Origin of the sequence: Pedobacter sp. Leaf250 (assembly GCF_920984735.1) — a bacterium.
Lineage (GTDB): Bacteria > Bacteroidota > Bacteroidia > Sphingobacteriales > Sphingobacteriaceae > Pedobacter.
On the sequence record NZ_CAKLBU010000001.1, the window covers coordinates 344,626 to 401,586 of the forward strand.

Annotated in this window: 48 protein-coding genes (1 of these 48 only partly in view); 32 read left to right on the forward strand and 16 right to left on the reverse strand. The window is 39.9% G+C overall.

What is annotated here, in order from left to right; translation table 11 throughout:
* The 5 genes from LUA91_RS01580 to LUA91_RS01600 form a co-directional block, all read right to left on the reverse strand.
* Positions 1–372, reverse strand: the start of a protein-coding gene (locus LUA91_RS01580; protein ID WP_231424193.1) for a zinc-dependent alcohol dehydrogenase. Its footprint begins 771 nt before the window's first position; the window shows 372 of its 1,143 coding nt (coding positions 1–372); the start codon lies at positions 370–372; its stop codon lies beyond the left edge, outside the window.
* Between the two features lie 288 nt (positions 373–660).
* Complete coding sequence (locus LUA91_RS01585) at positions 661–990, reverse strand: hypothetical protein (protein ID WP_231424194.1); 330 nt, start codon at positions 988–990, stop codon at positions 661–663.
* A 314-nt stretch (positions 991–1,304) separates the two neighbouring features.
* Positions 1,305–2,267, reverse strand: coding sequence for an SDR family oxidoreductase (locus LUA91_RS01590; RefSeq protein ID WP_231424195.1), 963 nt, complete (start codon positions 2,265–2,267; stop codon positions 1,305–1,307).
* Between the two features lie 47 nt (positions 2,268–2,314).
* Complete coding sequence (gene uvrA, locus LUA91_RS01595; protein ID WP_231424196.1) at positions 2,315–4,828, reverse strand: excinuclease ABC subunit UvrA; 2,514 nt, start codon at positions 4,826–4,828, stop codon at positions 2,315–2,317.
* 25 nt (positions 4,829–4,853) lie between these two features.
* Positions 4,854–5,660, reverse strand: coding sequence for an SDR family oxidoreductase (locus tag LUA91_RS01600; RefSeq protein ID WP_231424197.1), 807 nt, complete (start codon positions 5,658–5,660; stop codon positions 4,854–4,856).
* Between the two features lie 138 nt (positions 5,661–5,798).
* Here LUA91_RS01600 and LUA91_RS01605 point away from each other — a divergent pair, with 138 nt between their 5' ends.
* The gene (locus tag LUA91_RS01605; protein WP_231424198.1) at positions 5,799–6,770 is read left to right on the forward strand and encodes an NAD(P)H-quinone oxidoreductase; all 972 of its coding nucleotides are present in this window, start codon (positions 5,799–5,801) and stop codon (positions 6,768–6,770) included.
* 148 nt (positions 6,771–6,918) lie between these two features.
* Here LUA91_RS01605 and LUA91_RS01610 read toward each other — a convergent pair whose 3' ends face one another.
* Positions 6,919–7,929: a zinc-binding alcohol dehydrogenase family protein gene (locus LUA91_RS01610; RefSeq protein WP_231424199.1), complete on the reverse strand. Its 1,011-nt coding sequence runs from the start codon at positions 7,927–7,929 to the stop codon at positions 6,919–6,921.
* A 395-nt stretch (positions 7,930–8,324) separates the two neighbouring features.
* On the opposite strand from LUA91_RS01610, the gene LUA91_RS01615 reads away from it, so the two are divergent.
* Positions 8,325–8,609, forward strand: a complete 285-nt coding sequence (locus LUA91_RS01615) for a DUF3606 domain-containing protein (RefSeq protein ID WP_231424200.1) — start codon at positions 8,325–8,327, stop codon at positions 8,607–8,609.
* A gap of 2 nt (positions 8,610–8,611) precedes the next feature.
* The gene (locus tag LUA91_RS01620; protein WP_231424201.1) at positions 8,612–9,385 is read left to right on the forward strand and encodes a DNA-formamidopyrimidine glycosylase family protein; all 774 of its coding nucleotides are present in this window, start codon (positions 8,612–8,614) and stop codon (positions 9,383–9,385) included.
* Between the two features lie 205 nt (positions 9,386–9,590).
* Here the strand turns inward: LUA91_RS01620 and LUA91_RS01625 are convergent, their stop codons facing one another.
* Positions 9,591–10,679 (reverse strand): DUF5700 domain-containing putative Zn-dependent protease, encoded by a 1,089-nt coding sequence (locus tag LUA91_RS01625; protein ID WP_231424202.1) that lies wholly within the window; start codon positions 10,677–10,679, stop codon positions 9,591–9,593.
* A gap of 538 nt (positions 10,680–11,217) precedes the next feature.
* Here LUA91_RS01625 and LUA91_RS01630 point away from each other — a divergent pair.
* The 17 genes from LUA91_RS01630 (at position 11,218) to LUA91_RS01710 (ending at position 32,647) form a co-directional block, all read left to right on the forward strand.
* The gene (locus LUA91_RS01630; protein ID WP_231424203.1) at positions 11,218–11,673 is read left to right on the forward strand and encodes a RadC family protein; all 456 of its coding nucleotides are present in this window, start codon (positions 11,218–11,220) and stop codon (positions 11,671–11,673) included.
* A 461-nt stretch (positions 11,674–12,134) separates the two neighbouring features.
* On the forward strand, positions 12,135–12,563 hold the full coding sequence (locus LUA91_RS01635; RefSeq protein ID WP_231424204.1) for a LexA family transcriptional regulator: 429 nt from the start codon (positions 12,135–12,137) through the stop codon (positions 12,561–12,563).
* Positions 12,547–13,791: a Y-family DNA polymerase gene (locus tag LUA91_RS01640; protein ID WP_231424205.1), complete on the forward strand. Its 1,245-nt coding sequence runs from the start codon at positions 12,547–12,549 to the stop codon at positions 13,789–13,791. The genes LUA91_RS01635 and LUA91_RS01640 overlap by 17 nt, the downstream gene beginning before the upstream one ends.
* 79 nt (positions 13,792–13,870) lie before the next feature.
* Positions 13,871–14,551: an SOS response-associated peptidase gene (locus LUA91_RS01645; protein WP_231424206.1), complete on the forward strand. Its 681-nt coding sequence runs from the start codon at positions 13,871–13,873 to the stop codon at positions 14,549–14,551.
* Positions 14,552–14,736: 185 nt separating this feature from the next.
* On the forward strand, positions 14,737–15,375 hold the full coding sequence (locus LUA91_RS01650) for a class I SAM-dependent methyltransferase (RefSeq protein ID WP_231424207.1): 639 nt from the start codon (positions 14,737–14,739) through the stop codon (positions 15,373–15,375).
* Positions 15,376–15,422: 47 nt separating this feature from the next.
* On the forward strand, positions 15,423–15,701 hold the full coding sequence (locus tag LUA91_RS01655; protein WP_231424208.1) for a hypothetical protein: 279 nt from the start codon (positions 15,423–15,425) through the stop codon (positions 15,699–15,701).
* 238 nt (positions 15,702–15,939) lie between these two features.
* Complete coding sequence (locus tag LUA91_RS01660; protein ID WP_231424209.1) at positions 15,940–16,470, forward strand: alpha-ketoglutarate-dependent dioxygenase AlkB; 531 nt, start codon at positions 15,940–15,942, stop codon at positions 16,468–16,470.
* A 901-nt stretch (positions 16,471–17,371) separates the two neighbouring features.
* Entirely contained in the window at positions 17,372–18,112 is a 741-nt protein-coding gene (locus tag LUA91_RS01665) for an IclR family transcriptional regulator (RefSeq protein ID WP_231424210.1), read from the forward strand.
* Positions 18,113–18,422: 310 nt separating this feature from the next.
* Entirely contained in the window at positions 18,423–21,530 is a 3,108-nt protein-coding gene (locus LUA91_RS01670; RefSeq protein WP_231424211.1) for a TonB-dependent receptor, read from the forward strand.
* 21 nt (positions 21,531–21,551) lie between these two features.
* Complete coding sequence (locus LUA91_RS01675) at positions 21,552–23,357, forward strand: RagB/SusD family nutrient uptake outer membrane protein (protein ID WP_231424212.1); 1,806 nt, start codon at positions 21,552–21,554, stop codon at positions 23,355–23,357.
* A gap of 26 nt (positions 23,358–23,383) precedes the next feature.
* Positions 23,384–24,280, forward strand: a complete 897-nt coding sequence (locus tag LUA91_RS01680; protein WP_255717738.1) for a DUF5017 domain-containing protein — start codon at positions 23,384–23,386, stop codon at positions 24,278–24,280.
* A 9-nt stretch (positions 24,281–24,289) separates the two neighbouring features.
* Entirely contained in the window at positions 24,290–25,372 is a 1,083-nt protein-coding gene (locus tag LUA91_RS01685) for a glycoside hydrolase family 105 protein (RefSeq protein ID WP_231424214.1), read from the forward strand.
* Positions 25,372–27,381 carry a polysaccharide lyase family 8 super-sandwich domain-containing protein gene (locus LUA91_RS01690; protein ID WP_231424215.1) on the forward strand — a complete coding sequence of 670 codons (2,010 nt, stop codon included), beginning with the start codon at positions 25,372–25,374 and terminating at the stop codon, positions 27,379–27,381. Before LUA91_RS01685 ends, LUA91_RS01690 begins: the two co-directional genes overlap by 1 nt.
* Entirely contained in the window at positions 27,378–28,307 is a 930-nt protein-coding gene (locus LUA91_RS01695; RefSeq protein WP_231424216.1) for an alpha/beta hydrolase, read from the forward strand. Before LUA91_RS01690 ends, LUA91_RS01695 begins: the two co-directional genes overlap by 4 nt.
* A gap of 26 nt (positions 28,308–28,333) precedes the next feature.
* Positions 28,334–28,972 (forward strand): ChbG/HpnK family deacetylase, encoded by a 639-nt coding sequence (locus tag LUA91_RS01700; RefSeq protein WP_231424217.1) that lies wholly within the window; start codon positions 28,334–28,336, stop codon positions 28,970–28,972.
* A gap of 8 nt (positions 28,973–28,980) precedes the next feature.
* Complete coding sequence (locus LUA91_RS01705; protein ID WP_231424218.1) at positions 28,981–30,255, forward strand: right-handed parallel beta-helix repeat-containing protein; 1,275 nt, start codon at positions 28,981–28,983, stop codon at positions 30,253–30,255.
* A 7-nt stretch (positions 30,256–30,262) separates the two neighbouring features.
* Positions 30,263–32,647: an alpha-L-rhamnosidase C-terminal domain-containing protein gene (locus LUA91_RS01710; RefSeq protein WP_231424219.1), complete on the forward strand. Its 2,385-nt coding sequence runs from the start codon at positions 30,263–30,265 to the stop codon at positions 32,645–32,647.
* 137 nt (positions 32,648–32,784) lie between these two features.
* Here LUA91_RS01710 and LUA91_RS01715 read toward each other — a convergent pair whose 3' ends face one another.
* Positions 32,785–33,048: a hypothetical protein gene (locus LUA91_RS01715; RefSeq protein ID WP_231424220.1), complete on the reverse strand. Its 264-nt coding sequence runs from the start codon at positions 33,046–33,048 to the stop codon at positions 32,785–32,787.
* A gap of 456 nt (positions 33,049–33,504) precedes the next feature.
* Between LUA91_RS01715 and LUA91_RS01720 the strand changes: the two genes are divergently transcribed.
* Positions 33,505–34,611, forward strand: coding sequence for a two-component regulator propeller domain-containing protein (locus LUA91_RS01720; RefSeq protein ID WP_231424221.1), 1,107 nt, complete (start codon positions 33,505–33,507; stop codon positions 34,609–34,611).
* A 90-nt stretch (positions 34,612–34,701) separates the two neighbouring features.
* Here the strand turns inward: LUA91_RS01720 and LUA91_RS01725 are convergent, their stop codons facing one another.
* Positions 34,702–35,577, reverse strand: a complete 876-nt coding sequence (locus tag LUA91_RS01725; RefSeq protein WP_231424222.1) for a LysR family transcriptional regulator — start codon at positions 35,575–35,577, stop codon at positions 34,702–34,704.
* 80 nt (positions 35,578–35,657) lie between these two features.
* Here LUA91_RS01725 and LUA91_RS01730 point away from each other — a divergent pair, with 80 nt between their 5' ends.
* The 5 genes from LUA91_RS01730 to LUA91_RS01750 all read left to right on the forward strand — a co-directional run bounded on the left by LUA91_RS01730 (position 35,658) and on the right by LUA91_RS01750 (position 40,002).
* The gene (locus LUA91_RS01730) at positions 35,658–36,626 is read left to right on the forward strand and encodes an alpha/beta fold hydrolase (protein WP_231424223.1); all 969 of its coding nucleotides are present in this window, start codon (positions 35,658–35,660) and stop codon (positions 36,624–36,626) included.
* Positions 36,627–36,760: 134 nt separating this feature from the next.
* Positions 36,761–37,174, forward strand: coding sequence for a nuclear transport factor 2 family protein (locus LUA91_RS01735; protein WP_231424224.1), 414 nt, complete (start codon positions 36,761–36,763; stop codon positions 37,172–37,174).
* Positions 37,175–37,336: 162 nt separating this feature from the next.
* Positions 37,337–37,837, forward strand: a complete 501-nt coding sequence (locus LUA91_RS01740) for a hypothetical protein (RefSeq protein ID WP_231424225.1) — start codon at positions 37,337–37,339, stop codon at positions 37,835–37,837.
* 260 nt (positions 37,838–38,097) lie between these two features.
* Positions 38,098–38,550: a nuclear transport factor 2 family protein gene (locus LUA91_RS01745; RefSeq protein ID WP_231424226.1), complete on the forward strand. Its 453-nt coding sequence runs from the start codon at positions 38,098–38,100 to the stop codon at positions 38,548–38,550.
* 1,185 nt (positions 38,551–39,735) lie between these two features.
* Complete coding sequence (locus LUA91_RS01750) at positions 39,736–40,002, forward strand: hypothetical protein (protein WP_231424227.1); 267 nt, start codon at positions 39,736–39,738, stop codon at positions 40,000–40,002.
* A 334-nt stretch (positions 40,003–40,336) separates the two neighbouring features.
* Here the strand turns inward: LUA91_RS01750 and LUA91_RS01755 are convergent, their stop codons facing one another.
* From LUA91_RS01755 to LUA91_RS01765, 3 genes are read right to left on the reverse strand one after another with little or no spacing between them, the layout of a single operon-like run.
* Positions 40,337–43,567 (reverse strand): error-prone DNA polymerase, encoded by a 3,231-nt coding sequence (locus LUA91_RS01755; protein ID WP_231424228.1) that lies wholly within the window; start codon positions 43,565–43,567, stop codon positions 40,337–40,339.
* 12 nt (positions 43,568–43,579) lie between these two features.
* Positions 43,580–45,088 carry a DNA polymerase Y family protein gene (locus LUA91_RS01760; protein WP_231424229.1) on the reverse strand — a complete coding sequence of 503 codons (1,509 nt, stop codon included), beginning with the start codon at positions 45,086–45,088 and terminating at the stop codon, positions 43,580–43,582.
* 5 nt (positions 45,089–45,093) lie between these two features.
* Positions 45,094–45,831 (reverse strand): ImuA family protein, encoded by a 738-nt coding sequence (locus LUA91_RS01765; RefSeq protein ID WP_231424230.1) that lies wholly within the window; start codon positions 45,829–45,831, stop codon positions 45,094–45,096.
* Between the two features lie 226 nt (positions 45,832–46,057).
* Between LUA91_RS01765 and LUA91_RS01770 the strand changes: the two genes are divergently transcribed.
* Positions 46,058–46,816 (forward strand): AraC family transcriptional regulator, encoded by a 759-nt coding sequence (locus LUA91_RS01770; protein ID WP_316795761.1) that lies wholly within the window; start codon positions 46,058–46,060, stop codon positions 46,814–46,816.
* 28 nt (positions 46,817–46,844) lie between these two features.
* A complete protein-coding gene (locus LUA91_RS01775) occupies positions 46,845–48,005 on the forward strand; it encodes an NAD(P)/FAD-dependent oxidoreductase (RefSeq protein WP_231424232.1) in 1,161 nt (386 codons plus the stop codon).
* Positions 48,006–48,535: 530 nt separating this feature from the next.
* On the opposite strand, the gene LUA91_RS01780 is transcribed toward LUA91_RS01775, so the two are convergent.
* Entirely contained in the window at positions 48,536–48,988 is a 453-nt protein-coding gene (locus tag LUA91_RS01780; protein ID WP_231424233.1) for a hypothetical protein, read from the reverse strand.
* A gap of 221 nt (positions 48,989–49,209) precedes the next feature.
* Here LUA91_RS01780 and LUA91_RS01785 point away from each other — a divergent pair, with 221 nt between their 5' ends.
* Positions 49,210–50,373, forward strand: a complete 1,164-nt coding sequence (locus tag LUA91_RS01785; protein WP_231424234.1) for a sensor histidine kinase — start codon at positions 49,210–49,212, stop codon at positions 50,371–50,373.
* Complete coding sequence (locus LUA91_RS01790) at positions 50,360–51,076, forward strand: LytTR family DNA-binding domain-containing protein (RefSeq protein WP_231424235.1); 717 nt, start codon at positions 50,360–50,362, stop codon at positions 51,074–51,076. Before LUA91_RS01785 ends, LUA91_RS01790 begins: the two co-directional genes overlap by 14 nt.
* 280 nt (positions 51,077–51,356) lie before the next feature.
* Here LUA91_RS01790 and LUA91_RS01795 read toward each other — a convergent pair whose 3' ends face one another.
* The 3 genes from LUA91_RS01795 to LUA91_RS01805 all read right to left on the reverse strand — a co-directional run bounded on the left by LUA91_RS01795 (position 51,357) and on the right by LUA91_RS01805 (position 53,891).
* Positions 51,357–51,701, reverse strand: a complete 345-nt coding sequence (locus LUA91_RS01795) for a LytTR family DNA-binding domain-containing protein (RefSeq protein WP_231424236.1) — start codon at positions 51,699–51,701, stop codon at positions 51,357–51,359.
* A 457-nt stretch (positions 51,702–52,158) separates the two neighbouring features.
* Positions 52,159–52,602 carry an SRPBCC family protein gene (locus LUA91_RS01800; protein WP_231424237.1) on the reverse strand — a complete coding sequence of 148 codons (444 nt, stop codon included), beginning with the start codon at positions 52,600–52,602 and terminating at the stop codon, positions 52,159–52,161.
* An 893-nt stretch (positions 52,603–53,495) separates the two neighbouring features.
* On the reverse strand, positions 53,496–53,891 hold the full coding sequence (locus tag LUA91_RS01805) for a LytTR family DNA-binding domain-containing protein (protein ID WP_231424238.1): 396 nt from the start codon (positions 53,889–53,891) through the stop codon (positions 53,496–53,498).
* Between the two features lie 1,019 nt (positions 53,892–54,910).
* On the opposite strand from LUA91_RS01805, the gene LUA91_RS01810 reads away from it, so the two are divergent.
* Complete coding sequence (locus LUA91_RS01810) at positions 54,911–55,291, forward strand: hypothetical protein (protein WP_231424239.1); 381 nt, start codon at positions 54,911–54,913, stop codon at positions 55,289–55,291.
* Positions 55,292–55,774: 483 nt separating this feature from the next.
* The gene (locus tag LUA91_RS01815; RefSeq protein WP_231424240.1) at positions 55,775–56,854 is read left to right on the forward strand and encodes an alpha/beta hydrolase-fold protein; all 1,080 of its coding nucleotides are present in this window, start codon (positions 55,775–55,777) and stop codon (positions 56,852–56,854) included.
* The last annotated feature ends 107 nt before the right edge of the window (positions 56,855–56,961 follow it).

Consider the following 56,961-nt stretch of genomic DNA (forward strand, 5'->3'; position numbering starts at 1 on the left):
GTAACCTCCTGCGGTATGGGAATAACCAAATATTGCCCCTACAGCCGTAGCCATCGAATTGGATTCATGACAATTGCCGTATAAGCCTTGTTTGCAAAAGTTACACTTACCACAGGCAATATTGAATGGAACCAAAACTTGATCACCAATCTTTATGTTAGTCACAAGTGGACCAATTTCCTCAATAATTCCGATGAACTCATGTCCGAAAGTTGAACCCACGCGGGTATCCGGAACCATACCATGATACAGGTGTAAATCTGAACCACAGATACAAGTTCTGGTAACACGGACAATTGCATCTTCAGGATGAAGGATTTCCGGCATCGGGCGCTGTTCGACGCGTACGCGAAATGGCCCTCTGTAATTCATTGCTAGCATATGATTTGTTTTAAGGTGAAAATGGTACCGGAAAATATTTCTCGGATAATTTGGTAGTGCTTTAGTACTTCTTTAATACCGCAGAAGGAATAGTTTAGACAACGGAGAATTTCTTTCATCTTGTCTGTATCGATCTTACTTAACAACCGTAATCAAATACAGAAGTTTTGTAAATTTCTTTAATGACTAATTTCTGAGCTCTTTAATCGCTGCGGATGTCAAATTAATCAATGAATATTGGATGATCTTTTCCTGGTACGACCAACGCATCAGTACAGCTTAAAAAGATTTATTAAGATCATACCCAGTTGAATCATGTTTTGCCCGTTCCCGATATTCGTTCAAAAATTGCTTCACGCTTTCAGGCGGCTCGTGTTCTGAAAGCATTTTTTTAAGGTCCATATTGTTTGATAGCATTAATTGGAGATTATACTCCCAGTTTAACAATGCTTCTTCAATAGATTTTCCGCAACCATATATTCCGCTCTGCGGATTATTCCCATACAGTGCACAGAAATTATCTTCATTTTTAAATATGATGGGATTGAATTTAGCAGCTGTTCCTTCAAGCACGACCTGGACGATTAATTTTTCTGGAATATTCATCATTTATTGGCTTTAAATCATTTATGCGGTAAGTACTGAAAATATTAGTTATTCACGCTTCTTACACTACCTGAGTATTCAGATTGAGTCGGCATGACCGACCTTCTCGGATTCGATTGATTGTAGTTAATAAGACAACATGCTCTTATTCATTTTGGTTTTATCTGCTGACAAGCTTCTTGCGGGTAAAAATAACTGAAGGCATAGCCTGTTTTTCGGGTACCCTAAAATTGCTTAAACCATCATTGAACGACGCGTAACTTCCTTGCATATAAAGAAAGATCGTTTATCCTCTTCAATAGCGCGCGGTATCATGTCTATATTTTTCTTTTGGTGAACAGCAATGCAAGTAGGGCGATTGTGCCCATCGCTATATATTTATGATGTGATTTGGGCTTGCCCGGGATTCCCCATCCACCATGGGTGGAATGCCCGTAATCTACGCTGTTAAAAACATTTCCGCTGGTAGGCGTGATGCTTTTGGCCTGCTTCAGGTAGGTATTAATTACTACCGATGCAATTCCCCTGGTTAGCGAAGGAAGCAGACCATAGGACAGACGCATCAGGATAGAAAAGCTTCCCACCATTTTTTCTGACCGGGGATGAAGTGATAACTCATAGACCGCATTGGCGAGTCGGAACGGATCATACACGATAGGTCCGGGTTTCAATGCTTTCCCCGTGTAATTAGCGGCATGCTGCATACCCGGAGTGTCAAGAAATCCTGGAAATGCATCGCAGATATGTATACGGGAGTAAGATTTCATTTCTGATTTCAGTGCCGCTGAGAATCCCCGGAGGCCGAACTTTGCAGCGGAGTAGCCTGCTCCATAAGGAACGGGTAGAAAGCCGCCAATGGAGATGTTATTGATCAGAATGCCATGGCCTTGTGATTTAAAGTATGGAAGAACCGCATGTGCACCATTCATATATCCGATCAGATTGGTTTTAATTACTTGTTCGCTTATTTCCATTGGAGTAAGGTCAAATGCTCCGATGGAAAGCACACCCGCGTTATTAATCCATACGTCAATATTCCGGTTCTCTTCAGCAGCAATTCCGGCCAGATTGATTACTTCGTGGTAATTGGAAACGTCGGTTGATATGGCTTTTACAAGCACCCCAAAAGCCCTGCATTCTTCAGCCAGTTCTTCCAGCGCCTTTGAGTGTCGGGCGGCGATGACTAAATCATCACCATTTTTTGCGAATGTCAGAGCGGTGGCTCTGCCGGCACCACTCGAAGCACCGGTGATCACTACATTTCTTTTCATTTTTTCCATATTCTTTTAACCATTTGAAACGGCATTGGTTTGAGGAGATAACCAAACTAACTTTTTGCACTTTGCATCGATGCTAGATAGTGTTTGAGAAAGGGGGCGGTTTTGCTGTCCTTGATCATGGTAAGGCCTTGGGCGACTCCGGAATATACGATATTCCCGCCCTGATCACCTGCTCCCGGACCAATATCTATTATCCAGTCGCTTTGCGCAATCACTTGCATATCGTGCTCCACTACAATCACTGTGTTTCCGGAATCAACAAGATGGTTTAGCTGGATGAGCAACTTTTCGACATCGGAGGGGTGCAGGCCAGTTGTCGGCTCATCGAGAACATAAAGTGCGGAGCCCTTCTGGCTTTTTTGAAGTTCGGTAGCCAGTTTGATGCGCTGTGCCTCGCCCCCCGATAAATCTGTAGCAGATTGTCCGAGTTTGATATAGCCTAAACCTACATCCCCAAGCAATCTAAGGGAACGGTAAATGCCAGGGTCATCATCAAAAAAAGTGCAGGCTTCGTCTACAGTCATCTCCAATACCTCGGCAATGGTCTTTTCTCTAAAGGTCACTTCCAGGGTTTCAGGATTATATCTGGTGCCCTCACAGGTTGGGCAGGGGGTATAGACGCTTGGCAGGAAGAGCAGTTCAACCACAATATAGCCTTCGCCCTGACAGTGCGGACAACGGCCTTTGGCTACATTGAAGGAAAACCGTCCGGCATCATACTTTCTTTTTCTGGCAAGCGGAGTACTGGCGAAACGTTTTCGGACCAGATCAAATAGTCCGGTGTAGGTTGCCAGATTAGATCTGGGCGTCCTTCCAATGGGTTTCTGGTCAACAACAATCAGGCGGGAAATTTTTTCAATTCCGTAGGTGATTTTTCCCTGTACGGGGAGGGGTATTTCGACTAGAGGGAAATCTTTTGTAAGCTCATTATCAATCTCGACCTGCTGTCCAAGGCCATTGGCCACAAGCTCTACCAGTACCTGACTGACCAAGCTGCTTTTTCCGGAACCGGAAATCCCAGTGACGCAGGTCATCACACCCAGCGGAAAATCAATATCCAGACTTTTGATGTTATGGCGGGTTGCCCCGCTCACGCAAAGTTTCGATACAGGTTTCCTTGCTTCAACCAGAACACGTGGTGTTTTATCGAAGAGAAAATCAGCGGTTAGGGAATTACTTGTATTTTTTAATCCTTCCGGTACGCCATTATAGATAATCTGGCCACCGTCAGCGCCGGCTCCCGGTCCGACATCGATGATCCAGTCTGCATGACGGATCACCTCGATTTCGTGCTCAACGACAAAGATGCTGTTGCCGGCTCTTTTGAGTTTATCCAGTATATTAAGCAATGCCCGTGTGTCGGCTGGATGCAGTCCGGCTGAGGGCTCATCAAGAACATATACTACGCCAAAAAGATTGGAATGTACCTGTGTCGCGAGCCTCAGCCGCTGCAGTTCCCCGGGCGAAAGTGTCGGGGTGCTGCGTTCCAGGTCAAGATAGCCTAAACCCAGTTCAAGCATCACTGATAACCTTGAGCTGATGTCGGCGGAAATACGTTGAGTAACAATTTGTTTTTCGTTTTTCGCTGCTTCCCTGGCATAATGGTTAAAAATCCCTGTCAGGGCTGAAAGCGGAAGACGGGACAGTTCCGAGATATCTTTTCCCTCGAATTTAACTGAAAGGGATGCTTTGTTGAGGCGTTTCCCCTCACATAATGGGCAGACAGCACTGATCATGTATTGTCTGACCCTATTTTTCATCAGTTCGGACTGGCTGGAAGAAAACGTTTTGAGAAGATAGGGTTTGGCGCCGATGAAGGTGCCCATATAGTCGGGTGTTTTTTTATCCCGGATCGCTTTTGCGGTTTCCCTGGGCGTAAAGCCAGGATACACCGGAACGGTTGGCGTATCTTCAGTGAAAAGTATCCACTCACGATCATGTTTTGGTAACTCTTTCCATGGGACATCTACGTTATAGCCCATGGAAACCAGAATATCCCGCTGGTTTTGTCCTTGCCATGCTTTGGGCCAGGAGGCAATGGCACCTTCACGAATGCTCAATCGCGGATCAGGAACCATGGTTTGCTCATTGATTTCAAAAACACTGCCCAATCCGTGGCATACTGTGCATGCGCCCTGGGGTGTATTGGGTGAAAATCCTTCCGCGTATATAATGGATTGGTTGTCAGGGTAGTCTCCTGCCCGGGAATAGAGCATGCGCAACAAGTTGGAAAGGGTAGTGACACTTCCTACTGAGGATCGAGTGCTGGCACCGCCCCGCTGCTGCTGAAGCGCTACTGCCGGCGGCAGTCCTTCGATAGAATCTACTTCGGGAACACTCATCTGGTTAAAAAGTCGCCGGGCATAGGGCGAAACGGATTCAAGATAACGTCGCTGCGCTTCGGCATATAACGTTCCGAAAGCCAGCGATGACTTTCCTGATCCGGAAACTCCGGTAAAAACCACCAGTTTATCCCTTGGGATTTCCAGGCTTAGGTTTTTTAAGTTGTGCTCTCTTGCGCCGCGAACGATAATCATTTTTTTACTGCTTCTTTCTGCCATAGCGGTTACAAGGACTATTATATTCTCATGATGATTTCTTATTGGTATCTGCGGGCTCCTGCACTTTTTCCATTTGGGCAGCCTGCATGCTATCAGGTGTAAGATTTCCCAAAGCCACCTGTACTTTATTTTTAAAGCCTGAAACCACCATATCCTTTCCTGCCAGTAAAGCTTCATAACCGTCTTTTGCAACAACTGCCGGATCTGCCAGTTCTCCCTGTTGAACGATTTTTGATTCTAGCATATCTGCTTTGTTGAAGAAGTCCGTGTCTGTAGCTCCTGGCAAAAGTGAAGTAACGCTTACCCCTGTGTCTTTCAGCTCGTTGCGGATGGCCTCGTTGAAAGAATGCACAAATGCCTTTGTGCCGTGATATACGGCTTGATATGGCCCCGGGGCTTTTCCTGCTACAGAGGCAACATTGAGTATCTTACCTGATCCCCGGCTCACCATATCTTTGAGAAAGAGCTTGGTTAAGGTAACCAGTGAAGAGATGTTCAGCTGGATGATGTCAAGTTCCCGTTCCAGCTCGTTGTCTGTGAATTTACCATACACGCCCTGGCCAGCATCATTTACCAATACTTCTACTTGAAGGCCTAATGCACTGACCTGCTGGTATACCTCCTGGGCATTTCCGGCTATGAACAAATCGGTGCTAATGGTTACTACTTCTACGCCTTCGGCTTTCAGCATTCCAGCAGTAGCATTGAGTTTTTGTTCGTCGCGTGCGACAAGGATCAGATTGGATTGATCCCGGGCAAACAGTTTAGCCAGTTCCAGTCCGATTCCGCTGGTGGCACCGGTAATGAGCGCAAATTTTTTTCTGTTTTCCATATTTTCAATTTAAGATGTAATGGAAGAACATTACCTGCCGCAAAAAGATTTATGTTTAGTGCATTTATTATTTTGGTTTTATTGGTATGCGAATTGTCCGTATCATAAAAAACAATTTAACCTTCAAAAAACCATATTATGAAAGCAGTTCAAATCACTCGCCCAGGCAGGCCAGGTGTCTTAAAGTTGGTAGATTATGCTGATCCTTCTCCCTCAGATCTACAGGTGAGAATAGCAGTCAAAGCCGCCGGCCTGAACCGGGCAGATATGGCACAGCGCCAAGGGAAATATCCGCCGCCAGCAGGCGTTCCGGAAGAAATTCCCGGACTTGAGGTCGCTGGTGTAGTAGTTGAATGTGGCAAAAATGTAAGCCAGTGGAAGTTAGGTGATAAAGTATGTGCATTGCTTGCCGGAGGGGGATATGCAGAACAGGTGGTAGTAGAGGAAGGACAATGTTTATCTATACCAGAGCACTTGTCCTTTGCCGAGGCGGCCAGCCTGCCTGAGGCCATCTTTACGGTTTGGTCAAATGTTTTTCAAAGAGGCGCATTGAAAAAAGATGAACATTTTTTAGTTCACGGTGGCAGCAGCGGCATCGGCATTACGGCTATACAGCTGGCCAAGGCATTCGGGGCAAAGGTCTTTGTAACAGTAGGTTCCGATGAGAAAGCAAAAGCCTGTATTGCACTCGGTGCAGACATTGCTATTAATTATAAAACTCAGGACTTTCAGAAGCTACTCGCTCCGGAAGGTGTCAATGTGGTTCTTGATATGATAGGAGGAAGTTATTTACAGCGTAACATTGCCATAATGCGTCCGGAGGGCCGCCTGGTTTATATCAATGCGATGGAGGGAAATTCCCCGCAAATCAGTATTGCCGAAGTGATGAAAAAGCGGTTGACCATTACCGGAAGTACGCTCAGGGGAAGGGAATATACATTCAAAAAACAGCTTGCAGAAGAAATTAAGGAGCAGGTATGGCCATTATTGAACACTGGTCAATTGAAACCGCTTATTTACAAAACTTTTAGTTTTGAGGATGTCATCCAGGCGCATGAACTGATGGAGTCCGGCGGACATATCGGGAAAATTGTTTTGGTGCATGAATAGTCCAGTACGCGATTCATATCCAGCGCCCTATTGGTAGAAATTGGAATCCAAATCAGCTCGATTGCTAATAAAAGCTAATCTGGATTCCAAACAGGATAGCGGCCCAGATGACTCAGGTTGTAATTCTAAATGTATCCTGCATCATGCATTAATATTCTATGACTATCTTACCGATGGACTTACCACTTTCCAGCAACCCGTGGGCCCGTTTCAGATTCTCGGTGCTAAATCCAAAAAAGCACTGATTGATTGTGGAGGTAATTGTTCCATTTTCAAAAAGTGTCGCAGCCTGGTTCAGAATGTGGTGCTGACGGCTCATGTCTTCTGTCTGAAACATTGATCTGGTAAACATCAGCTCCCAGTGAAAGCTGACACTTTTTCCTTTTAACGCCTTTAAATTTACACTTTCTACCGGGTCGCTGATCGATCCGATCTGACCTTGTGGCTTGATGAGCGTAACCATGGCATCCCAATACATATTAACGTCCACAAAGTCAACTATAAAGTCTACCTGTTGAAAACCGGCCTGTTGAACTTCCTCAACGAGGTTCTGGTGATTCACTACAAAATCTGCGCCCTGTTGCTTACACCATTCTTGACTTTCGGCCCGGGAGGCGGTAGCGATGACGGTTAATCCGGCTATCCGCTTTGCGATTTGAATGGCAATAGATCCTACGCCGCCTGCGCCACCGATGATAAGCAATGACTTGCCGCTGTCACTTTGATTGATCCGGATCCGGTCGAAAAAAAGTTCCCAGACCGTAAGAAGGGTTAGGGGCATGGCGGCGGCCTCTGCCCAGGAAAGGTTCTTGGGTTTTCTACCCACAATACGCTCATCCACCAGTTGATATTCTGCATTACTGCCGCTTTTGGTGATATCACCTGCATAATACACGTGGTCTCCCTTTTCGAATAGAGTGACCTCGCTTCCGGTGTCTTCAACAATACCCACCGCATCCCAGCCAATTACTTTGGTTTGCTCAAGAACCTTATCTTTCGCGCTGCTCTGCCGAACTTTATAATCTACCGGATTGACGCTTATCGCGATGATTTTAACCAGCAAATTTCTGCCTCTGGCTTCGGGTTTTTCTGTTTCGAAGGAGATAAAGCTTTCTTCTTCGCTAATTGGTAACGATTTTCTAAATCCTATTGCTTTCATTGAAATATTCTGAGGTAGTGATTGGTGTAAACTGCTGAAAAGTGATTAGTTGTAGGTTTATTGCAAAAAGTAAATCCAACTACTAAATTAATGCCTTACAACTTTAGTAACGATAATAGTTGCGTCATATTCAAAAGTTTTAGTCTTTTAATCCATACACGGCTGTTGTTTTTTTTAAAAAAACAAATTGCATCATTAGTGGTGCTAAAGTTATTTCGGCAGCTCCAATGCATTTATGCACGATTTCGCAAGTTTATGTCTGATAACAATTTTTCAAGGGCAGAAATCAGAATTTTTTTGATCACGCTTACTGTCTGGGGCCCGTGGTACCAAAAACCAATTGCATGATCGGTGTGTTGTAAGAATAACTATCAATTGACTTATAAAAAACAATCATGGAAATTCCAATTACTGAAGATAATTCTGAAAATCTAAAGGGCAGATCGGGTAAAATGGTTGGTCATATGCAGGAGGAAATGGACCGCAACACACTGGAAAGTGATGAAGATACCCTCGAAGCGGAAAGTTTTGGTGCCACTACCGGAATAATAAATGCTGATGATCCAAATGACCTCGATCATTGGGCGATAGAATTCCAGATAAGCGTACCAGATTTGAAAGCGGCCATTGTACTCCACGGCAATAAAATAGCAGACGTAAAGAAATATTTAAGCGTTTAACAATGGCTGAATTACCAGATCTTTCTGTCTTTGCAAAGATACTCTACCGGCGTTTTCAGGGCAAGACTTTGGAGAAAATGGAAGTGACCGTTGCTAAAAAGCTAAATGTCAGTGTGAAAGAATTTACGCATTGTCTCGAAGGACAGCGGCTTGAAAACGTATCCCGCGAGGGAAAAACGCTTCAACTGCATTTCTCTGCCAACCAGGTGTTGGGTATCCACCTGATGCTTCGCGGTAAACTGGTTTCGCTAGAGGTAGATGAGACCCCGAAATATCAGATACTGGGATTTCATTTTAAAGGAGGAGAAGGTTTTGCGGTCGTGGACCTTCAAAAACAGGCCACTCCAACCCTCAATCCCCAGCCTACAACGGTTCCTGATGCACTGGAAATGGATGAAGCGTATTTTCTCAATCTGTTCTCCAGAAAGAGGAGAAACGTGAAAACCCTGATGATGGATCAGGGGGAAATGCGTGGGATTGGTAACTCCTATGCTGATGAGATTTTATACCACGCTGGAATCTCACCTTTTTCGATAGCAAAGGCCATTCCTAGAAATGAAGTGAAAAAGCTCTACAAGAGCCTGCATCACGTGCTGAAGAAAGCGATCAGGGATATAGAAATGGAGAACGGCGATGAACTTAAGGGGGAGCTCCGTGATTTCATGCGTATACACGGGGCCGGGATAAAAGAAACTGCAAAGGGTGAAGAAGTCTTAAGTGACAGGATCGTTGGACGCAAGACTTATTTTGTAAAATCGCAGCATCTATACAATTGATATATCGTGGCTGCAGATAGGGCAATATAATATCATCCAAAAAAATAATGCTATTATTTCCAGTACTCATCATCACGATCACTACGAAAATAACGATAGCGCTGATGCTTATATTGACCATCAGAAAGTACATTCCATAGGAGATATCTCGCTGTTCATATCACCTGATCAAATTTTGTTCTTCGTAATCCCTCGCTGAAAAAAGCTAGATACTTTTAATGTACTTAGCCCTCAGATTTTTGATGTTTTTTATTGCTGCTGCTGAGAAACGGTAAGGCTTATCTTTGTCTCGTCTGGACGCTTGGTCATAAATTAAAAAAAATGAGAAAGGATCATCGAGTGATTTTAAAAGTTTACTTTTGAGGCCATTTTTTTCAATATAATGTGATAGGTATGTCCCGGGAACATGACCACTTGAAAACGGTGTTCCCTTAAAGTAATCTCTGGTGCGCAAATTTTTCCAACTAGCTGCACCCTGCTGAAACAGAGAATCCATTCGTGGAAGTATTTTCTTGCCCTGGTCAAAAAATTCCTGGAAGTATCTTTGGCTAGGCAATAACTTAGTTGCGGTATCAGTCATATATTTTTTATCTACCATATCCGCTGCCCCCTCATTGAGTATCCTGTACATCGCCATTACAGCACTTTCATCTCGTGGCTCTATATTAAATTTTGGTTGAGGGCGAAGCATATGGTGAAGTTCATGTCCGCCCAATGCACCCATTTTATTCTGATCATTTTTGAAAGCACAGAGCAGCGTGTAAATGATCAGATCTTCCTGCGCATGTGCATCATTATGAATAGGAATAATAGCTACTTTCAGATCTGGCAGCGTTTTATGGGAAGTTTTTGGAAGCGCCGAATAGGCATATTGATAAGAGGTTTCGAAGTAAGACTTAGGATTTGCATCAATTTTTTTAAGATATGCTTTCATATCCTCCTCGTTGATTTTATACTGATTAATCATATAGGTAAGCCAATAGGAAGCTGGATCAGCAAGTCGTTTCTTCAACCGATCGGCATTTTGTGGCATATACACGATTTGCATATTCTTACGATAGGACTCAAAATACTGGTCATCTACACCCTGATCAGCCATATAATCCTTAATGGCTTTGTCAGAAAGAAATGTTCCCCAGGTCGACCGGTCTAAGGTATCGCCATTTTTAAGTTTCGCAGTGATTTCAAAATATTTATAACACGTTGAATCTACAAAGGACTGGGCAGAAGACGTTAGGGTTAATACTATAAGCCCTAAGATGATGATGCCTAAAAAATGATTTGGTTTACTCACTGCTATGTTGGTTTGGTTTCGGTTCCAAACATACAAAAGCAAATGTTGGTTTTTAAATCCAAAAACTTTCTGGAATAAGATTCTTTGATTTTCCTTTGAAGATTATTCAGTCATCCATTGAAAAAAAGTCTGATGAGCAGAATGCCTTGAATATTGAAGCATTATTTTGAGATATATTCATGATAAGAATCCAACAAAACACTAATCTAAACGGTCTTAGCAGCTCTACATTCTATCTATCATCCAGTTTGATTAGATGATCTGGTTTCTTAAAACCAGGAAAGAGCGTAAAATAACTTGTAAAATGATGGAGAATGATAAGCTATTAGCATGACAATATTGAATACCTGATACGATTATTTTTTAGTCTAACGATCCAATTCCGCCACAAATTTAAGGTCCAGTTGCGGCACGCAAAGGAATTTCCGGCATAAACCCGCCTTGGCCTTTTCAGCTAAAGTCCATTTATTCCGTTCCTCCTTTTGCTTTGGCGCTGGAACTGAACCTTGTAGTGCACCATAATTAAATCTTAAATATTATGGAAAAGCAAGTTTTTAAAGTTTCAGAAATTGAAATCAGTTACCGCCCGGCATTTAAACTTTCGGAAAAACCTAAAGTGACTTCATCTCGTATCGCTTACTCGATATTTGATCAGAGTTGGGATCGCAATAGGATGGAATTACTGGAAGAGTTCAAGGTGATGCTCCTGAATCGGCAAAACAGGGTACTGGGCGTACTGAATGTTGCTCAGGGTGGTTTATCCGAAGTGATGGTCGATCCGAAGGTCATCTATTCGGCGACATTAAGGGCTTTTGCGAGCGGGATTATCCTCAGCCACAATCATCCAAGTTCGGAACTTAAGCCGAGTGATGCGGATATAAAATTAACCAGGAGATTGTCAGAAGGCGGAAAGCTGTTGGGGATTGAGGTGCTTGATCACATTATCATTTCAGCTTATGGATTCTATAGTTTTATGGACGAAGGAATGATGTGATTGATGATCTTTAGCTTAATCTGTTGACGAGACTGGTCAATGAAAATCGCAAGTGCAATCTGCAGCTTTTGCGATTCAGCGTTTTGACTACACTTCTTTTTGAGCACGCGTAAGCCACAATAAGTGTTTTATTAATTCAGGTGATAATAAGCATATAATTAATTGTCTTGTCATCTGATTGAACCTTGATGGGCACTCGTAATTTTTTGATCCCAAAATAAAACAAGGCCTGTTGTCACCCCTGGATAGATCTATTTCAATGCCATACAAATTTTTAAGGGCTCAGCCCAGACTTGAGAGCCTGGATTTCTGAATGCTAATTATCAACTTTTGAAGGGGAATAGCCTAGTATATTAAAACTTCCATTTCAGAAATCTTGCGTTACTAAAAAATCAATCATAAAAAATTTGTAATACTAAAAATATTAGTATAAGTTTGTACTGCATTAAGGCAGGGTATTTATGATCAGGACGTTTGAAAATAGAGCAGAGCAAAAGATTTCGGGTTTTCAGTCTCCGGCTGCGGATTATTTGGAGGGGCGGCTTGACATCGCCTCTACGTTGGTCGTGGATCCTCATTCCACATTCTATTTTCAAATGAAAGGGGATGCCTTGGCTTCGATCGGCATTCATGACGGGGATATTCTGATCATTGACCGCAGTTTAAACCCTAAACATGGCGCTGTTGTCGTCGCCTTTGTGAATGGAAACTTTACTTGCCGGATTTATCAGGTCGCTGGTAATGTTCCGGCACTTAGAAACGATAATGATGTTGTCTTCCAGACAGAAATAAATACCTTGCAGGTCTGGGGTGTAGTAACCTCAATCTGCAGGAACGTATTACCCAAATCACTTAAAAACGGGAAGTACCGCCATGTTTGCGCTCTGTGACTGTAATAACTTCTACGCCTCCGCCGAGCGTCTGTTTCGCCCAGAGTTACAAGGCAAGCCCATTGTGGTATTAAGCAACAATGATGGCTGTGTCATTGCCAGAAGTGAAGAAGCAAAAGCCTGCGGTATCAGGATGGGGGATCCTGAATTTTTGGTTAGAGACCTGATTAAAAAATTTCAGATCAATGTCTTTTCCAGTAACTATGTGCTTTATGGTGATATGAGTGAACGCGTGATGCACCAGCTTGGCCGGTGGTTCCCCCGACTTGATGTTTATAGCATCGACGAAGCCTTCGGCTGGCTTGGCGGTATCAATAACTTAAATTCCTATGCCCCGAGAATCAGGACATCAGTAATGCAGAATACCGGTATCCCCGTATCCATTGGTGTGGCACCGACCAAAACCCTCGCTAAACTTGCGAATAAGCTCGCTAAAAAACACAACGGTGTTTTGGTATTGGATACTGATCAAAAAATTGCCTCCGCCATAAAAGACTTTCCTGTGCATGATTTGTGGGGAGTGGGCAGACAATACTATAAAAAATTTGAGGAACTGAAGAAAGAAACTGTCGCACAGTTAAGGGAAATGCCTGAAATGTGGTTTAAGCAAAATATGACTATCATGGGCCAGCGCATGTACAATGAGTTATGGGGCAGGCCAGCCATCCCGCTGGATGAAATCCGTGAGGCAACCAAAGGGATTACGGTCAGCCGTTCGTTTAGGAACTACATCGAAAGCCCTGAGGTCCTCTCAGAAGCATTGACGCTTTATGCCAGCAGACTGGCTGAGAAGCTGATGGCGCAGGAGCTTCGTTGTATGTACCTACAGGTGTTTTTATATACCAATAAAAACCGCGAAGATCATCCACAGCATTTTCCCAGCCATACGCACAAATTGCTCATCGCCAGTAACAGTACCACTGACCTGGTGAGCATTGCGGTAAAGGTAGCGCAGAAACTTTTTAGGTATGGCATCAAGTATCGAAAGGCCGGGGTGATCGCCACGGGGCTTATCCCGGAAAGTGAACTTCAGCTTAACATGTTTTCAGACCACGATGGTGGCAAGAAAGATACGGTCTCTGCAGTCCTGGATAAGCTTAATCTTGCCTATGGCAGGGGAACGCTTAGAATGGCAACTGAAGGATTTGAAAAAAAATGGAGACTCAAACATGAATACCTTTCAAAGGGTTACACCACACGCTGGAGTGATATTATAAAAGTGATTTAAATTAAACGTCCAAATCAATAATAAACGGCCTCAATAGCCAAAAATCTAGGAATAAAACAAAAGTAAAGGAGACATAGCGATGTGCGGAAGAACACTGATCGGCGAGAGTAAAGCGATGGCGGCAAAAGCAGGCCTCATCTTAGGCGGGGAAGCAAAACCAAAAGATACCAATCGTCCCCCGGGCACCGATATGCCTGTCATTCTGGATGCCCGTCCGGGTAAACTCCATTATATCAAATGGGGTCTGATCCCATCTTATTCCAGCGAGGGTCCGAAGTTTAATACCACCTATTGCCGCATCGAAACCATGCAGTCTTTGCCCACTTATAAACACCTGGTCGGTAGGCGTCACTGCGTCTTTGTTGTCGAAGGTTTTTATGAATGGGACAGGAGTAATGCCGAGAAACAACCTTACTTTTTTCAACGCCAGGATAAAGCGCTGATGCTCATTGCTGGTTATTGGGACAGTTGGAAAGATCCAAGGACCGGCATCGTCATTCCGTCTTGTACCATGATCATGCAGCCCGCCAATGAATTTATGTCCAGGATCCACGATCGAATGCCCTGCATGCTCTCTCAGGCTGAAAGCGCCATCTGGCTCGACAGGGAACTTCCGGTCACAGAACGGTTGAAGGTTTTGCACTCTGTGGATAATGAATTGCTGAAAGGCTGGCAGGTCGATAAAAAAATAAACAATTCCAGAAATAAGGACGAGGACAACAATAAGCCCTCAGGCCCCGATCTAACCTTATTCAATTAAAATCGGTGGATAACAAATGTGACTTTTCAAAACAAATGGAATGGCACGTTGTTGTTTTCCTACATTTTACTTATGAGTAAATAGTTAACTTCAGAATTAATAATTTAAAGGCGGTCGGGAGATAGCCTTTTTTTGTTTCACCTCTTTGCAAAGTAATGGTATTCGATTAATATCATTTTTTATATTTGCCTGTACACATGAACGGAACACAGGATATACAGGAAGCTTTTGGAAACATAGATATTTATCTTTTTGATCAATTGCTTAAGGGCACTTATCAAAATTGTCATACCGTCCTGGATGCGGGTTGCGGAACAGGCCGAAATCTGATTTACTTTCTAAAAAATGGATATGATGTACATGGGGTTGATCATTATGCTGAATCCATTAATGAAATAAAACGCTTTGTTAAAAACACTTTAAAATCAAGGGCTTCTGAAAATTTTCATATCGCTCCGGTAGAGAATATGCCCTTTGAAAATGAAAAATTTGACCTGGTGATCAGCAGTGCCGTTTTACACTTTGCGCTAAGTCTCGGGCATTTCGAGGAGATGTTAGGCGAGATGTGGCGTGTACTCAAACCCGGTGGTTATCTGTTTTGCAGATTGGCCTCGGATATTGGGATCGAGTCCTCCGTGCGTTTTATCGGAAACGGAAGATACATCATGCCTGACGAGTCCGAACGCTTCCTGGTCAATCAGGAAATGCTTATCCGTCTAACCAAAAAGCTTGGCGGGATGTTGCATGAGCCTATAAAAACTACTAACGTGCAGAATTTGCGAAGCATGACTACATGGTGCGTGAGGAAAATGGACAATGACTAATTTGTTTATATAAGAAATATATTTAAAGGTGATCAATTATGGCTTGCATGACGCCCGCTGAGCTTGCACTGGCAGCTCGAAAATTGGAAGCGCTATTTAGAAATTTCAATATCCTTCTTAAAGTAAGTCTTCCAAATATTATTGCCATCCATCTGCCATACGAGATTTCCTTTAAGGATAAAAGGGCTATGGAAGACTTCGGTTATCAGTCATTAACGGCCGCAGGCATACAATTATATTCGGACTTGGAATTGGTGTTTATAGATTCCGCTAAGCGTGAAACCAGCGTAATGTTAACAGGGATACCTAAAGGGGATATAAATTGATAGTGATGTTGGGATTTAATTTTTCAAAACTTTTAATGCCTTCATATTTATATTCAATAGTCATTCATTGTTATTCGTGAAAATCATTTGATATAAATCTCAACAGGTAAAACAGTTTCTGCATTTTACACATTATCATGCTATGAAAACAGCGGTGCCAGGATTATTTCTATTTCCGGATTTTATAGATGAAAGAAAAGAACAAGATCTTCTTGATGAGATAGACAGCAGAGTATAGATGGTGGATTACGCCCGTAGGCTACAATACTATGGATACAGAAATGAGTTGGAAAGTCCTTATGATCTGGTACCGTTCCCGGTGCCACTTCCGGGTCAAATCCTCCTGTTGTCAGAAAATATTACCAGAGAGGGTATTTTGGATCATTTATCTGACCAGGTTATCATTAATGAATATATGCCGGGTGAAGGAATCATGCCACATAAAGACCGCAACTATTACGAAAATCAGATATGCGGGGTGAATCTGGGGAGCGGTTGTGTAATGAGATTTATAAAAGGTGCGAATTTGGAGGCAATAGATGTCGAGATCCCAAGGCGTTCTATATATGTGATGCAGGACGATGCCCGGAAAACGTGGAGTCATGGGATACCTCCAAGGAAGAAAGACGTGACAAATGGTGTTATCCATCAACGGGAAAGAAGGGTATCAATTACCTATCGAAAGGTGAAGATGTCTAGGGTTCATCCACTCAATCCCGATGGGAAGGTGGCAGGGATGTTACAGCAGCTGTTCGGTATTAGCTCATAAGCCGTCGGATAAATGGTTGAATGCTTTACTCAAGGCTTAATTATTTAATTCTTTATTCAAGAAAATAGGACGGACCAGTATGTAGAAGCCGATTTGATATTCTTCTGATGTGGATTACCTTTCGGATTTTGCTTAAAGTTTCCAGCTGTATTTATGCTGTAGCAACTCAGGTCAAGTGCATAAATTCCAAAAGTGGAGTTTAGGTGATGTTATTTTGATATTGAGCTTTGTAGCTTTGAGAAGCACTGAAATACACAATATTCTGAATCACTCCACTAATAGATTTCAGTTGTTTTATTTAAAAGGTATTGCGACTGAAAAGTGTTCATTTAGTCATCTTAAAATGACATGGGTAAAAGCGATTGCCATCGCTGATCCGATGTTTCCAAACTATTCTTCTGATGCTGATTCAATGGGCGTCATCGTGATGCATATAATGGTTGATTGAGTCGTTGCTGAGCCGTTGTAACTCATTTACAACTTGTCTGGGATTTATATTTCTATTTTTGACGAATAATGAATTGCGTTTTATTTTCATGATCGAACGGGGTCATGCATAAACAGCATAGTTTTGATACCCTGGTTTTTTAAGTTAGGTGTAAACCTTTGGTTTTAGCAAAAGAAAGTTGTCCAGGTTCAAAATGCAACCTTCCAACGCGCCTTCAAATCTTTTTATGAATAATCGCGATTTATCATTATGAAATGGATTCTCTGATTGTCGATTTTTTTTTTACAGCTGCTTTCCAAGCCTTGTTTTTACTTTTTTTTGCGGCCTTTTTCACTATATGCTTTGGCTATAACTCCTTAACTTTTTATTTTATTGCAGAATGATAAATCTTTATTATAAAAAAAGATTTTATAATGTAAACTCAATATATTTGATTCGGATTTTAAAGACATCATGATACAAGTAATTAATAGAGCCTTTGACATATTGGAATTTATTGCCCGTGAACCGGATAAACCAAAGGTTCTCGGTGAAATAGCACAAGCACTGGATCTTAATGCTGGTACTTGCTCCAACATCATCAAAACGATGATGAACAGAAAGTATATTGAGAAGGCTGAATTTAAAAAAGGATATATTTTAGGTTCTGCTGCCTATAATTTAACGGGTAATGAAGGCTATCGAAAGGAGCTGATTGATATTTCCAGACCCGATATGGAACTCCTCACCTCAGAATTAAACGAGAATTCAGAATTATCAGTATTACAGCAAGATTTGCGGATGGTTTTATTAAGGGTAAAAAGCGATCATGATGTACAAGCCCGTACGGCTTCAGAAAAACGTGCTTATGATACAGCAGCAGGAAGAATCATGCTTGCTTATCTAAGTGATTCAGATTTGGAAGCTTTTGTTCAAAAGTATGGACTACCAGAAACTGGGGAATGGCCAGAGATAAAATCCCTCGCATCTTTTTTTGTTGAAATCTCAAAGATTAGAACGGCTGGATATTCGATTCAAATTAGTATAAACCAAATTGTCGGTTTGGCTGTACCACTATTTAAAGATGAAAAAATCATAGCCTGCTTAGGGATGTACATGCCAAACTATAGATATGATGCGCTTGGACATGACCGGATTTTGCAGTCGATCATCAAAAGTGGCAAAGCGATTAATGAAAAACTAAATACCATTTAATAAAATTCTGATCTGCGCTACCCATCCATCGTGATGGGTTTTTTTTTGTCAATTAGATTTCACTTGAATTTGCAAATAAAAAATAAAAAGTTTGGATTTGTAAATATAATCTCTAAATTTATGTTATAATATAAAATGAAATTTTATATTATAAAATTATAACCAATATAAATCTTTATTATTGCCAGGATTCTTCCCATATTTTGATGTAACTCCTATCATTAATATTGATAACACCCTGCTAAAAAAGAGGTGTTAAATGCATATAACCAAATTATAATTCGATATCTATATGAGAAAACTTCTATTGATGTTAATAGTATCCTTTCTGTTCGCTCAAGTTGCCGATGCGCAGACGAGGCAACTGAAGGGGAAAATAACGGATGAGAAAACTGGGGAATCGCTGCCCGGTGTAAATGTGAGAGCTGGTGACAATATCCGGACGGTCAGTGATCAAAATGGCAACTATCTTTTGGTGGTTCCTGCATCAAATAGCACTTTGGCTATTTCTTATGTAGGTTATATACCACAAACGATTCAAATTGGAACGAGAACTGAGATTAACGTTCGCCTGGTTTCCTTGTCCCAAGGGTTGGAAGATGTGGTTGTGGTCGGATACGGGGTGGTCAAAAAACAAGACCTAACCGGATCGGTGGCTCAGGTGAATATTACGGATATGCAAAAAGCACCTGTTAAATCATTCGATGATGCACTTGCTGGCCGGGTGGCAGGTGTGGAAGTCTCTTCTAATGAAGGACAGCCGGGTATATCCAATAATATTGTGATTAGGGGAAACAACTCCGTTACGCAGGATAATACACCTTTGTATGTTATTGATGGATTTCCGATTGATAATCCCAATAATAATGTGATCAATCCTGAGGAAATTGAAACCATTACGGTATTGAAAGATGCTTCATCTACTGCTATCTACGGATCAAGAGGTGCTAATGGCGTAATTGTAATTACCACAAAAAGAGGTGCTATCGGTGAGCCCGTGGTAAAATACAACGGATATGTGGCTGTCCAAAGGGTTTCCGAAAGGGAGACAATGATGGGACCTTACGAATTTGTTCGCTTACAAAACGACCTTGACCCAATTACTACAGCTGCGGTTTATTTCAACAATGGCAGAAATCTGGAATCCTACCGCAACGTTGAGGGTATTGATTTTCAAAATGAGCTTTATAGGGATGCATTGATGCACAGCAATAATCTTTCAATCAGCGGTGGAACAGCTAAGACGCGATACAGTGTATCCGCTTCGGCACTTGGACAGGGTGGGGTAATTATAAATTCCGGCTTTTCCCGTTATCAAGGCAGAGTAACTTTGGATCAGGAACTAAATTCCAAGGTTAAAATTGGAATCAATGCCAATTACAGCAGTATCAATATAACCGGTACCACACCATCATCTGCTACCTCACAGATTAATGCTAGTACCAATCTAATGTACAGTGTTTGGGGATACAGACCAGTCAGTGGAAGCAATGCCGATCTTTTAAATGAACTGTTCGATCCGGAGATCGATGAAACTGTAAACTATCGTTTCAATCCAATATCATCGGTAAATAACGAATATCGTAAAAATGTGAACAACAGCATTATTGCCAATGCCTACGTTGATTACGCGATTACATCTAAGTTGAAATTGAGGGTGACCGGGGGTTTGAACAACAACCAGAACAGAAGCGAAAGCTTCAATAATACCCTTACCCGTTCGGGAAGTCCCTTTGGCCCCTTAGGTGCATCGGGCGTAAATGGTGGAATTGCTTATCGGCAGGTGAATAACTGGGTAAATGAAAATACGTTGACCTATAATAATAACTTCAATAAAAACCATAGTTTAAATGTGCTTTTGGGTGCAACCTTACAGGGTATAAATGCAACGGGTTATGGCTATACCGCTGTTGCAGTGCCAAATGAAAGTTTAGGAATCAACGGATTGGATGAGGGAACGCCTAGGACAATTACTTCAACCGCTACTGGTTCAACATTGGCTTCGGGCCTGGCCCGGGTAAACTACAATTACAAATCAAGGTACCTGTTCACCGCTACAGTTAGGGCAGATGGGTCGTCAAAATTCAGGGATGACAATAAATGGAGTGTATTTACTTCGGGTGCATTTGCCTGGAGGATGAGCGATGAACCATTTATGAAAAATATTAAATTTATTAACGATGCAAAATTAAGAATCAGTTATGGTGAAACAGGTAACAATAGGATAGGTGATTTTTCTACTTACTCAACCTTTATCATAGAGCCAATGGCAGCATATGCATTTAACAACAGCATCGTAAAAGGAATTATCCCAATGGCCATTGGCAACCCGGGTTTAAAGTGGGAAACTACCGCTACTACAAATATTGGTTACGATCTATCCCTATTTAAGGATAGGATTCAGTTTACTTTTGATGCCTATCGGAAAACAACTTTTGATCTGTTGTTAAATGCAAGTTTACCAACCACAACAGGTTACGCAAATGCTTTTAAAAATATTGGCAAAGTGCGGAACCAGGGTTTAGAGTTTACATTGAACACCGTAAACATTAAAACAAAGGATTTTACCTGGTCATCAAATTTTAACATCAGTTTTAATGATAATAAGTTGCTTGGATTGGCAGATAACCAGGAATCTTTACAAACGCCAATAGTCTGGGAACGGAGATATACGGGGGTTCCACTTTATGTGGCCAAGTTGAACAATCCCATTGCCGCTATGTACGGATTTGTATTTGATGGGATTTACCAGTTCAGTGATTTTGACCAGTTGCCGGACGGTAGGTATTCATTAAGAGCAGATGTAGTCAACAATGGAAGCGCCCGGACGGCAGTTCAACCTGGAGATATAAAATACAAGGACCTGAACGGTGATGGTGTGGTTAATACACTGGATCAAACTCAGATTGGTAGGGCTTATCCCATTCATGTGGGCGGTTTTTCAAATAACTTTAACTATAAAAATTTCGATTTGAATGTGTTTTTGCAGTGGTCTTATGGTAATGATATTGTTAACGCAAACAGATTAGTTTTTGAAGGGAATGCCACTGGGGCAGTTGGGCTTAATCAATATGCAAGCTACGCCGACCGTTGGACACCAAACAATCCAAGCAACACACTCAATCGAGTGGGCGGACAAGGGCCTGCTTATTATTCATCAAGAGTGATTGAAGATGGTTCTTACTTAAGATTAAAAACGGTATCACTCGGATACAGTTTAGGATCAGCTGTGTTGAAGAATATTAAAGTTAAATCATTAAGGGCCTATTTATCGGCACAGAACATTTTCACCATCACGGGCTACAGCGGTCCTGATCCAGAGGTGTCGGTTAAAAACTCAACGCTTACACCTGGCTTTGATTATTCCGCGTATCCTAGGGCTAGAACACTAACTTTTGGTATCAATGCAACTTTTTAGTTTAAATATAAAGTCAGAAAGATGAAAACAAAATTATCACTGCTTTTACTTGTATTCGTTTTCAGTATAAGTTCTTGCAAAAAATATTTAGAGGTGCTTCCCAAGGATTTTGTATCTCCTGAAAATTACTTCAACAACGAAACAGAACTCAACACCGCATTAGTTGGGGTTTATGATATTATGGGCAGTGCAGCCTTGTATGGTGAGATTTTATGGTCACAATTTGAAGTGGCGACCGATGAGAGTTTCTACAGACAATCGACCACAACCTTAGGTGTACAGGTTTACAACTACGATTCCAACAATAGCTCGGTTGCAGGAATCTGGAAAGCACTTTATGCCGGTATTGAACGGGCAAATATCCTATTGGCAAATATAGATAAACCATCAATGCCAGAAGCGAACAGAAGTGTAGTAAGAGGGGAAGCACTTTTCTTAAGGGCATATTATTATTATCTGCTGACTTCCAACTTTGGCGATGTGCCTCTGATCTTGGAACCCACAAAATCTGTTAATAATCCTGAGATAGCACGTACACCTCTCAAAGACGTTTATGCCCAAATACTATCTGATATGACAACCGCTGAAGGACTGGTAAAACCGATCACAGCCTATAATTTTGCTGGTAGAGTTAGCAAAAGTGCTGTTCAGGGCATACTTGCCCGGGTTTGTTTAAAAATGGCAGGAAACCCGTTGAATGATAAAACCAAATATGCCGATGCCGCAAAATGGGCTAAAATGGTAATCAACTCGGGACTTCATAGCTTAAATCCTTCATATGAGCAAATCTTCATTAATCACATGCAAGATAAGTACGATATAAAGGAGGGCATCTGGGAAGTAGAATTTACAGGTAACTTATTACAATCTGGTGTAAATGAAACTGGCAGATTGGGTGTTTTGGGCGGATTAGCCGGAACGAATGATGAAATTGGAAACAGTTATGGTCAATGGAACGGAACCCGTGTACTGTTCGATATTTATAAACCACAAGATTTACGTCGCGATTGGAATATTGGATCGTACTATTACAGTGGAGCTACTAAAACCAAAGTTTTTCAAACGGTTGCAGAAGCAAAAAGCGTTGGAAAATGGCGTAGAGAATATGAGTTATTGACACCGAAAAACAGAAATTACAATGGTGCCAATTTCCCTTTGTTGCGTTATTCTGACGTGTTGCTGATGTATGCGGAGGCACAGAATGAGATTTCAGGACCCAATGCAGAGAGTATAAATTACGTGAATTTGGTGAGGCAACGTGGTGCTGGGAAAGTTTTAAATGGTACCAATGTCTTTACTGTAAACGTAATCAACGGTGGTTCAGGTTACACTACAGTTCCAAACGTTACGATTAATGGCGGCGGTTTTACCACTCAGGCAACAGCTACTGCAATCATAGCTAATGGAAGGGTAAGCGCCATAACCGTTGTTACACCCGGAGCCTTTTACACTTCAGTGCCAACCGTCACCATATCAGGTACTACCGGTGCCGGAGCGACCGCAACTGTAAACTTATCAACTGCTACGGATGCGGATTTAATCCCTGCTGAAACAGCAAATCAAACGGCATTCAGGTCGACTATTATTGATGAAAGATCGCGTGAGCTGTGCTATGAAGGCCTTCGCCGGGGCGACTTGATCAGATGGGGCATATTCGTAGAACGTATGAAAAATTCTGCATCAGTTGCTACATTGAGATATATTGCAGCCTTTAAATATGCTTCTCGTCCTGGTGACAACATATCTGAAAAGCACAATCTTTTGCCAATTCCATTGTCAGAAATTTCATTAAACAGATTGCTAACCCAAAACCCGGGTTGGTTATAAACAAAGCATAACTTTAAATAAAGAAAATGAAACATAGAATTTATATTGTTCTTATCGCACTGATTGCCCTCGCCGGCTGTAAAAAGTTATCGGTTGATGCGCCTGAATTTGATGTGTCTGTAGACAAAACGACCTACAAAGTCGGTGAAGAAGTGAACTTTAGATTTTCAGGAAACCCTGATCTAATTTCTGTATATAGAGGCATTGCTGGAGAAAATTACGATTTTAGAAACAGAATCACTGCCGAAGGATTGCCTCAACTGAATTTTACTACGCTTGTACAAAACACAGGGGAAACGAACACCCTTAGATTAATGGCGTCCACAAATTTTACAGGTAAATATGATGTCGCGGGAATTGCAGCTGCATCTTGGACGGATATTACCTCGAGAGCCACCTTATCTATAGGAACGGATAACACGGCCTCCGGAACGATTGATCTTTCTGATTTCAAGGCAGCAGGTAAACCACTGTATCTTGCGTTTAAATATCAGGGATATTTTCACCCTACACTTAAACAACCATCCTGGTTCTTACGTACTTTTAATGTCAACAATGTTTTGCCGGAGGGAAGAACGTCTGTTATCTCAGCTATTGGCCAGGTAGGATGGGTTGGTGTGGACGTTAAGAATCCAACAGTAATATGGGGTGTACCCACCACCGGGCAGGCTACCATTAATGGCACTGGAACAGATGCAGTAAATGAAGACAATGAAGATTGGATAATCAGCAGGCCTTTTAATTTATCCGCTGTTTCCACGGATACGGGTCTAGGTTTGAAAACAGCGACCACCTATTTAGCCAATTATACATACGTTTACACTTTTCCCGGCACTTATACCGTTACCTTTATTGCAACAAATGCAAGTCGGGATGAGAATAGCCAAGTCATTAAACAGGTTAAGTTGACCGTTGAACCCTAATTAAGAAACATGTTAAAAAAAATCAGTATCCTAACATTATTGATTGCAATATCGTTAATTTCAGCTTGTGCTGTACAGAAACGGAATATCAGTATTCCAAGCCCGAAATCGATCAAAACTGCCATGCAGAAAGTTTTCAATTGGCAGGTTGAAAATCCCGTAGTAGGCAATGCAAAGAATCACGACGATTGGGCAAGAGGTGTGTTTTACGCCGGAATTATCCGTGCATACGAAACCACAAAAGATAAAAAATATCTCGACGAAGCTGTTCGCTGGTCTGAAAGTTTGAATTATAAGTTAGCAGAACGGTATCGCCATGCCGATGATCATACCCGTGGGCAAACCTACCTGGGAATTTATGCCGTCACTAAAGATTCTAAGGCGATTGCGGATACCAAAAGTGTTTATGATTCTTTGGTCAATAACCCAAGGCCAGGTAGAGAAGAATGGTGGTGGTGCGATGCCCTTTTTATGTCGCCTCCTGTATTGGTACGGTTGGCCGAAGCCACTGGCAACCAAAAATATAATATATTTATGAGCAAAATGTGGTGGGATACCACTGACTTCCTATTTGATAAGGATGAAAATCTGTTCTACAGGGATAAAAGCTTTTTTCAGCGCCGATCACCTAATGGAAAAAAAATATTCTGGTCTAGAGGCAATGGATGGGTATTGGGGGGATTGGTTCAGGTATTGGAGCGTTTACCAAAAGTAGACCCCAATTATAAAAGATTCGAGGATTTGTATTTGAAGATAGTAGAAAAAATAGCGACGCTTCAACAGGAAGATGGACTTTGGCGACCAAACCTGGCAGATCCGGCCGAATACACCAATAAAGAAACCAGCGGTTCTGCATTTTACGTTTTTGCCCTCGCCTGGGGAATTAACCATGGGTATTTGAGTAAAGGCAAATACTTGCCGATTGTTTTAAAGGGATGGAGGGGATTGAACGATCAGGTAACAGCTGAGGGAAAACTTACCTGGGTACAGAAAATTGGATCAAAACCCGAAGCAGTAAAGAGTGATGATAACCAGGAATATGGTTCCGGAGCATTTCTGATGGCGGGTAGCGAGCTCTTGAAACTTAAGTAATGAATAAATTAAAACTTGGTTGGTTTTTGGTAGTAATGACTTTGGGTTTTCAAATGGCTCAAAGTCAGCTGCCTTATTATCAGGTAATCAATAGATACAAAACTTTTCTAATTGATTTAGATACAACTTCTACTCAAAACGTTAAAAACTGGTTAGCCACTTTAGATCAAAGCAGAAAATGGCCGGATGTGGATTACGCAGATCAAAATTCTTCCTCATGGAAAACAACCGAACATCTCGATCGGATTATAAAAATATCCATAGCCTATCAAAAAATAGGAAATGTCTATTATCAAAATGATTCAGCAAAAAGGGTCATTTCCAAGGCACTGGATCATTGGTTGACTAAAGTTTATAGAAATTCAAACTGGTGGTATAACGAGATTGGTGTACCGCAGTTTTGGAGGGATATTATCACATTGGATGGGGAATTTCTGAAAGCCCGCCAGCGTAGCCAAGCATTGAATATTTTAGGGCAATTTAGGATCAGGCCCAATTTTACCGGTGCCAATTTAACGTGGAGCGCTGATCTTTGCCTGCATTACGGTTTATTTACCCAGAATGACTCCCTGGTAAGCCAGGCCAGCAAACTGCTGGCAAAGGAAATTAAGGTCGGCAATGGAGAGGGCATAATGCTCGATTACAGTTATCACCAACATGGTAACAGGTTGCAGACCCATCATTATGGTGCTGCTTTTATAAAAGAAAACATCAGGCTGGCCTATGAACTTGATGGAACTCCCTGGGCATTCCCAGTTGAAAAAATAGTCGTTCTGAAGGATTTTTTATTAGAAGGGTGGCAATGGATGGAACGTGGCATTTTTCTTACTCCAGGCAGTATTGATAGGGCAGTAAGCCGTAAAGGTTTTTTAAAGCAGGATATTTCCAGGTTGATCCCTTATTTATCTCAACTTGATAAGGAATACAGAAGCCTGGATTTGGATGCAATGCTTCAATTCCAAAAAGGCGGTAAGCAAAATTTAAAAGGCTTTAAATATTTTCCTTTTTCAGATTTTGCCGCCTATCAGCAATCCGGTTTTAGTTTTTTCTTAAAAACCATATCCACTAAAACGGAAGTATCCGAACGAATCAACGGAGAAAACCAAAAGGGTACTTTCCTGAATTCAGGGAATACCTATTTTATTAAAAATGGAAAGGAATATACTGATCTGATGCCGTTCTGGGACTGGAATAAATTACCGGGTGTAACAAATTTTGAATCGGCTACAAGCATTTCCCGATCAGATTTTGCCGGAGGAGTGCAGGCCAATGGCAGTGGCGTTGTGGTGATGGATGTTGAAACTTTAGGAGCAGATTCGAAGCTTTCTGCAAGCAAATTTTGGTCAGTGCATAAGGGCAGGGTGTTCTGTCTAATTGCAGACATCACATTGAAAGGTTTGCCGCATAGCATTTTCACCACGTTAGAGCAAAGCCGAATACAGCCACCATTGTTTTTAAATGCGGTTAACAACATCCCTTCAACTAATATAGTAAGGACACCGGTAAAGTGGATACATCACCATGGTCTAACTTACATTCCATTAACTCAAGGGTTAATGGATCTGAGCATTGGGGGGGTAAAGGGAAGTTGGTCAGACCTATCGAAATCAGGATCAAAAGATGTAAGAGAAGAAAAGGTTTTTAAAGTAGTGCTCCATCATCAGAACAATACATCTGCAGCCTATTTGGTTGATGGTGCAACGCAGCCTGATCGGGTTCAGGAAGAAATTGACCGGCCTGATTGGCAGATTTTAAAGAATACCAAAATTTGTCAGGCCATTAGTTTTAATGATGGGGTCATAATGGCATCATTCCATCAAAATGGAAATTTGAAATTCGCAAAAAGTATGATAGAAGTTGACAGAGCCTGTCTGGTTTTAATTGACTCAGATAAAATATATATCAGTGATCCGTTAAAAACTGGTGGAAAACTTGAAATCCAGATCAATGGAAAAAAACTGACGCTTGATCTTCCTGCTGATGGCACAACTATAAATCAGAATTTATGAAAAAAAGATTTGCAATAGTTTTCTTGTTATGTATCGTAACCGTATTTATGGGCTCGGCTCAAGAAATTATTCCACTATATAACGGTATAATCCCCGGTTCAAAAACAGATGGAAAATATGTAGAGAGGCAACACATCGGTGAAGATGGAAAACGTTACATTTCTTTGGTTAGCCAACCAAGCTTAACTGTTTTTGTGCCCAAAAAAGGAACCGCGAATGGTGCAGCAGTAATCATTCTACCAGGCGGCGGGTATCAGGTATTGGCTGTTGAACATGAAGGAGAAGAGTTAGCCAAAAGGTTCAATGAATTTGGCATTACCGCTTTCGTATTAAAATATCGCTTACCAAATGATGCCATCATGACCGATAAAAGTATGGGTCCTCTGCAGGATGCGCAACAGGCAATGATTTTGATAAGAGGGCAGGCTGCTATGTGGAAATTGGATGAGAACAGGATAGGGGTGGTAGGCGCATCTGCCGGAGGACATTTAGCGGCAACCCTGGGCACTCATTTTGATCAATCATATGTACCCAACCCATTAAAGGTAAATATAAGGCCTGACTTCCTGGTGCTGCTTTATCCAAGGATTTCATTTGAAGTTGGTGTAGAGTCAAGTTCTGCCAAAAACCTTTTAGGAACAGAATTCAAGGCTGATAAAATGGCTTTTTTCTCTGTGGATAAACAGGTAAATGCCAATACACCTAAAACCTTTCTGCTCCATGCTTCTGATGATCCTGTAGTAAAGGTTGAGCATAGCATTTTATTTTATAAGGCTTTGATCGATAAAAATGTTCCCGTAGAAATGCACCTCTATCAGGGAGGTGGTCATGGCTTTGGCTTGAATAACAAAACAAATAAAGACGATTGGTTTCTAAGGCTAATTGGCTGGTTGCACCAAAATCAAATCATTTCAAAGAAAAATTAATCTAATAAAAATCCACTTACCGATACATGGGCAACATTATTCTCACTTCAGACGATTTTGGGTTAAGCAAAATATACAATAGAGAAATATTACTGGCGCTACAGTCTGATCTGCTAACATCGGTATCCATTATGGTTAATGGCCAACTGTCACGTCAACAGAAACAGGTACTTTCGTTAAAGCTACTTGCTAAGGAAAAAAATATCAGTCTAGGACTGCATCTGGAAATTGAGAGCAATGAAATAGATATTAAGCAATTGTGCCTCAATCAGTGGCATGAATTTGTAAATATCCTTGGGCTTGAACCAGATTATATTGATATTCATAAAGATCATTTATTTAGAAATCATTATGATGATATAGCTGAATTTTGTGTAGAAAAGCATGTGGCATTTAGAAAATATAAAGAAACAACGATTCAGCTGAAAGCACCAGATGACATGTTCATCGCCTCTTCTGAGAGTTTGAATAATATTGAGGAACGGTTAAATGTGATCAAATCGGACGAGACGCTCGAAATGGTATTCCATCTTGGTATGTATGATGAAGATGTGGTTTCATCACTGAATAAAGAACGGGCAGAAGACCGTAAGAAATTGGAATGGGCACATCAGGTAATCAATAAACTGGGCCTCAAAATAATGAGTTACAATGAATTGAAATAAAAGTGTTTATGAAAAAAATTATCTGGTTGTGTGTTGGTTTTTTCTTTCTAAATCCATGTTTTGCCACGAAACGTTATTGCAACCCATTGAATGGAAAAATGAGTAATAAGGGTACCCTTGATTCCCCATGGAGCAGTTTGGATTCTGTATTTCTTACCAGCAGAAAATTAATGCCGGGAGATAGCATCGTTTTGATGTCTGGCAATCATGGTAACCCGGTCGTTTCAGGAAACCTAAACGGTGATCAACCGATTACTATCCTGCCCGGAAAAGGGCAGTTTCCCAGAGTGAATAGTTTGCAGGTGGCTAATGGGAGATATTGGAAAATCTTGGGCTTAAAAGTTTGTCCTGATGAAACTGGCTGGTTTGAAAGACGGGATTTTGTTATTATTAAAGCTAATTCCAGTTTTATTTTGATCGAAAATTTTGTTATCAGCTCAACAGATAGCTGTGTAAATAACTGGTCTGAGGCAAAAATACTTGCAAGGGCAGGTTTGGGAATTAGGGTGGAAGGTTCAGATTGTTCGCTTATAAATAATAACCTTAAGCAGGTGAGTTTTGGTATTGTAGTTGCAAAAACGGCTACAAGGACTAAAGTAATTGGAAACAACATTTACGGATTTCTTCATGACGGAATACGGGGCTTATCTGATGATTCAGTATTTGAGTTTAACCTGGTTGCAGGTTCTTATGGAATTGATGACAATCATGACGATGGCTTTCAAAGCTGGAGCAGCGATGAACAGGGAAAAGTTGGAATGGGAAAAGTATCAAATGTGATTTTAAGAAATAATGTTTTTATCAGTCAGCTTGATCCAGAGCAACCCTTTCCCCAGAAATTAGGTATGCAGGGCATTGGTTGCTTTGATGGTTTTTTCGAGAACTGGGTTATTGAAAACAATGTTGTTTTAACCAATATGTGGCATGGCATCTCGTTTTATGGCGCCAGGAATGTTAAAATAATTAACAACACCGTGGCCAGTAATCCCTATGCCAGTAAACCGTTTACCCCATGGATCGGGATCTATAACCATAAAAAATTGGGTGCAGGTGTTGGAAATATAGTTAATGAAAATTTTACAACAGGTATAAGTGAACTGAATGGTGTAATTTCAGAGTCAGGCAATATTAAAGCATCTGTGCATAGCTTAAATGAATATTTTGAAAACTGGAAATCATTTAAGCTCAGAATAACATCAAATGTAGAAAAGCGCAATAAAGTTGGTGCTGATATTAGGAAATTGCCTAAAATTAATTTGCAATTATACCAGTGTAATAAATAATAGTGATATGGCGTCATTCAAAAAACTAACTGTTGTACTTTCCTTTATTTGTTTTGGCATTCTGGGCAAAGCACAAGATGTACCGGTTAATCCTGAATTATTAACAAAGCCATGGGCGGCTTTTTGGATCACTTGCCCAAATGTATCGCAAAGAGATTATGGTATTTACCATTTTCGAAAGGATTTTATTTTGAGTAAACCTGCCAAAAAATTTATTGTTCATCTTTCTGCTGATAACAGATATCGCTTGTTCGTAAATGGAAAGGATATTTGTAATGGTCCAGCAAGGGGTGATCTGTACAACTGGTATTTTGAGAGTATTGACATTGCACCCTATTTAAAATCTGGTAAAAACGTAATTGCGGCCCAGGTCTGGAACATGGGTACCCTGGCACCAGTGGCTCAAATCTCCAATCAAACTGCGTTTGTATTACAAGGGGATACTGAGAGAGAATCCGTCGTTAACACCAATTCAACCTGGAAAGTAACGGAAAATAAGGCCTATCAGCCCTGTTCTATTGATAACGGCGTACGATTAAAAACATATATGGTGATCGGTCCTGGTGATGATGTATCAGCAATCCGTTATCCTTGGGGATGGGAAAAGCCTGAGTATAATACAACCAAATGGTTAACACCGCAACAGATTGCAAGTCCTGTTACAATCGGTCATGGAACCGATAATCAATGGACACTGGCGCCGAGAAACATTCCGCTAATTACCGAAAAAATGCAACGAATGGGAAAGATCGCCAGGGTTTCGGGAATAAAAACAGCAGGTAATTTTTTAAATGGGACAACGAGTTTAACGATTCCGCCGAATAGCAATGTTAGTATTTTGGTCGATCAGAATTTTAATACTGTTGCCTACCCTGAATTGATTTTAAGCCGGGGTAAAGGTGCATCAGTTAAGCTTACCTACGCAGAGGCACTTTTTAAAAATGGCATTAAGGGCAATCGAAACGATATTGCTGATAAGGAAATTTTAGGGAATTTCGACATCTTCCATCCAGATGGAGCGGATAAAAGACTATTCAGGCCGTTGTGGCTTCGAACCTATCGCTTTATTCAGCTTGATATTGTTACCAAGGCACAGCCACTGATAATCGATGACTTTTATGGTATGCAGAGCGGTTACCCCTTTAAAGCTATGGCAAGTTTTACCAGTAATGATCAATCACTTCAGGATATATGGAAGGTCGGGTGGCGAACCGCTGAATTATGCGCCGGAGAAACCTATTATGATTGTCCGTATTACGAGCAGTTACAATATGAGGGTGATACCCGCATTCAGGCGCTAATATCATTATATGTTACAGGTGATGACCGGCTGATGCGCAAGGCATTGTTGGATTTTTATCATTCGAGAATTCCAGAAGGATTGACGCAGGGGAGGTATCCAAGCAATAGGCTGCAGGTAATACCGCCGTTTTCGCTCTATTGGGTATCAATGGTTCATGATTATTGGCTGCACCGAAGTGATGAAGCATTTTTAAAACAGTTTCTGTTGCCTATTGAAGAGGTATTAAAATGGTATGAAAATAACATTGATCAGCAGAAGCAAATGCTTGGACCCATGAAGTGGTGGAATTTTACCGATTGGAATACCGCATTTGACTTTGGGGTTCCCGATGGTGCTAATGATGGAAATTCTTCTATTATTACCTTTCAATATGCTTATACCTTGCGACAGGCATCAAAGGTATTTAAGTATTACGGAAAAGATGAGCAGGCCAAACACTATCTTGAACTTGCAGACCGTTTATGCGCTGCTTCATTCAGGTTATGTTATGATGCAAAAAAAGGAGTGGTTGCCAATACGCCATTAAAAAATAACTTCAGTCAGCATGCCAGTATTATGGCTGTACTATCTGGCGCAGTTCCCAAATCGGGAGAAAAGGTTTTATTAAAACAGGTTTTAACCGATACAACATTAAGCCAGTCTACTTTTTATTATAGGTTTTACCTAAATCAGGCCTTGAAAAAAGCCGGAATGGCTGATCTATATTATAGTCAGTTGAAACCATGGAGAGAGATGTTGCGAAATGGCCTAACTACATTTGCGGAAAATCCAGATCCAACCCGCTCAGATTGCCACGCCTGGAGCGCAAGTCCCAATTATGATTTTCTGGCAACCATCTGTGGCATCGTGCCTGATGATGCTGGTTTTAGAAAAGTACTGATCCAACCAGCGCTCGGTGAGCTCAACGAAGTCACCGGTCAAATGCCTCATCCTTCTGGAATGATTGAGGTTTCATTTAAAAAAAATAAGGATGGAATAGAAGGTACAGTTAGCCTACCTATCAATATTTATGGAAGATTGATTTGGAAGGATAAGGAAATCAAATTAAAGCCAGGGTTGCAGCAGATAAAATTAGGCGATCATATGTAATCTATTGCTCGATTGCATAGGTTATTAAAATTTAATTTTCATAGTTCTCATGACGATATCCATTATAAATATCTCTCTCAAAAACTTAAGTTGGATTTCATTAACCTATGAACCTAACAAAATGTCACTAGCCACTTTTATTTCTTGTTGTCCTCCAGTTTATTAAAGGTCTTGTAAAATTCTCCTTTTATCCATTGGTTGCGCCGAATGTCAATCATATCTGCAGCGAAAAGGTAATCGCCATTTTGAGTATTCAAAATAACTATACCATTAGGCCGAATTTCTGTTTGAAATTTTCCATTATCTGATTCCTGTTGGGATTTGCTACCAATTAGAAAAAAGGCACAACCCGCTGTGGCAAGTCCAATCACTAAGGACTTTGGGTCTAAAATAAGTTTCATAATTTTTTTATAATGTGTGTGTATCCGAATATAAGCATTTAGATAACGTAATAACCTTTAACATTACAGGTCATACTTCTTTTAAATGAATTGTTACCCAACCGATTTCCTTAAGCTCTTTGTGTTTATATCATTATATTTTAATTTTTCCTGGGTTTCTGTTTTTGAGCCTATACATTTGAAAAATATTGCATACCCTTGTTTTGTGAGACAGGCTGTAAACATCGAATGCTTTGCTCAGTTAAAATGCACCGTGTTCGGTAGTTGGAACGCTACGATGAATTATTTATTTAATTCATTGTAAATCGTTTGAAGTAAATGTAGAATAACTTTTCCCCGTTAATTTGAATGAATATTTGTAGACTTGAGTTAATATAAGAATCAATTTTTTGGAAGACATAAGTAATAGCTAAAACGAATTAACAATTTATACATTGTATTAAAAAAGCTTGAAGAATGAAAACAGATTCATATAACCGGAATAAGTTTATCTTTTATTTTTCCCTCTTAGTTTTAACATTATCCTTTAATAATCAAAGTCAATCAAATCAGAGAAGGGATTTTTTTAACAAGAAAAATAACCCAAAATTTCTTACAGAAACAGACGCTGGAAGGTTAAACTACAAAACCGGAGTTCGTTCAATTTTAGAAGACAGTAAGGGGAATATATGGTTTGGTAGTTACGGTGAAGGAGTTTGCTTGCTCCAAAATGGGAAATTCCATTATTTCACTATAGAAAATGGTTTAAGTGACAATCAGGTTAGGAATATTTATGAAGATAAAAATGGCCTAATTTGGTTTGAATGTGGTAGAGGATTGAGTACTTATAATGGTGAAAATATAACCGTTTATAAAGAACGGAATTACGGTACAAAGAATATTCAAGAACGAATTGAAAGCAGCCTTTGGTTTAAAGGAGACCAAACTGAGGGTTACAGCCGACTTGAAAAGTATCCTGGAGTATATCAATATGATGGACAAAAGCTTAATTACCACTTATTTCCTGTTACAACCACACCTTCAGATGGTTTTAAATATTACATTTCAACATCCTTTGTCGAGGGTAAAGATGGAATTGTTTGGTTGGGAACTTACGGAGCTGTATTGGGATATAAGGGCTCAGATTTTAAGCTAATGGACAATAAATATTTTGGTCTGAACTCAAAAACCAGCCCTTTACATGTCAGAAGCATATTTCAAGACAAAAAAGGAAATCTTTGGATAGGTAATAATGGTATAGGCGTTTTGAAGTATGATGGAAAAAAGATCGTAAATTTTACCGAACAACAGAAACTAAAAAAGGAACATACGAAAGGTAATTCTCTTGAAAAGGTTTTTTCGATTTGTGAAGACTCTTTAGGAAACATCTGGTTTGGTACTGTAGGGTCCGGTGTATGGAAATATGATGGTCATTCTATGAAAAATTTCACAAAAGAGAATGGACTTGAAAGTAATCACATATGGACCATTTATACAAGCGGGCTTGGAGAGTTATGGTTTGGAGGCGCAAATCCAAGTGGTGTGTATAAATTCAATGGTCATTCTTTTGAAAGAAAATATTAAAAACATACGAAGGCAGGTACTTCTAAATCTTTCAATACCCAATATGGAATAGATGACCAAATCCGGAAGATTTTATTTTCCCTTTTTAGATCAATCTGATTTTGCATGAAGATCACACACACTCAAAAAAGCATTCAGTGCAGGAGAAATGGGTATATCCTTTCTATATGCCAAGATGGTAGTCATTATGCTTAGCTCTTTGGGAAGAGTAAATGTTCTTATATTTCGGCTACTGTAGAATGTAGAAATAATTTCCTTTGGCAAAAAACTGAATCCAATACCGGATTCGATAAAATTAATTACACCCTCAATCGAATTCATTTCCGTTTTATGATATCTTGAAATACCCTTGCTTACAAGCCAGGAATCCAACCTCGACCTGAACACACAACCCTGATCAAAAACAATGGCTTTCAAGGGGATCTGTTTCAATAAATCTTGCAAGGATTTGCAGGTGAATGGAACAACAGCAATGATTTCTTCAGTTTTGATTTTAAATTGCTCAAGTTGTGGAAGATCAAGAGGGGCGGGGATAAAAGCTGCATCAAGTCTGTAGTTCAAGACTTCGTTTAAAAGGTTCTCCTTGGTGTCTGATTTGAAATCCATATGTACATGAGGAAATCGGTTTGCAAGTGAGTTAACCAGTTCGGGGCCCTTTAAAGCTATCATAGTTTCAAGGGCACCGATTTTAATCTGTCCCTTAACTACATCATCTTTACCGATAGACTGTTTTGCTTCCTCAATTAAGTGATTTAGTTTTTTACTATAAAGCATCAGCGTCTCACCCGCCTGTGTCAGCTCTACTTTTCTGGATGAACGTGAAAAAAGAGCAGCATCAAATTCTTCCTCCAGACTTTTGATACGGGCTGTCACATTAGATTGCACAGTATACATAGCTTCTGCGGCCTTAGTGAAACTTCCGTAATTGGCAACAGCCTCAAAAATTTTTAAATCGTTCAAATTCATCAATCATTATTTATGATTTACAAAATCAGTTTAAATCGTTTTTAAAGAACAAATGTATGGCTTAGTTTTGTCAAAAAAAAATGAAAAGTATTAAAATCCTGGCCGCTATGGTGGTCTTAATGTTAACTAATTCAATGATGGCAAAATCACAATCAACACCAAAAACTGAAACCACAGAATCCTCTCCAGTTACCCACAACCGTAAAATAGAAGTTCTTGGTCAAAATATTTTCTACCGCGAAGCAGGGCTCAAAGATTCTCCAGCTATTTTGCTTTTGCATGGATATCCCACCTCTTCCCATATGTTCAGGAATCTAATTCCAATGTTAAGCGCTAAATATCATGTCATTGCACCCGATCTTCCCGGTTTTGGATACAGCGATGCCCCAGATAGGAATAAGTTTGAATACACTTTTGATAATATGGGAAAAGTCATGCAGGGGTTTATCGATGCTTTAGGCTTAAAGCGTTTTGCAATCTATGTGTTCGATTATGGTGCGCCAACGGGCTACAGGTTGGCCTTGGCTAATCCGGAAAAAATAACCGGAATCATTTCCCAAAATGGAAACGCTTATCTGGAAGGACTTAGCTCAGGATGGAACCCTATTAAAAAATATTGGGAACATGATACCAAAGAAAACAGGGATGCTCTAAGATCAACTTTTGTAAGCTTTGAAGGAACAAAATTCCAATACTACGAGGGTGTAGCCGACCCTACACTTATTGCTCCTGAATCGTATACCTTGGACCAGTTTTTCCTCGATCGTCCAGGTTCAAAGGAAAACCAACTGGATCTGTTAAGAGATTACCAATCAAATGTAGCCCTGTATCCAAAATTTCAGGAGTACTTTAGAACTTTTAAACCAAAATTTTTAGCAGTTTGGGGCAGTAAAGATCCATTCTTCTTACCTGCAGGTGCAGAAGCATATAAAAAAGATATTCCGGAAGCCACCATAAAGTTTTACGAAACCGGTCACTTTGCTTTGGAAACTCACTCAACCGAGATTGGTAGGGAAATTTTGATTTTTTTGAATACCCTACCAGAATAAAAATTTGATAAGGACAAGTATTGCCGTCATCGCCACATACTGGTTTATGGCGGTATGATTGACTATAAATAACTCGCTTATATCAAATTTACAGTATTGCAGATAACACATTTAGACAGACTAGATTAAAAGAAATGGAACAGAAATATCCGCTACCACCATTCACATTTGAAACGGCAAATGAAAAAATCCAAATGGCTGAAAACGCCTGGAACAGTAAGGATCCAGAGAAAGTCTCCGAGGCTTATACAATTGACAGTGAGTGGAGAAATAGAGATATTTTTTTAAATGGTAGAACAGCTATTGTGGAATTTTTAACCAACAAATGGAAGAATGAACTAAATTATAAATTGAAAAAGCAATACTGGGCGCATCATGAAAACAGGATTGCTGTTCGCTTTGAGTATGAGTATCAGACCAATGAAGGACATTGGGTGAGGGCATATGGTAATGAAAATTGGGAATTTAATGAGTACGGTTTGATGAGCAAACGATTTGCAAGTATAAATGATGTCAATATACGAGAAGAAGATCGTAAACTTTTATAATAAAATTTAAATCGTGAACGAATTTGTAAGTGGAGATGAGTAGACATCTCCACTTTATTTTAGAAATTGATCATTGTAGATATTGCAAGCATGATTAACTATATTTAGATCTTGGTTGTAATGATTAAATATTTGACAACCCAATCTTTAAATATTTAAGTTATGAAATTTGGTCAGTTTTTTTTGGGTGTATTATCTGGTGGAATATTGGTTTTTTTTATGTTGAAATACAGTACAAATGCTAAGAAATCTCCGGTCACAATACGCGAAAGTTCAGCGGACACCCTTTCAGCTCAAGCAAAGTGGAAGTGGCCAGATAGCTTGGATGCCATGGTAGCAGCGCCAAAAAATCATAGGCTGGTTTATGAAGATAGCAATGTTCGTGTTTTGATGGTAGCACTTGATAGCAAGAAATCTGAACCAATCCATACGCATAAATGGAACAGTATAATGTGGATTGCTAAACCTATTGTTCCTTGCCAGATAAACAATTATAAAAAGGTTAATGGAAAGCTAGTTAAAACAGATAGTGTAATAATTAAGGAAATGCCAATAAATTTAGGTCAATTAATCGGCCCGGAAGCCCCAACTTCGATTACCAATCAAAGTCACTCGAATGGTGAAGCTTACCGAATTGAATTTAAAAAGGAATTTAAAAACTAATGTCTTCTACATTTTCATTATCATCATTCTTCACTATATTGAGTGAATTATTTCCTTCAAGAAGCAGGTTATATCATTGTCTAATTCGTAAAGTGATCTATTATATGAATACGGCAAATCAAGTTTAAATTTTATGATAGGTTTTTCAAGTTATTCTGGAATGATTTACTATTGCAATTCTTATGATTTAAATATTTTTATTGATAGCAATTGAAAACAGTCTTTAACTGTAATTTTGGTTGTTAAAATGAGAAGAAAATATGTACAATTATCTTGTTAAAAAACTTATCAGGAAATCTTTCGGATTGGTAAATGAACGTCGTTTTGAGGAGTTACTCAAAAGCGCTGTTCCAAATGTGAGGCATTCCTTTGCAGGTGATCATTCTTTAGGTGGGACTAGAAATGATCGGGCAGCTTTTCGAGCTTGGTTAGAAAGGTTAGCAAGGGTCATGCCCAAATTGTTTATTGAAGTGGATCAGATTATAGTCCATAACTGGCCTGGAAGTACTTTTGCCGTTGTACATTGGACGGCGACAGCTATATTGGAAAATGGAGACCCCTATCTAAATAAAGGTGTACACTTCATTACTCTAAAGTGGGGTAAAGCAACGAGTATTGATGTCTATGAGGATACGCTAGCTGTTTACAATGGCCTTGAGAAGCAGTATAACGCTGGAATTCAAGAAGCAAAGGCATCTCAAATTGTCAGCTAGCCGAATAGATATAGAGTTTTCATGAGAAAGGATTATTTGGGTTATATTCCTAAAATATCTTCCATACTGACTTTCGCAATCCTGGTTTTGATAAGTAATGAATCCAATAGATCTAAGTTTTAGTTTCTTGAGAAATAAATTTTTTGAGATTACGTGAAGCTTTGTTAGATATTAATGTTTGAGGATAAAACAACAAAAGCAGATTACCTGCAGGATCTGATCAGTTGTGTAAAATTAAATAAGAAATTTGGGTATGCTACATTAAGGAGTTAATTTTGAGTAGTTATTTTTCAAGAAGCAAGATGCAATATGAGAAGATTATATTATGCCATAGCAGCGTTCATTACTATTTTAAGAGGAAAAAACCATCTGTATTGCGACCAGAATGTTAAATCAGTAGTGGGAACAAAAAAGGTTTTTTTGACGTTCCGGGATGAGTTGACTGATATGGTTGGAAATTATGAAAACGAGCACAAAAAGGTAGCTTAATTAGAGATGGGGAAATCCTTTCAAAGCCTTAAAAAAATGTATGGTTTTTTGATGAGATTTGGCCATGTTATTTAATAGGTCAAATACTAATGACCGAAAGAATTTTAGAAGTATGCGAAATAAGAATAAAATAATAAGCAATAAAACCTTTGGATAAAAATCCATCAGGCTAACGGGATGATCCTGCTATCACGAAAGTTAAAGATCATTCATCAATTTATATTTGATACTGAATCGACTTTTTTGATAATGAGCGAATTTTAAGATCCGGCTTATAAATCTATTAAACGAAAATGTGAATGCATGAAAGTAAATTTCCACAGATTTATCCATACTCACTATTTTTTTAAAAGGGCATGTCAGTTATCCATCTGAAATTTAAGTTCCTCTGGATTAATTGATTTTGGCACAGATTGAGATTGCATAGGAAGTAACGAAATGCCACAGTACTTTTGCTTCCCACAGGTCTTAGTGTTTATAATCAATGATTTTGCTTTTTGGCAGATGATCTGTTAAAATAAATATGAATATTTCTTTACATGTGCTTTAATGGGCAGTCTAGGTAATTGCCAGGCTAACTACATCGATAAAATCGTACAGTGGGTTTTAGGTTCAGTTGTTTACTTTTATAACACTCATTTAGAATCGGGACGATTTATTAGATAGGGAGCCTTACAGGATTGTAAGGCTTTTTTTGTGAAAACTTTTCTTGCTATTGCTAAATATATTAGTAAGCTTTGTGCTATGGACATCAAGGCAGCAAAAGCGAAAAAAGAAATCAAAGTGGGCAGTGAAGTAATTGTGATCAATGGTGTAAAAGGTGACGATACTTTATACCGTGTAGTAATAAACCAATGCTTTAAAGGATATATTCAAAAGCGTGATGGGGAATATCATAGGATTGATGGAAGTTCGATTCATGATTTGATATTTGCCAGGATTTGTCATTTCATGCAGAATTAAAATCTTCTTAAATTAATAAAAATTACAGGCAAGTGTTGCCGAAGGTGGAATGCCTTTTTAAATATCAACGGCGAAAGATGGTCAATCTTTATGGTGTATTTCAGTGTGGAAAGGTGGTTTTTCCCTTGATAGTAATAGGAGAATCTGTCTATAAGGTATAAATTTTACATTATTAATAGCGCTCAAGCAGTAATTAGATCGAAGAAAATATCACAGTATATACAGCTCTGTCTTCTTCCCCTGAAAACGCTTGGGATATTTTATGATTGACTATCATTCCCGTGTTGAGAGATGTTTAACCTGTTAAAATTATTAATCATTTAAATTCATCCTGCTATTTAAAATTCCTGCCTCCATGAAACGCTTCTTTTGGTGCCTTTTTCCGAACCTGTGCCTGCTTGTCTTCTGATGTATAAGATGCGGCTTTTTCATCGCTTTGGTTCGATCTCAAGACAGGCAGATCATCAACTTCTCTTTGTACCAGTTTACCAAGCATCTTTGTAAAATCAAAACACTTACTAACGATTACATGGACAATTTGGCCTTCTCTTTGTAACCTTCCTTCTACCATGAGCAATCTGGAATGCAGAATTTCCTTGCGGTAGGTTTCAAACAATTTTTCGAATATTACCAGGTTTGAATATCCGGTTTCATCTTCGATAGTAATAAAACAAACCCCACCTGCTGTTCCTGGACGCTGGCGCACCAATATCAGCCCGGCTACTTTTACTATTTGCCCATCTAATGAATCACTGTTGATATGGTGGCAGGTTCTGATGTTGAACATATCGAGTTGCGGCCGCACAAAACTTACCGGATGTGCCTTTAAGGAAAGTCCCGTGGTTGCATAATCCTGTACCACATGTTCCCCATCTCCCATTAATGGTAATTCTACCTGCGTTTCCAATACGCTTTCAGATGGTTGTCCCTTGAACAGTTCCTCTGGCATGTCTTTTAAGGCGGAAATTTCCCAAAGCGCTTTTCGTCTATCTATTCCCATTGAACGAAATGCATCTGCATCGGCCAACCGCTCCAGGGTGGCAATCGATAATCCGCAATCCCGGATTGCAGTAATACTCTTGTAACCATTCCCACGGGCATTGACCAGTACATCCATATCATCTGCTCTGATACCATTGATTTGCCTGAACCCTAAGCGAAGCCCAAAATATTTCCCTGATTTATCTTCAAGTTTATTGTCCCAAAAGGAATGATTAACATCAACTTCGCGGACTGCAACGGTATGCTTCTGTGCATCAATAACAATCTGTGCCGGTTGGTAAAATCCCATTGGCATGCTATTGAGCAGTGCAGCAGCGAATACATCAGGGTAATAATGTTTTAACCAGCAGGAAACATAAACCAGTAGTGCAAAACTGGCAGCATGGCTTTCGGGGAATCCATAACTCCCAAATCCTTCGAGCTGCCTAAAAATCCTTTTGGCGAATTCCAGGGTATATCCTCTGGCCAGCATTCCGTCGATTAATTTTTGCTCATACTGGTTGACCATTCCCTTAAATTTAAAGGTTGCCATGCTACGCCTTAGGCCGTCTGCTTCTGCAGGGGTGAAGCCCGCCGCCACAATGGCAATCTTCATGGCCTGTTCCTGGAACAGTGGAACGCCAAGCGTTCGGCCCAGGATCTTTTCGAGTTCGGGGGATGGGTAAATGACAGGTTCCTCGCCACTGCGCCTGCGCAGATAAGGGTGAACCATATCTCCCTGGATTGGTCCCGGTCGTACGATGGCTACCTCAATCACCAGGTCATAGAATTCCCTTGGCTTTAGCCTTGGGAGCATAGACATCTGTGCCCGGCTTTCGATCTGGAATACACCCAGGGTATCGGCCAGGCAGATCATATCATACACATCCGGATCATCCTGGGGAATATTGGCCAGGGTATATTGTATGCCGTAATGATCTCTGCATAGGTCGAAAGCCTTTCTGATACAGGTTAACATTCCCAGCGCAAGTACATCAACTTTTAAAAAACCAAGTGCGTCAATATCATCCTTGTTCCATTCGATATTTGTCCGGTCCGCCATCCTCGCATTAAGGATAGGGCAAAGATCTGTGAGTTTGCCCTGGGTGACCACAAATCCCCCGGTATGCTGACCAAGCTGGCGGGGAAAGCCTATCATCTGAGCGGTAAGCTCAAGTGTTTTTTTTAAATGCGGGTCATCAGGGTTGAGTCCCTGCTCACTCACCCGTTCCGGTTCGAACCATTCATTGGTAAATTCCCAGATCGACTTTGATAAGCGGTTGATGGTATCGACAGAGAGTCCCATAGCCTTGCCTACATCCCGGATTGCTCCTTTTTGATGCTGCTGGGTGACCGTGGCGACTATCGCCGCACGGTCACGGCCATATTTGGTATAGATGTACTGAATAATTTCTTCCCTGCGTTCATGTTCGAAGTCAACATCGATATCCGGCGGTTCGTTTCTTGCAGGTGAGATAAAACGCTCAAACAGCAGATCAAATTTCATCGGATTGACAGATGTGATTCCCAATACAAAGCAGATTGCAGAATTTGCAGCAGAACCCCTTCCCTGGCAGAGGATGCCACGGGACCTTGCCTCACGCACGATATCTTCAACGAACAGAAAGTAATTGGCATAATCCATCTGCTTTATAAAGGCCATTTCACGGTGGATCATGTTGATGACCTTTTCCGGTATCACCTTTCCATAAAATTCATGTGCCCCATTCCATGTTAAAAATTCGAGCTCTTGCATTGGACTGCGCCCGCTTGGATTGATTTCCTCAGGATATACATATTTTAGTTCGTCAAGAGAAAAATTGCAGGCTTCGGAAATGACCATTGTATTGCGAATTGCGCTTGGATACTTTCTGAAAAGTCTGTCCATCTCTTCCATTTCCTTCATATACCGCTCTGCATTCTGATATAGCCGGAAGCCGGCCTCCTGTATCGTGCATTTCTCCCTCACGCAGGTGAGTACATCCTGTAGCTCCCTTCGTGAAGGATCATGATAGTGGATATCTCCGGTAGCGACAACTGGTATTCCGTAGAACTCAGAGAGCTGTGAAGTCCTAAAGATCAGCTTATCGTCGTTTCCAAGATAAGACCTTGTTGCAGTAAGGTAAAGCTGAGCCCCGAAAGCTTCGCGATATTCGGCAACAGAGGAGATAAAGCTTGGTTCATATTCAAAACGGCGGTTCAGACTGCCCGGCATTACTACCGCAAAGAAGATCCCTTTACTGTAAGAATAGACATCAGCTTTCGAAATATGGCACGAGCCTTTATCAGCCCGCATATTACCCAGGGTTAATAAGGCTGATAAACGGCCATAAGCTTCCCTGTCCGTCGGATAGGCAAGCAGGCTTGGTCCATCCAAAAGGTCCAGTCTACAGGCTGGAATCAGTTCTATGTTTTTTTCACGGCAGGCCGCATGTGCACGTACAATTCCAGCAAGCGTATTCCTGTCCGTTATGGCTATTTTTTTATAACCAAAGATTTCTGCCTGTTCAACCAGTTCATGTGCATGTGATGCACCACGCAGGAAACTGAAGTTTGAAGTTACCTGTAATTCACTGTACGCCATAAGCCATCCCCTCTAAGCAAAAAATCCATGCATAAACCACTTGTGTCTTTGTTCCCCTCCATAGTGTCCGGACCGGAAAAGCCAATAACGGCTGCCATCTTCGTCCTCCACCTGGTAATAATCCCTATGCTCTCCATGATCCAGCCACCACTCGCGTTCAATCCGCTCAGGACCATCAGCTTTGGAAACCAGGTGGCGGACACCTTTATAGATAAAAAACTTTGGGGGATGATCCGGAATCAACGCCATGACCTCAATAGGGGCGGGAAACTTAAGCAATTCCGTAGGCCGGGGCTTATCTGTTCGCCAGGGGGCTGAGGCTTTTTCTGTTAAGGAAGCTGTTTTTTCTAAGCTACACTCGGGCCAGTATCTGCTTGCTGGAATAAAGCGATGAATGGCCTGTGCACCGACCTTTCCGGCAACACGGTCCAGAAACCTGATTACTGTGTTATCATTCAGGCCTGGCCTGGGGCACCACATTTCCCCCTGTGGTATTCTAACATCTTCTACGTTGGGCGCATCAAGGACAAACAGTTCAATTCCTAGTGTTGGCCGGATCTGATCAATCTTTAGCTGAAAAAGTTTGAAAAGATGGGTTATGCTGTGAGAAGCGCTACTGGTGCCGATCGAAACCTGTATGGTTTTACCGTCGATCCGGTGCCCTGTCAAAATTCCCGTCCGCAATCCCATACCTTCTAATTGCATCCGTTTGCATAAGTTTTCAAGCATTTTTTGAATAGCTATCTCTATTCCGGTTTTGGTCTTTATAGGTTCAAGACAGGCGAGCCGCTCGCTGAATACCACTGGTATTTTCAAAGGAACAAGTACTTCGGTTTCCGTTCCGATTGCCTGGGCCAGACGCAATAAAAAATTCTCTCCAAACCGCCTTCTGAGCACGGATCTGGGCATACCTATAAAGCTTTTTATCTGGTAGAATCCCAGTTTGCGAAGTTTGGCAAGAACTGTTTCTTCCAGTCTTAATGCCTCGGGCGATAGACTGAGCAGTGCATCTACATGTTCGCCCGAAGGAATCAGTGGGGTAACTTTACCAAACCGGGACACTGCCCAGGCAGCGCCGGGTGTATCGGCAATTGCTAAACGTACGTTATATCCCTTACTTTTAAACCTGCGGACTATTTCTTTGAGGTATTCCCGTTCCCCTCCCCAGAGATGCGCACAGCCTGAAACATCAAGTAACAGGCCGTCCAACCCAAATTCATCGATCGATACAGTGGGAGAGTATCGCACGCACCATTCACCCAATCCTTTTAAAAGGTTTTTCGGGCGGCCTGGTTTATCATCCAGAACTTCAAGCCCGGGACAGATGGCCTTCGCATCTGCCGCACGCATACCGATCTCAATGCCAAAGCTTATGGCCAGTCGATTTGCCGCAGTTATCAATATCTGCCCATGGCTCGGCGTTGCATAAACGAAGGGTATCTCTGCCAGTTCAGGGCGGCGGATAAGCTGCCAGTCAGCCAGCAGATGCTGAAACCATATGGAAATAAAACGCTTTTGCATGATGGCTATCCAATCTGCCTGCCCCCCAGATCAGACCAAATCTCGTGATTATTGATTTTTTTGGCTTCCTTAAATTTTTCTCCAGCCCATTCCAGTATAAAGCTTCCCGGGTTTCCGTTACGGATTTTAAGCAGCTCAACCTGCCAGCGCGGGAATCCTACTCCGGGTAAGCCTTCCTCGTTAACAGAGGGAAGCGGGCTGACTTTCCATCTTGCTGTTGCCACAGTGCTCGCTTTTTTGTTTCCGTCCTTGCGCAGGATAAATCCTGTTACGCCACTGGTTTCTACCGCCAGCTGCAACCTGCGGGATTCTACAAGACTTACATCATTCAGTTCTGACACAACCGCCACTAGTCCTTCGCATTTTAGCGCTTCCTCTGTAATCCATAGTACGTCCTTTTCGCGCTGAACGTCCATAAAAATAATGCGTTCAGCTTCTACGTTGAAAAGGCTTAGTGAGGCGGGAAAAAGATGCCTTGATGTGCTTACCCATACGCAGGCTGCACCATTTTCCATCAGGAGGGAAAGCAGGCCTGCGATAAAGCCGTAGCTGGCTGCTAAATGCTCCGGCTGAATGTTGATAAATTCATGTATGGCTCTTTTGGGGAAAACGCCGCCCGGAAATAGATTTTCCATCTCACCAAGGCCGATGCAGTCTGCCTGTCCGCTGGACTGATGCTTAAAGCCCTGCCATAATAGGATATCCTGCTTTAATTTATAAAGTATGTCTTTTTTGGTATCCATAAGTTGGCTAATATTTATACTATTATGTTTAGTAATTTAATTATTAAACAAACATAAAGCTAAAAATGTTAGTAAACGGCGAATTGTGGAAAACATTCGGTTTTAGTGGAAAGTTTGCAATTCCCGCAGGTATATTTTTTCCGTAGGAGTGAATATGTTAGATTTGATTTGTATGCAAAAATAACAGATACTTTACAATTCTAAATGTTACGGCAAAAGACAAAAAATGAACAATGGCATCTATTATAAACAAATCAAACCAGATTATTCACTTTCAGATTTTGTGGAAAGCTTTTGGGTGCTACACAATGATTCAGAAAATGATAAGGTAACAGTCGGATTACCGGATGGACGAATAGATTTGTTTTTCATACAATCAGAGGGCCAGCCATTCAAAATTGTACTACTTGGTTTAGGTACGCAATATCATGATAAAGGTTTAATACCAGCTAAAAGTCTAAGATTTGCAGTAAGTTTTAAGCTGCTGGCCGTAGAATATGTCTTTCATGAAAGCATTTCAGATATTGTTGATAAGGGAAAATTATTAGCCCATGATTTTTGGGATATCAATCTTCAAGACATCCATAATTTTGAAAGCTTTTGCGAAAGCTTGTCACAAAAAATAAAATCCCGTATCACAAAAGAGATCGACATTCGCAAGAAGAGTTTATTTGATCATATCCATGAAATGCATGGTTCTATTACCGTAAAGGAACTTTCTGAAAAAGTTAAATGGAGCAGCAGGCAGATGAACCGGTATTTTAATCAGCAATTCGGTATTTCATTGAAGTTGTTTTGCAATTTGCTCCGCTTCAGGGCATCGCTGGAACATATTGCACGGGGAAAACTTTATCCGGAGCTTGATTTTACAGATCAAAACCATTTTATCAAAGAAATAAAAAAGTTTTCCGGAGTAGTTCCAAAAGAACTTTTTAAAAATAAAAATGACCGATTTATACTATTATCTTCCTTGAGTACAGCATAGTTTTGCATCATTCCAAACAATAGAGAATATGCAAATCAATAATAAAAAAATTGCAATTGTTGGCGGCGGTCCGGGCGGATTGACTTTAGCCAGGCTGTTACAGCTTAAAGGAGCCGATGTGCAAGTTTACGAAAGGGATATCAACCAAGATGCACGTGTGCAGGGCGCACCGCTCGATATGCATGAAGCATCGGGGATGGCAGCTTTGATCAAAGCTGATCTGTTTACCGAGTTTAAAAATAATTTCATGCCAGGTGCAGACAAAACGTTGATATTAAACGGACACGCACAAGTTTTTTTCAGTGACCATGAAAAGAATATCGAAGAAGATTTTGGTAACAAACATTTTCGGCCTGAAATTGACCGTGGTGTTTTAAGAAAGATATTATTAACCTCTTTGGAGCCAAAAACTATTGTCTTGAACAGTCATTTTATTGCTATGGAACCTCATAAAAATGGCTGGATGCTTTTATTTAATGATGGTTTGTCGGTCTATGCAGATTTGGTCATCGGTTCTGATGGTGCAAATTCTAAGATCCGGCCTTATATTACAGACATTAAGCCCTTTTATTCTGGAATTACCATGATGGAAGGTACTGTCTATGATTCCATAAAAGCTGTACCTCAAATGCATTCACTTATCAACGGTGGAAAAATCATGGCTTTTGGAAACAAAAAAAATATGCTATTGGGACAGAAAGGAGGTGGAGATCTCGGGTTTTATGCAAGTTTTAAAGCCAGTGAAAACTGGCCAAAAGAAAGCAAAATTAACTTCTCGGATCGCGTAGAGGTTCTCAATTGGTTTAAAAAAGAATATTCCGACTGGAGTGATATCTGGGATGAACTATTTGAAAAGGCAGCCACTCCATTCATTCCCCGTCCGATTTATTGTGCGCCTTTTAATCAAATCTGGAAAACTTTATCAAATCTGACCATCATTGGCGATGCCGCTCACGTAATGCCTCCATTTGCAGGAGAAGGTGCAAATATGGCAATGCTTGACGCTCTGGAATTAAGTGAATGTCTGACATCTGCTGAGTATAGATCTTCATCTGAAGCTATTTCTGTTTATGAAATAAAAATGAGGCAAAGAGCAGCAAATGCAGCAAAGAGATCACTTGAAAATGGTGAGAAAATGCATTCGGAAAATGCATTAAATATAATGTTGGATTTTTTTAACCATCAATAGGATGTCTTTGGTTTTAAAATAACCAATTATAAAAATTGAATAGTAAATGATACCTTCCTTTTTTTTGGAACTTACAATTTAACAGTATGACTTTTTAAACTCCATTGGACTTTGATTGGTTTTAGTCTTAAGTAATTTGCTGAATTTTTTGGCTATTCAACTCCTATTTATTTATTCTTAAATGGAAAGAATGACTTAATATTTTTACTTGTATTTGACACTGGGCGGCTTTCTGCACCTTTGTTATTCTTCCATATACATCACCATGACGCCATTTGATTAGCATTAAATGCGATCACACAGTAATACTGTTGCCAGTCCCGAAGTGAAGTGAAAGGGGCCTGCGCAATAATGACTACCTGGTCTAACAATGCCGGTTCTTGTATTGGAAAAACTGTAGGAAGTATTAGAGGATCTATTAATATCTTTCTTTTCTTTTTACAAGCGGAAATAAATATTGTAGTGGTCTATATTATGAAGGGTACTGATAATTTAATTATTTTTTTCATGGTCGCATTGTGATGTTTGAATTATTTGACAGGAAATAATGTTTCATCAACCTGCGTGCCCTGCCCTGCTACCCGGCACCAGTTACCTGAAGTCTTGTGGTATACTTCCAGGCGCCGCACCTTTATATTCAGGTCATGGCCATCAACGATGATATTGACTTTGATCAGTAGATTCACTACTGCAGTAGTTCCATCATAAATGCGGATGAATTCATTGCCGGGGACCGGACTGACTGACTTGAAAATCAGCTTTTCTTTTTTCTGGGCTTCTGTCCATTGCTGATGCGTAAAGGAGATGTCACCTTTGGGACCAACTGATATCATATCGTTACAATCTATGATTGTTCCGGGCCGCTGGCTACGCAATAGTTTACGGATTTCCTGACGCTCTTTGGAATAGCTTGTAGTATCGACCTGGGCATACAGGCTGCTGGTAAAAATAAGTAACAGTGCCAATGTAAATAAACTTTTCATGATCTTGGTTTTGCTCAAAACTATCGGAAGTGATGATATGATTTTGATAAAGTAGCCCAACCTTACCCTGCTGCAAGCAGACAACATTTTTTTGTCTATCGGATCATTTTGTCGTCGACGAAATGCGCTGATAGATAGTTTTTCGGCCTTGGTCGAATAACCGGTTATGAATGACTGATTTCAGACTCCTATCCGTACCTTAGTATTAAGTTGACTTTTTCATGGAGCATTTACCTTTTATGTATTCGAATAAGCTGAAATCGCGGCTGTCGCGGCATTTGGTCTTCTGGCTGCTATGGTTTCTGTTTCAATTGTTGCTGTATTCTTTTTCACCATCTCCGGCATTGCAGCAGCAACCGTTTTTGCATCGGGTGATCATTACTTCTCCGGAAACTTTGATCTACATGCTACCCAGTCTTTTTCTGGCTTATACACTCATGTATTTGGTGATACCTAAACTGGTTTTACCAGGAAGGTATGTTTTTGCCATACTCAGCGCTATTGTAATTGTATTTTTAACTGCGGCACTTTCAGCAGCTTTATCCATGACTATTGTCGATTTTCTTCGTCACCGTAATGCAGATAAATTATCGACACTGGTCGCCAGTGAGCCTCATCCCGCTTTTTATATTCAGATAGGGGTGGCCATATTGGCCGGTTTGCGTGGGAGTATCACTGTAGGAGGTGTGGCCGCTGCCATCAAGTTAATGAAATGTTTTTACGAAAGGCAGCAGGCAGCCCTCGTACTTGAAAAAGAGAAGGCGAATGCGGAGCTTCAGATGTTAAAGGCACAGCTTCATCCACATTTTTTGTTTAATACCCTTAATAATATTTATTCTTTTACGCAGAATGTCTCAGTGAAAGCATCGGCTATGATCATGGAGTTATCTCAACTGCTTCGTTATATCCTGTATGAATGTAATAAGCCGTTGGTGCCACTGGATAAAGAACTGAAAATGATCAATGATTATCTGGCTTTGGAAACCATAAGATATGATGACGGGCTTGATATTTCAGTACAGCTCCCAATGGTAACAAACCACATGATAGCGCCGTTATTGTTATTGCCCTTTATCGAGAATGCATTTAAGCATGGTGCCAGTCAAATGGCTGAAGCACCATGGATAAGCCTGGCTATAACCATTATGAATGATAAGCTCGAAATGAAACTGATCAATGGCAAATCCATCGGAAAGGTAAACAATAGCGAAGGAATAGGCATAGTTAATGTACGTAAACGGCTGAAAATACTTTATCCAGATCGGCATATGTTAAGCATCCATGATGCGGAGGAGATGTATATAGTGAATTTAAGCCTGGAGCTATTTAATATGAATCCCGGACTAACTAAACCAGTGTATGATGGAGCCCATGAAGAAATATAACTGCCTGATTGTTGACGATGAACCGCCGGCCAGGGAGGTGCTGCGCCGTTATGTTGCGCAGGTGCCCATGCTCAATCTGGTGGGAGAATGCGCTAATGCGGTACAGGCGCTCACGGCGCTAAAACAACAGCAGGTCGACATCTTGTTTCTCGATATCCAAATGCCGCAACTTTCAGGAATTAATCTGATCGCTGCTTTATCACATTCCCCAAAGATTATATTGACGACAGCTTTTGAGCAGTATGCTATCCATGCCTTTGAGCTGAACGTTACGGATTATCTGCTCAAGCCCATCCGCTTTGACAGGTTTTTAAAAGCTGTAATGAAAGCAATACCTGGTTTAGAATCTTCACCGTCAACCGAGCCTGTTTCTTACCAATCAGAAAAAGCTGAACCTGCATTTCTTTATTTTCGTGCAGACAGAAAAATGGTCAAAGTTTTTTTGAACGATATTTTATATATAGAGAGTCTAAAGGATTACGTTAAGGTTTATACCATTAAGGGCATGATCATAACAAAATACGCGATGGCTGCCCTCGAAGCAATGCTTCCTGCCAACGATTTTTTGAGGGTTCATCGATCTTTCCTGATCTCGGTCAATAAGATAGATTCCTTTACAACTGAGGAGATCGAGATCAGTGGTCAGAAGATACCATTAGGTAAATTATACAGGCAACAGGCGATAAAAAAGTTAGATAAATAATCTAATTCCAACAATATTTGCTGGAGATACAAAATTCTGCCAAGGTATTTATTATTCTTTTGAGATGCATTAATTCAGATTGCTTTTAGGGATAATATTCGCCAGTTTCATCTGATGGGTCAAATGGCCAATGAGGAATAGTGTGCATATACCGTTGTATATTTTACCTTTTATGTATTCAGATATTGTCAGATCTGCCAGCTGTTGCTCATTTTTAAATGTTATATGCTAAACAAACTGGTCTTCTTTCCTTTATATATTTTTTGGATCCAAAAAATAGTCACTTTATTAATTCTTCAATGGTATTTAGGAAATTGGAATAACTTATGGGTTTGCGAAGATAAAGATGGTTTTTCCAATCGACATCCAGAAAGGAAGCTTGCAGATTTCCACTGACAAATACAATCCTGCTCATGTTTTGGATTAAGCCAGAGAGGGTAATTCCGTCCATTTCGGGCATATCGATGTCGGTAAAAACCACGTCAGGTTTAAGTGAATTGATTTCCTCCAATGCAATTAGCGGATTGGTTTGCTTGACAACGAGTTCAAGCCCGTAGGTTTGGTGGATAAAATGCGTTATCATCATGATGTTTTGTTTTTCATCATCTACTATATAACATCTCATAATAAAAGGAATGATAAGATAAAGATAGTCTACTTGCGGGATTTCTATTGCTTTTATAGAATATTAAGCTGGTAAAATGGTCGGTTGGTAGCTGGGGAGCTGCCTTTGAAGTACCGGCAATTACAGGCTTATCAGGCCTTCATCGCAAAACAGTGGTTAGATCATGATAATTGCTGGCAGGGCTGGCTGAATCAAATAAAATAGATTGACCACATCCTACTGAAAAAAATATTCAATATAAATTACCGCATGTCTTTATTTATTATTTTGATAAAGAGGATCAATTAGATTGGTTTTTCCAATCATCTTCTTGTACCAGCTTCGCGAAAACTGGCCATCACACATTTCGCTACAGTGATAACTTAATTAAAAGCTTTGTGATCGATATTTTTTTAATGCAATCAGCGGTTTTTAGGCCGCCTATGCAAAAATTATGTGATTTTTTGGGACTGTCAGATTAGCCTTTAAGGTAATACTTAAGCGCAGTAAGTGCAATTTCCCAGCCTTCCTGATGTGGGTGTATTCCTTCTTGTTCACTCTCATTTTCTTGAGTGATGGCGATCTGAGATCCTTCCTCTTCGTCTTTAAATTCGACATTCAAGAGATAGTTTCCATTTTCAAGCGGCTGATCATCCATAATCCAATTCCAGCTATAGACCAGTTTTTGTTCAGGTAACACACTTTTATATTCTCCCTCGATGGTAAGTTGTCCTTCCTGCGAAGGGTCGTCAAATTTATAAAGGATTTTACCACCTTCTTTAATTTCGTTTTCTATACTGGTTAGGTTACGGCCGGCAGGTTTCCACCACGATTTCAAGGCAGTTTCTTCTGTCCATGCCTTATAGAGTTCAGCTTTTGTAGCTGTAAAATTTTTGGTTAGGCTAATAGGTTCTTTTTTCATATCTTAATAAGTATTTACATTGTAACAGTATTAAAATCAAAAAGTTCCCTGAGATTTATATTCAATTTTCCAGTGGCAGTCGGAAAAGTCTAGGTGCATTATGGTATTATTTTATCAATAAAAAAACAAATACATGCCTCAATGATAAGCGTTTTACTTAGAGAGCATAAGGGTAATTCGATGATTTTTTAAAAGGTCTTACTTTATTGAGTGTTGAGTACTAGAAGGTCAGGAATGGAAGGTATTAAAATATGCTGTATAATAGAAAGCTATAAATGTACAGCAATAATCCAAATTATGCTTTATGGGTACATAGCTAGCTAAGGTGTAGTATTTTTCGTATGTATGTATTTTCGGGTAAAAGGATTTTTTGAAACAAAAAAATAACAAAAGGCTAAGTTTTTTTTGTGCACTGCATTCTCTATCAAAAAAGTGTCACGAGGGGGACTTGAGGTATCTGATCTTATTGTCCGGGATGGAATGATTTGTATAGAGTTTCAAAGCATCGTTTAAACAACTGCCTTTTTATCTTTTCTATCCATATTGCTTTAAGACACATTATTTTTTGACAATTATCTATTTGCTGATCCATTCCTCTCTTTACAATTCATCTCGCTTGAACTTGAACGTCTCCGCTCATATAAAACCTAAACAATCATAATGTCAATTGGACAGCCAAGGAAATTTTTAACCAACCATCAGCCAGTCCCATGTGTTTGAATTAAAAATATCTTATTTTCTCACAAAATAACACTTTATTTGGAAACGTTTTTCTTTCCCGGATCGGTCAAAATAACTTTCATGGTGTAGGAAAAATTAAATGCATGATAATTCCCTTTTTTGTTTGAGAGAATAACTTCGGGTAGAGAATTATATTGCTACAAAACGGTTCATTATTTTTGAATTGGATCAGAGAAATTTTTAACGATCTGGTTATTTATGGTTTGGAGAAATCGCTTAAAGTCAAAAGGCTTCACTAAGAATGCATCTGCATTCACGCCGAATGCTGCAAGTGCATTTTCAGCGTGACCGGTGGTAAAAATAATTGATTTGACTTGATTACGTACCATTCTCGCAATGTCCAATCCTGAAACTGCCATATTGATATCTAGAAATAATATGTCAACCTTAATCCCGCTTTGTAGGGCCTTCAATCCCGAAATTGGGTTAAGATAAATTTTAATAAGTTCCAGTCTGGGTATCTGAGAAATATATTCTTTTAATATGTCAATAGAACTGAATTCATCGTCAATAATGATGCAGCTATATCTTACTCCGGTATTTGTCATCACATCAAAAACGAGCCAAATGATTGGATATTTTATAATAACAACTATGTGAAGTAAAGTACTGGAGAATGCGTATAAAGCGGGGTATTTCTAGCGTAAAAAAAAATGATTGGTGCTGTCACGATAGGATTTTAACTTAATGCTGTTGTCCTTGATTTCATCCTGCTCGTTACAACGCTTGATTGAATGCGATTATCATGATGGATTAATTTTGTGGTATTTTATATTGCTGATTGAGGTGGTAACAATCGGTATTCTGACATATTTTGAATGGAGAATTACCAAATCCAGATTGGCGGGTCCAGATATGATCTATTTGTGACTATAAACTGTGTCATCGACAAAACGCTCACATAAAATACTCAAAGAAAGAATATTATAAACATTCCATAGCATGAAGTTGAGGTAATTGCCGGTTATAAAAGAATTTGAACAGATAACTGGCCATCAAATAAGTAATGCTGTAAAATATTCGTTTTAAGAATCACCATTTTCAGATTAATTGTCTAAAGTCTGCAAATCTTGTAGCCGTAAGCATTTCTGTTACGGAATTTGGTATTGGTAAAGAGAACCATTGCCTTAAAACTTTCAGCCAGTTTCTGTGGTTGTAACACCATGCAGATTTTATCTTCCACGGCTGCGCATGGGTCAGCAAAAAAATTATATCCCTATCAACAGTATGCGATAGACACCTTGTTTGAAAAAATGCAGACCGGCACCGAGGGCTATAGTTTTTACCTTAATACCTTTTACACTTATATTTCTGAAACTATTGTTTGTTGCTATATAAAATTGTGATAGAAGTATGTATAAGTTATCTACACAATTTATAAATACGTCTCGAAATATATAGACTTATTTAAAACTCAAACAATCATTATATTTGATTAAATATTTTAAATTTATTAATCCTTTAAGAGTACTTCTGGAGCTTTATAAGAAGTTTTGAGAAGCATGCCAAAAGCATACATAAATCCAACTTCTGGCATCGCTGCGAAGGGTCATGTAATTAAATAGCTATGAAACCTACAAAAACCATAATTCTTTTAATTCTTATGGTACTACTAAGTCTGTTTTCAGGTATATCAATCAACGGAAACTGGGGTTTTATCTATCAATTTGAATTCATAGATTTTTTACAACTTCGCAAAACAGGGATTAAAGATTTTTTAATTTGGGGAATTATCATAGTATCGCATATTGGCATTATATCTCTTCCCTTTCTGGCAAATAATAGCAACTTTAAGAAAATGCTTTTTTATTTCCCTTTAGTTTATCTGTTGGGCTATTTATTTATAGAAGCTGGATTCTTTATTTTGTTAATTCCATTCATGATTCTTTGGATTGTAACTATCATTTATCATAGGAAAGCAGAGAAAAATTTCAGCAATGTTAACTAGATGAAGGAAATTCTGGATAAGCTAGGGAAAGTCTAAAATCTAAGAAAAAAGTAAAATTTATGATGTTTTGAAAATCTTACAAACTCAAGTTGGGAAGATTTTTTTGAACACTTCTTCAGTATATTATTATTTGTGCATTTAAATTAAGTCAAGTGGTAACTTCCCAGATGTGTTCATCAAGTGATAAAATTGGTCTACGATAGTACCAAAATCTTCCGTTGAAAGAATTAAACTTTTTCTTCGTTTTGTGAGACTAAAAACTTTTTATGAAATCTTTAGTCCTATCAAAAAACTCACCTTTTTTTGGTAAAAGATCTGATAGGTAAAGATCTGCTTACATATGAAAATAAATCTAATCTTTTTATAATTTACTCATTCTAGTTTGACTGGTTTGCTCGATAATAATTTCATACTTATATTGTCGCTTGAAACAGTCAAATCTAATATCTACAGTAAGACCAAATAATTCATTTTAGCAGGATCATGAAGCCTTCAATATTAAAAATTACTAAATGCATTACATCAGTACTGTTTTTCATAGTCCCATTTGTAAGTTTTGCTCAACAGCTTGTGAAGCATGGATACTCTTCTCCAATAGTGGGAGATACAATCAAATATAACGTCTGGCTACCTAAGGATTATAATTCCTTAGAAAAATATCCGTCCATTTTCATCAATAGCTATGGCGCTCTAAGTTCTAATGGGATGCTAGCTGCTGCATATATTAATAATTTTATGAATAATTTACCAAAGGCCATTGTGATTGAAATCCTTTCTGGAGATATGCCAAATATGGGGTATAGCTATGAGACCGGTATGGTGGATATCATTGGTAAAAAATTTATAAACTCACTCAAAACGGAGATCATACCTCAGATAGAGCGGGACTACCACATCACAAAATTTCGAGCCTTCATTGGCCAATCTTACAGTGCTAGTTACGCCAATTATCTATTTCAGCATGAGCCAGGACTTTTCAATGGTTATGTATTATTTACACCTGAGAAATTAGAAGAAAACCAGCCTCCTTTTGAGATGACTGAGCAATTAAGAAAATATTATAATTCACACCCGACCTTGTATTATATTGCGCCGGCAGGGAATGATATACCGAGAAGGATAGAATATGCGAAGGATATAGAAAAAAAATTAACGAGGCTTGATTCTAATACCTTTCATTTCAAATATAAACTTTTTAAAGAGGCAGACCACAATTCAATCGTTTCACACGGACTTTTGCCCGCTATAAAGTACCTATTTAGTTTTTACGATTTCGAAGAGAAAAAACCTGGTTCCTTGTCTAATGGATTTAAAATGCAGAAAAAGCAATTAATGTCCATTTATGGTCTTGAGTTACCAGTCAATTCACGATTTCAGTTCAAATACATTAATGTTGCTGCTGAACGAAAGGATATTGAAGGAATGGATTTAGTTGCTGCTTACTTTCAGGATGATAAGAAACGAGACAATGCCTTGATGTTATTTAATACAGCATACACATACTATGACAGTTTCAAAGATTATTCCAAGGCGGAAAAGTATTTCAGGATGAACTGTGTTTAAATCCAAATAATAATTAAATTTTTTCCAAATAATATTTCGCTTCAGGAAGGTTGTAACTGATATTGCCTTCCTGTTTTCGCAATTGCAAAGCTCTGCTTAATTAATTT

Coding starts and splice junctions, on each gene's coding strand:
- LUA91_RS01585 (WP_231424194.1), bottom strand. CDS start 990: ATGATGAATATTCCAGAAAAATTAATCGTCCAGGTCGTGCTTGAAGGA.
- LUA91_RS01590 (WP_231424195.1), bottom strand. CDS start 2,267: ATGGAAAAAATGAAAAGAAATGTAGTGATCACCGGTGCTTCGAGTGGT.
- uvrA (WP_231424196.1), bottom strand. CDS start 4,828: ATGGCAGAAAGAAGCAGTAAAAAAATGATTATCGTTCGCGGCGCAAGA.
- LUA91_RS01600 (WP_231424197.1), bottom strand. CDS start 5,660: ATGGAAAACAGAAAAAAATTTGCGCTCATTACCGGTGCCACCAGCGGA.
- LUA91_RS01605 (WP_231424198.1), top strand. CDS start 5,799: ATGAAAGCAGTTCAAATCACTCGCCCAGGCAGGCCAGGTGTCTTAAAG.
- LUA91_RS01610 (WP_231424199.1), bottom strand. CDS start 7,929: ATGAAAGCAATAGGATTTAGAAAATCGTTACCAATTAGCGAAGAAGAA.
- LUA91_RS01615 (WP_231424200.1), top strand. CDS start 8,325: ATGGAAATTCCAATTACTGAAGATAATTCTGAAAATCTAAAGGGCAGA.
- LUA91_RS01620 (WP_231424201.1), top strand. CDS start 8,612: ATGGCTGAATTACCAGATCTTTCTGTCTTTGCAAAGATACTCTACCGG.
- LUA91_RS01630 (WP_231424203.1), top strand. CDS start 11,218: ATGGAAAAGCAAGTTTTTAAAGTTTCAGAAATTGAAATCAGTTACCGC.
- LUA91_RS01635 (WP_231424204.1), top strand. CDS start 12,135: ATGATCAGGACGTTTGAAAATAGAGCAGAGCAAAAGATTTCGGGTTTT.
- LUA91_RS01640 (WP_231424205.1), top strand. CDS start 12,547: ATGTTTGCGCTCTGTGACTGTAATAACTTCTACGCCTCCGCCGAGCGT.
- LUA91_RS01645 (WP_231424206.1), top strand. CDS start 13,871: ATGTGCGGAAGAACACTGATCGGCGAGAGTAAAGCGATGGCGGCAAAA.
- LUA91_RS01655 (WP_231424208.1), top strand. CDS start 15,423: ATGACGCCCGCTGAGCTTGCACTGGCAGCTCGAAAATTGGAAGCGCTA.
- LUA91_RS01660 (WP_231424209.1), top strand. CDS start 15,940: ATGGTGGATTACGCCCGTAGGCTACAATACTATGGATACAGAAATGAG.
- LUA91_RS01665 (WP_231424210.1), top strand. CDS start 17,372: ATGATACAAGTAATTAATAGAGCCTTTGACATATTGGAATTTATTGCC.
- LUA91_RS01670 (WP_231424211.1), top strand. CDS start 18,423: ATGTTAATAGTATCCTTTCTGTTCGCTCAAGTTGCCGATGCGCAGACG.
- LUA91_RS01675 (WP_231424212.1), top strand. CDS start 21,552: ATGAAAACAAAATTATCACTGCTTTTACTTGTATTCGTTTTCAGTATA.
- LUA91_RS01680 (WP_255717738.1), top strand. CDS start 23,384: ATGAAACATAGAATTTATATTGTTCTTATCGCACTGATTGCCCTCGCC.
- LUA91_RS01685 (WP_231424214.1), top strand. CDS start 24,290: ATGTTAAAAAAAATCAGTATCCTAACATTATTGATTGCAATATCGTTA.
- LUA91_RS01690 (WP_231424215.1), top strand. CDS start 25,372: ATGAATAAATTAAAACTTGGTTGGTTTTTGGTAGTAATGACTTTGGGT.
- LUA91_RS01695 (WP_231424216.1), top strand. CDS start 27,378: ATGAAAAAAAGATTTGCAATAGTTTTCTTGTTATGTATCGTAACCGTA.
- LUA91_RS01700 (WP_231424217.1), top strand. CDS start 28,334: ATGGGCAACATTATTCTCACTTCAGACGATTTTGGGTTAAGCAAAATA.
- LUA91_RS01705 (WP_231424218.1), top strand. CDS start 28,981: ATGAAAAAAATTATCTGGTTGTGTGTTGGTTTTTTCTTTCTAAATCCA.
- LUA91_RS01710 (WP_231424219.1), top strand. CDS start 30,263: ATGGCGTCATTCAAAAAACTAACTGTTGTACTTTCCTTTATTTGTTTT.
- LUA91_RS01715 (WP_231424220.1), bottom strand. CDS start 33,048: ATGAAACTTATTTTAGACCCAAAGTCCTTAGTGATTGGACTTGCCACA.
- LUA91_RS01720 (WP_231424221.1), top strand. CDS start 33,505: ATGAAAACAGATTCATATAACCGGAATAAGTTTATCTTTTATTTTTCC.
- LUA91_RS01725 (WP_231424222.1), bottom strand. CDS start 35,577: ATGAATTTGAACGATTTAAAAATTTTTGAGGCTGTTGCCAATTACGGA.
- LUA91_RS01730 (WP_231424223.1), top strand. CDS start 35,658: ATGAAAAGTATTAAAATCCTGGCCGCTATGGTGGTCTTAATGTTAACT.
- LUA91_RS01735 (WP_231424224.1), top strand. CDS start 36,761: ATGGAACAGAAATATCCGCTACCACCATTCACATTTGAAACGGCAAAT.
- LUA91_RS01740 (WP_231424225.1), top strand. CDS start 37,337: ATGAAATTTGGTCAGTTTTTTTTGGGTGTATTATCTGGTGGAATATTG.
- LUA91_RS01745 (WP_231424226.1), top strand. CDS start 38,098: ATGTACAATTATCTTGTTAAAAAACTTATCAGGAAATCTTTCGGATTG.
- LUA91_RS01755 (WP_231424228.1), bottom strand. CDS start 43,567: ATGGCGTACAGTGAATTACAGGTAACTTCAAACTTCAGTTTCCTGCGT.
- LUA91_RS01760 (WP_231424229.1), bottom strand. CDS start 45,088: ATGCAAAAGCGTTTTATTTCCATATGGTTTCAGCATCTGCTGGCTGAC.
- LUA91_RS01765 (WP_231424230.1), bottom strand. CDS start 45,831: ATGGATACCAAAAAAGACATACTTTATAAATTAAAGCAGGATATCCTA.
- LUA91_RS01770 (WP_316795761.1), top strand. CDS start 46,058: ATGAACAATGGCATCTATTATAAACAAATCAAACCAGATTATTCACTT.
- LUA91_RS01775 (WP_231424232.1), top strand. CDS start 46,845: ATGCAAATCAATAATAAAAAAATTGCAATTGTTGGCGGCGGTCCGGGC.
- LUA91_RS01780 (WP_231424233.1), bottom strand. CDS start 48,988: ATGAAAAGTTTATTTACATTGGCACTGTTACTTATTTTTACCAGCAGC.
- LUA91_RS01785 (WP_231424234.1), top strand. CDS start 49,210: ATGGAGCATTTACCTTTTATGTATTCGAATAAGCTGAAATCGCGGCTG.
- LUA91_RS01790 (WP_231424235.1), top strand. CDS start 50,360: ATGAAGAAATATAACTGCCTGATTGTTGACGATGAACCGCCGGCCAGG.
- LUA91_RS01795 (WP_231424236.1), bottom strand. CDS start 51,701: ATGAGATGTTATATAGTAGATGATGAAAAACAAAACATCATGATGATA.
- LUA91_RS01800 (WP_231424237.1), bottom strand. CDS start 52,602: ATGAAAAAAGAACCTATTAGCCTAACCAAAAATTTTACAGCTACAAAA.
- LUA91_RS01805 (WP_231424238.1), bottom strand. CDS start 53,891: ATGACAAATACCGGAGTAAGATATAGCTGCATCATTATTGACGATGAA.
- LUA91_RS01810 (WP_231424239.1), top strand. CDS start 54,911: ATGAAACCTACAAAAACCATAATTCTTTTAATTCTTATGGTACTACTA.
- LUA91_RS01815 (WP_231424240.1), top strand. CDS start 55,775: ATGAAGCCTTCAATATTAAAAATTACTAAATGCATTACATCAGTACTG.